We start from the raw sequence: 57,671 nt of genomic DNA on the forward strand, positions 1-57,671 counted from the left end.
CGTCCAAGATCATCGGCATGGGGTGCTTTTTTGCGATCTATATTGGAAATACAGAATAGAAAGAGCCGCCTAACCCAAGAAATCTTCACTGGGATTTGGCGGCTTGTTATTCGTTCCGATTCATTCATCCAATCTTGCTTTACATTAAGGGTCTTGAATCGGGATCAGTTAACTATGCTCAATTGAGGTTACTGGATGAATGAATCCATATTCGCTGTTAAGTGATGTTGTAAAAAGTGCAACAGCCTTTGGGCGTGTGAATTGTTGTACAAAATACAACTTGCTGCTTCGGGAAGTCACCACAGGGTAGAGTTTCTTAGAAGAGGCAAGAAGTGTAGAGTTCCTTAGAAGTTGCACAGGGTAGAATTCCCATAGAAGCACCAGTAAAGTTGGCGCGCTAAAAGTGATCATCCGTCCGAAGAAACCAATAGAGATGGGATTCTCAGTAAGACGTTTTTCATCTAGAAAATCATCGGATCATTGACATGGAATATATTTCAAATTATGATAAAAGGAGGACGATGGAAAGGATTGGTGACTTCATGTTGATACAGATTTCCAATTATTTGTTCATGGGTTCTTTATTATTGCTTATTGTAACTTGTATTGCAAAAGGTGCATTGAGCCAGGGGTTTACTAGTGTAACTGGTTTGGGTGGCAATAGCGGGTCAGTCACTGATTTGAATATGGAACATAATCAAAAGAAACATTTTCAATTTCAAGATTCATTGGTTGGTAGGATCGTTAATTCTTATTTCTTTTGGATTTCTGTTTTTGGTATTATCATTTCCATGGTTATTTCAAAACTCTAAGATTATTAAAAGCCGCTAAGCCAGTTATTGAACTACTACTGGCATTGGCGGCTTTTTGCTCAAAAAGATCGATGAAATTGTCTGTTGTTGAAGGAGGCTTTTCTTTGCTTAAACCAATCAACCGAAGCCGAGCAAGAATATTTCTTGGTAAAAAAGTGTATCGACTTAAAAGGTATCTTCAATGGTATTTGGATGGGAAGACCTATGCCAAAGCGAAGCAAGCGGAGCCTCTCCCTTATCTCCTATTTTCACATAAAACCCCACTCCTTAGACAGCTGAAGGATGTAGATATGTGGCTTCAGCACAATAAAGTGATTAATCTAAGGATAGCAGCCAAGCAGTTAAACGGTGTCATTGTGAAGCCAGGTGAAACATTCTCCTATTGGCGGTTAATTGGCAGCACGACCAGGCGTAAAGGTTATCTGGACGGTATGGTGCTTTTTCATGGGCAGGTACAGGCAGGTGTCGGAGGTGGGTTATGCCAGCTTTCGAATTTAATCTACTGGATGACACTGCATACGCCACTTACCGTAACGGAAAGGTATCGCCACAGCTATGACGTATTTCCGGATACGGGAAGAAGTCAGCCTTTTGGAAGTGGAGCAACTTGTTTCTACAATTATTTAGACTTGCAAATTCTTAATGAGACAACAGAGGAATTCCAACTCGTTATCCGGGTCACGGATACTCATTTGGTTGGGGAGTGGCGTGCTGTTAGGCCAGCCATGCATACCTATGAAATTTATGAGAACAAACATTGGATTACGCGCGAATACTGGGGCGGCTATGTTCGTCACAATGAGATACATCGCAGAGTGCTGAACTTGGAAGGTGAAATCGTTGGTGATGAATGGGTGACTGAGAATCATGCCATCATGATGTATGAGCCCTTGTTAGAAGCGGGGGTGAATTACTAATATGCAAGTGAGGGATTCTATTTTCTCGATTATAGGTGATACCTATAAATACGATAGCTTTTATATCTAAAGAAGAGGGGCTACTTATGATACAATGTTAGCAGTATATAACGATAGTAAATGCTTTCAATAGCAGGTTTACTAATCTAAGGAGTGAATGGCAGTCATGGCAGATGTGAAGAAAATCGCTGTAATCGCTGGAGACGGAATTGGTCCAGAAGTCGTTGCAGAAGCGGAAAAAGTATTAAAACGTACCGAAGAATTGTTCGGTTATCAATTTGAAACAGAGCATGCCTTGTTCGGCGGTATTGCGATTGATGAGAAAGGCACGCCACTTCCGGAAGAAACGTTGAAAGTTTGCCAATCGGCAGACGCAGTACTTCTAGGAGCTGTTGGCGGACCGAAATGGGATAACAACTCCAAAGAGCTTCGTCCTGAAACGGGCCTGCTCGGCATTCGTAAAGCGCTTGGACTGTTCTCGAACATTCGTCCAGCTTTCATCTTTGACTGCTTGAAAGAAGCTTCCACGTTGAAGCCTGAAGTGCTGGAAGGAACGGATTTGATCGTAGTTCGTGAATTGACTGGCGGGATCTACTTCGGTGAGAAATTCCGTCGTGAAACAGCTAATGGTCAAGAAGCTGTCGATACTTGTGCTTATAATGTTACTGAAATCGAGCGTATTGCTCGTCAAGCGTTTGAAATCGCACAAACGCGTCGCAAGAAGCTTGCTTCTGTAGACAAAGCGAACGTTCTGGAAACTTCCCGTCTATGGCGCGAAACCGTGAACCGCATTGCGGTTGATTATCCGGATGTTGAGCTAGAGCACGTGCTTGTTGATAACTGTGCGATGCAATTGCTGCGCCGCCCGTCCAGCTTCGATGTCATCGTGACTGAAAACATGTTCGGCGACATTCTGAGTGATGAAGCAGCCATGTTGACAGGTTCCATCGGTATGTTGGCATCCGCTTCTCTTGGCGAAGGCAGCTTCGGCTTGTACGAGCCGGTACATGGCTCCGCTCCGGATATTGCAGGTCAAGGTATCTCCAATCCAATCGCAACAATCCTTTCCGTTGCTTTGATGTTCCGTTTGACATTCGGTTACCACGAAGCAGCGGATTCCATCGAGCGTGCGGTGAAAGAAGTGCTGGATGCGGGTCACCGTACAGGCGACATCGCTGTTGACAAGAGCAAAGCTATCGGTACTCTTGCAATGGGCCAACTGATCGTAGACGCTATGCGTAAATAATAAAAAAAGCTTGCCAGACGAGGCCGTAGAGGCTTCGGAGGGCGAGCTTTTTTTGTAGAAATGAAGAAATAATAAGGCAAACATTTGGTGAGTCTAGTTTGCAGCTTTTTTTCTTGTTAGGCTTGCTTCAAACATATCAATGATAAATAGGAATCGTTCTGCCTCACGAAACACATGGTCAGCAAGTAAAGGATGAATGATACTTTTTATACGACAAGCTTCGATTAATTCCCTTGCTGTTTTTTTGAAATCTCGGAGAGAAACAACAGAAACCCGATTCTGATCAAGGAATTGGTCGAGAAGCGGCTCCGTTTGGGATTGAGGACGCATTCCGCTTAAATCAATGGCTTGAAAGAGCAGTTGGTCAAAATCTTGACTAAAGTTTCGAGCTTGTTCAACTAGTTGTCGTTCGGACGGATCAAGGAGATGTCCGATGAACTTCGCATGGTCAGCCATTATTCTCAAAAAGAAAACATTTTCATCAATGATCGCATCGGGCAGAGGTTCTAATCGACCAGCATTCAATTCCTCTAAGCGATTTCTAAAATAATTGGCCTCTCTGCTGATATGATCAACTAATAAAGGGAAATTGTTACCGCCTGGAAGTTTACATTGGATGATGAGACCCAAAACTCTTCTTTTAAAAGCCCATATATGGGTTGCGGCTAAGTGTACTTCCATGTTAAAGCGTTTGATTTGTTCAGGATCAGTTAACTCGTTAAATGAATGGGATTTGCCTTCTATTTGTTCAAAAGTATGATAAAAATGATCGGCTTCTTGGATTAATTGCGTATCCTCACACCGAAATCCCAGCTTCAGAAATAAAGAATGCTCTTTCATAATTCGTGACCAGAATCGTATCTCATCCAATGAACGACTAACGAACTCATTTGACAATTCCGACACTCTCCTCCAGAAGTAGTCTAATACCCTATGTATAATCTTCGTGGGAGGAGCTTATGCAGATGTTGTGAAAAAAGGACAACGAATGACTTTAATAGTTCCGCATAATTTTTGGTTAGGGAAGGAGCAGGGCATCCAAAAACGTACTTAGGGAAGCGAAATCGTTCATGTACATCAGGACTTCATATATTATAATAATTATTATGTAGTATCTGATCTAATTATTGACTTTCATCTAGTCGGATGTTACCATTTTATACGAATAAGATAGATTTGAGGAGGAATCATACCCATGGCAGAGCGTTTAGTTGGTAAACAAGCTCCAGATTTTACAATGGAGACCGCTACAGGTGACGGTAAAGAATTTGGTAAAGTTTCTTTGTCTGATTACAAAGGAAAATGGTTAGTATTATTCTTCTACCCATTGGACTTCACATTCGTTTGTCCAACAGAAATCACAGCACTTAGTCATGCAGCTGCTCAATTCAAAGAATTGGACACTGAGATCCTTGGTGTTTCCATCGACAGCATCCACACGCACAAAGCTTGGATCAATACGCCAATCAACGATAATGGTCTTGGCAAATTGGAATTCCCACTTGCTGCTGACATCACGAAATCCGTAGCTCGTGACTACGGCGTTCTGATCGAAGAAGAAGGTATCGCGCTTCGCGGTCTGTTCATCATCGATCCAGAAGGCGAATTGAAATACGAAGTTGTTAACCACAACGACGTAGGCCGCAGCGTAGAAGAAACGCTTCGTGTGCTTCAAGCGCTTCAATCCGGCGGATTGTGCCCAATGAACTGGAAACCAGGCGACAAAAATCTGGTTGTAAAATAAGCTTTTGAATACATAGAGAAGCTCCTCTGGTTGGCATGCGAATGCGAGCAGGGGAGCTTTTCTTCATGAAGGAGAGCAGATATGACTGTTTCCACGAATTTGAAATATACAAGAGATCACTACTGGATTCGGCTGGACGGGGAAAAAGCTATTGTCGGATTAACGGAGTACGGCATTAGCGAGCTGGGTATGATTGTTTTTATGGAGCTCCCAGATCAGGATACTCATGTGAGAAAAGGGGAATTCATTGGCTCTGTTGAGACTGCGGCGGATGACGAACACGATCTGCTAGCCCCTTTATCCGGTAAAATAACATCAGTCAATCGGCTGCTGGAAAGAGCGGTGATGCTGGTTCAGGAATCCCCTTATGATAAGGGCTGGCTATTTACGATTCAGTTGAGTCAAGATTCTGAGCTGGAGCAGCTATTGGAAGAGGATACTTATGTACAGGAGTTTTCGCTGGAAGACTGAAAAAGAAGGACGTAAGCCTCACTGAAGTGAGTTCTTACGTCCTTTTTTCAATCGCTGAAAAGGTAGACGCTTCCATAAAAATTTTTGGTATGATGATAGGTGATAGAACTATGAACTGTCCAACAGGGAGGAAATGTGAAAAAACCAACAAAGCTGCCCAAATTGTACGTTAAGCGGCAGTTCCGGACTTTACGCGTCCGGAACTGCCGCATTTGTATTCAATATCTAGTGTTGGCCGCTTGCAAGCTTATCAACGAAACCAGCAAGCAGCACATCCAACCCGAACGAAAACTCATCCTCCCAGTTCACAGAAGTCGTATAAGCGGCTAGGCGGATAAAGTGGGGATATCGCTCCTTGGGTAATGCCTCAATCTCTTTGTATCTTGTCTCCGATTCTTCCTGGTTTTCCTCCGAAAACTTCGCGCGATCCCTCAATCGGCATTCTTCTTCGACAAAGCCGTAGATGAAGTTCTTGAGCATGGCTGCAAGCCACGGCACTTGGACATCCTTAAATCCAGCTTCGACGAGCGCCCGAAACAGAAATTCGATATGTGCCAAACGGTTGGGGCTTGCCGCATGCGTCGCGTTCATGATGTGCACGGCGTCTGGGTATTGCAGCAGACTTAGGCGGAAGCTCATCGACCACAGGCGCAGCTGCATTTTCCAATCCAAAGCGGTATCGGGAAAATCAATCTTGGTGCTGATCTCTTCTGCCAAGAGATGAAGCAGCTGTTCTTTGTCCTTCACATGGTAGTACAAAGATGAGGCTTTCACGCCTAGTGAGTCGGCGATTTTGCGCATGCTGATGCCATCCAAGCCCTCGACTTTAAGCAGTTTCAGCATGATCCCGACAATGCGGGCACGATCGAGAGGCGTGTGAAGCGGCTCACTCCGATTCGTGTCCTCATCTGTCGTTAAGGGATGAATTCGTCTTCTTGCCATGTCAGATCACCTTCCATTTTATCTCTTGACAAGTATAGCACAACAGTTTAATCTAACGGTATTATATTGTTATTTATCACTGTTAGATTAAATGATAAGAGGAGCGTATAAACATGCAAACGACCACTATTGAATCCATTGCCCGTACCGCCGGGGATATTTTATCCCATGCGTGGAAAGCAGTCTACGACGAGGAGAAGGATGAACTGACCGAGATGTTCAAGAAGTTCGGCGATCGCGCCTATGGCGCGTGGATTCAACAATTTATGGCGCCGGTTGCAGAGCGGCTTACCGCTGATGGTTTCATCATCAGGGGCGGATTTAACTTAAAGGATTCCATTGAGAACTGGGGACCGCCTGAAGAACGGGAACGCTGCGTTTGGTATGTCGTAAAGACAGCGGAAGGTGAAGAGGTGGGTACGTTGGTGCTGCAGGTCTATCATTCGCACCGCTCGTTCTTCATGCCAAGAGCACCGCGACTGCTGGCACTTGAAGTTACGGATCGGGAAGCCATTATCGCCGCACTCTCGGATGCTTCAACCCGAATCCGCTGGGATTTAAGGGAGGAACGAATGCCTCAGCCGCAATTACAATCCTTCCCAAGTCAGCGGTTCGAGTACGCGACAGATACTTCAATCGGAGATGGACTAAAGCCTGCAGCAGACGGTCAGCTATACAGCTGGAATTTGGACGATGCGCTGGGCCATTGGGGGCGGTATGGATGGGAACTTGTATTCGTCGTTCCAGCTGGAGGCAAAGTGATTGCGTACTTCAAACGCCCGCTGAATGACTAAGGGCTCTGTACACAACTTCTATGATTTCCGCAAAATAATAGGCATCTGTTTGATTCCAAACATCACCCAACTGTCGATCCTCTCCAACACATGGGAGCGATCGAGGTGGAACTCTGGGAATCGATGAAGCAGCGTTTGAATAGCAATTTTACTTTCCAAACGAGCTAATTGCGCTCCTAAGCAGAAGTGAATTCCGTGACCAAAAGCAAGATGGGGATTGGGATTCCGGTGGATGTCGAAGATGTCCGGGCGCTCGAATATGTCTTCGTCATGATTGGCCGAGCCAATCCAGATGTTGACCATTTGTCCGGGAGTTAGAGTTTGCCCGCGTAGAACCGTTGTCTTTTTTACGGTTCAAATCATCGTTTGAACAGGTGAACAATAACGAAGAACTTCCTCAAGAGCCTGTGGAACCAAGGAGCGATCCGCTAAAAGCTGCTCTTTGACATCTGGATGGCTATCGATGAGGAGCAGTGCCGAGGCAATTAGGTTCGTTGTGGTTTCATTTCCTGCAACAAGCAGCAGGATGCAGAAGCCGATCACTTCCAGATCGCTTAATTGTTCACCATCTGCCTTCGCGCGGAGAAGACGACTAATCAGATCATCCTGCGGTTCAAGCCGTCTCTGATCCGCTATAGAGGTAAAATAGACACTCATCTCTCTGTTCTCAAAATGAAATGAAAAAAACCTCCCGGAATGAACAAGTGTTCAAATCCATGGGAGGTTAAAATACGTTAAAGCTTTTTTCACTTGGTAAGCTGTTTATATTTGTTCAAGTACTTCACGACGGTCAGCACATAAGTGGCGTGCGACCAAGTAAGTGGAGCAACGGATACCGGTTCACCTGTGAAAGGATCTAATTGTTCCGATAGAACGCCGCTTTCCATTGCGTGTTTGACGACCCATTCAAGCGTTTGGCGCGGTGCTTCGAGATCCGCCAGTGTCTTGGCATACTCGATTTCCCATTCGGCTATCCACAATGTACAGATGATCCAAGGATTACCTGGCACGTTCTCAATATCCGTGGAGCGTTGGAAGTAATAGTCGTGATGATAACGAGCGGAACCTCCAACTTCGGTTTTGATCATGAGTCCAGCTTTGTTGGCTTTCATCGTGCTCACCACACGATCATCGTCAGCAGGCAGAACGCCGAATTCAAAGATACCGTAAACGGAGCTTTCGAGCGTCATATCTTTCACCCATTCGCCATCTTCCATGTACAAGCCGCGAACGAATCTTTGTTCTCCCTCGTCCCACAGATGCTTGAGGATACCGGATTTGATTTTCTCCGCTGTATGCTTGTAACGATTGCTTCGCTCTTCATCCCCGAACAGGTTGCTGAAGTTGGAAGCGGCAATAAGTCCGCCATAAACCGCTGAAGCTGTAAACGTAAATATACCGTAACGTTCTTCCCACAGATCATAACTTGGCTTCGGCAGGTTCAATTCCTGATCAATGTAAGTGGACATGAATCTGGCCGCTCTGCGAATGAGATTGCGATAGAGGGATTGGGCGAATTCGAGGCTTCCATTTTTCTGGAAATCCTGCCAAAGGGCGTATAACACAAGGGCAGTCTCATCTTCTTGAATAGGAAGCTGTACCCGTCCGGAATGAATGTATGGATGCCAACTGGAGCCTACGGTGCCGTCCGGATTGTATTTATGATGCAAGTAACCTTCGGGTGACAGCACATTCGCACAGAAGTTAAAGAAAGGAATAATCATTCCTTGGTAGCCAGCCATGGACATGGAATAAGCAATTAAAGCACCGTCTCGAGGCCACATATAACTGTAATGATCGCGGTTGCTTTGCATAATATCGGAATCGTTCGCAGCAATGATCGCGCCGTTTACATCCGTTTGGGTCCTAACTAGCAGTAGACTTTGTTTGAAAAGTCGTTGGACTTCGAGCGGCAGATCGCCGTAATCGCGCTCAATTTTGTTTGCCCATCTTTGCCAGTACACGGTTACGCGGTCAAGGAGTTTACTGGGGTGGCTGTCTTTGACATAGGCATCGAGCTTCTTGACTTCCTCCAGCGTTTTGCCAGCACCCATCCAATAATAGAGCGTTTGGTTAGCATTCGGTGGTACGAAGAGTCGAAAAGAAATGGTACTATCGACAGAGCCTTGAGCAATGGCATTGCCCATCAAATGCCCATCTTCCGCGTCGCGCCAAGTTCCCTCGGCATTATAAAACCTTTTGACACCTGTAGAGTATTGATAAATGCCATCGGTTCCTGTACTGCCGTTAAACATAAAATATCTGTCTTTCTTATAATGGAATACCGTATTATTCGCTGGATAGTATGCGGCTGTATCCCCAACTTCTGTCTCATTAATGAGCAAGTCTTGATTGAAGAACATCCTTATTTCGCGAACGGTACTATTGTGATTCGTAATTTGGATGCGTTTGAGGTAAATATCCTCGCGCTGATGAACCCCGTCATTCATGAGCAGAGTGACACCAAGACCGGGATGCGTAGCTGTCACTTCGGTGACGAGCGAATCCTCCACATAGGCAAGTTTAAATTGCCATTCAGGGGCATTCAGCCAGGCGAAGGAACCATCCACCCATATACCAACACGGCATTGATAACCGCCAATATGGTTAAGCTGGCCTACGAAAGGATAATACAGATCTCGCATGTAGGAATGCTGATCGAGGTTAATAAGAAATTTTCCGTTTCCGATGACCAGATGTCTAGGCAATAAAATCACTTCCCCACTCTTTTGTTTGATCGCGCGATTCAGAACCCGTCCTTGAGGTATCCAGCTTGGGATATCGCGTCCTCGTTTCGCTAGTAACTAGGACATAGTAGCACAGGGCTTGCCAATAGGTTACCTAATTATTACCAAGGAATCAATGATTGTTTGAAAAAAATCTGAAAATTCCCACTGGTCACGCTTACATACTGGCATAGTTATCCATATTATTTCATTATTTCCTTCTGGTTGGGGAATATACCTGATCTCTGTTGGTGAAGGAGAATCAATTTTTCATAAGCTTCCGTTGTCAACGTGCTGATTTGGTCCCAATGAAAGGTCTCGCTGACTCTGCTCAAAGCGGCCGCAGCGAGTTCGGTTGCGTCGTCAGGCTTTTCTAAAAATTGGGCAATCTGAAAAGCTAGTGCATTTGCATCGCCCGGGGGCACTTTGCAACCGTTAATGCCATGATCGACAATCTCAGCAAGACCTCCCGTATCCGATACGATGAGTGGTGTACCGCTTGCCATTGCTTCCAAAGCTACAAGACCAAATGGCTCATAGAGGCTTGGAATTACACAAAGCTCCGCGGAAAGCAAAAGCTGACTTTTGTCGGCCTCATCTAGGAATCCTGTAAAGCTGACCCGGTCACTTAACGGAGCAGCCAGTCTCTCTAATGCTTCAAGCTCAGGTCCTGTACCCGCGATAATCAGCTTAGTTTCGGGGTAACGTTTAAGAACAAGCCTCATGGCGGCTATGAGGATATGCACGCCCTTTTCATAAACAAGCCTCCCGAGGAAGGCAATAATTCGATTCTGTTCATCACCACTATAAAGAGCATTAGAAAGAAGCGGATTAACAGTTTCAAGGGAATTAGCTGATGCACGAAAAGGAATAACACCATTAGGTATATGAGTCATTTTATGGATAGGTACATGAAATAGGCGAATGACTTCTTCCTGCATATAAAGGCTGCAGACAACGAGCTGATCGGCTTCGTCGGCTAACTTATTTTCTAATGCATGTATCCGTTGTTGTACCGGGGTATCCAGCTTCCCTTGATTTCGGCCATACTCGGTAGCATGGATCGTTGCAAGGAGCGGGAGTTGAAGCGCATTTTTGGATTCTTTGGCTGCATAAAAGACAAGCCAATCATGAGCATGAATGATATCGAATTGCATGCCTTGTAAAGTTAAGCGGTGGATGGCATCGGTGAAAGCCATATTCATTTGAAAGACCCAATCCAAGAAGTGAGTGGCTCCAGTGGACTGGAGAACCTCTACACGATGAATATGCACCCCATCAGACCGCTCATAGGGAAGGCAATCGGGAGCAAGACACGTAATGACATGAACGTCATGGCCGAAGGCAGCAAGATGCTTAGATAAGTCGTAAACAGCTCTGGCGAGACCACCGATTACACGCGGCGGGTATTCCCATGCGACCATAAGAATACGCAGAGGTGTGGACTTGCCATCGGATGAGAATTTGAATGAAGTACTATCCAAAGAGCTATTTAAACTTATTGAAGGGCTAGTTTGGAAAAGACGGTAATGGAGCTCCGGTAGAAAGGGGGATCTCCGTTCTAAGGAAAACACGAATCCGGACAGCTCTTTGTCTGAAGCTGCTGCTTCTAGCCCGTTAAGTAATTTATGAAAATGGGATAAATGCGTTTCTATGCGGTTAGCCGCATAGGTGGTTACCGTTTCCGCATCTAGGATGAACGTCCAGTCGCTGCTTTGCGCGAGCATAAGCTCTCTCGCGGCTTGGTCCAGTGCACGCTGCTGCATCTTCGTGAGCAGCTCGGGGTTCAGGTGCTTTTGCGCAGCAAGCACCATACGATCCTCCGCCGCGTGCAGCAGCGGATGTACCCACTGGCTGCGCGGCTGCAGCCAGACCTCGGCGTAGCCGCCGCGGCCCCAGCTCGACACGGGAAGCTTAGCTTCCGTGGTCGGCGCATGGGCGGCGGCATAGCCGCCTAACGTAGTCGTGTCCACGACTACGCCCTCAAGGCTGCGCGCGGCAGCGAGCCCGCGCAGCACAGCCTCAAGCCACTGGTGGCCTTCGTACCACCAGTGCCCGAACAGCTCGGCATCGTATGGACATACGATGACCGGTGGTTCCGCCGGCCGCGCTTCGCGGTCGCCGGCGGCCAAAGCTAACGCCTCGCGCTCCTCAGCGAGGCGGCGAAGCTGCGCCACCCGGCTAGCGACGAAATGCTCAGCATCCTGCTGAGCTTTCTGAGCGGCCCGCGCCGGGTGGTAGGGCGCTTTGGCGTCACCTGCGGCTGCGCCGGTGACGCTGTAGTACTTGAAGCCCGTATGTATGCGTGCGCCGTCCGGCAGCACATAGGGCTTCAAGTACTCCCATTCGGCCCCGCCGTCTTGGCCGAGGTCGTAGCCGATATCGCGATAATACTCGCGATAATTGGCATCGCTCGGGTACCCGACTTCGGCGCTCCATACCTGAGCGCCGGCTTCGAGGTCCCGAGCAAAGGCGCAGGCGCCGCTTTGCGTACGCAGCGGCGTCCCCGCTGTGCCCTGCATCTGCGGCGTTACCACAGCCTGCGCGTGCGCATGTGCGTCCACTACGAAGTAGCGAAGGCCAAGTGCCTGCAAGTGGGGCTCCACCGCAGGCGTATAGCCGCACTCCGGCAGCCAGATGCCAGTCGGAGCGGACCCGAAATGCCGCCGGAATTCCGTTACGGCGGCTTCAAGCTGCGCGCGTATCGCGGCGTCGTTCTTGACTAGTGGCAAGAACGCATGCGTCGCGCCGCACGTTATTAATTCTAAGCAGCCAGTGCTTCTTAGGCTGCGGAACTTACCAATCAGATCGCCCCGAAGGCGATCGTACAAAGCCATAAGCCGATGATACTGGTCGGCATAGAGCTTCGCCGTAGGACCGAAGTCGGCATGACCCCACAGACGAATAACTTCTCGCTGAGCCAGTTCACACAGCGAGGTCAGATGCCTGCGAAGCCTCATCTTTAAACGTGAATCCTCGAGCATGGCAAGCAGCGTCGGGGACAATGACAATGTGAGATGGAAGGGCACTTCATCTTCAAGAAGCCGTTCTATCATTTCGATCAAAGGAAGATAGCTATCGACAACGGCTTCGAAGAACCATCGCTCTTCTAGGGTGATGTTCTCCTCCTCATGTCGAACATAGGGGATATGGGCATGTAAAAGCAAGGCAACGAAACCTTGTACATTGGAGCTGGTGTTCGCGTTGGCGTTTGTGTTTGTGCTCAATCAGTATCGCCTCCAGATTCCGTATCTGCTGAGTATGCGGTCTTCGGTGAATACACCGAATAGGCAGAGAAATGCTCATTAGCTTCAGGCGTCATTCGCTGAAAGGAAACGGCAATAGGCCGGTATGTAACTAGTTGATCATTCATCTGGTAAGAAGGAAATTCTTGATTTGTATCTATGGGGGGAGTCTGAATCGTATTGGAACGCAGAAGCGGGAGAAACTGCCCCTGTTCATTCACAATGCCAAGATCCGCGAAGTAACTTTGGCCTGGGTGAAACCCGCTCAGAAAGCATGATTCTCCATGGGGAAGTAGAAGTTCTGAGACACTGTCAGCTTGGTGGCTATCTATTGGTAGATCGGTTACATGATAAAATCGCAATGTAGGCTGAAGCGCCTGCCAGTCTGTATCGAAATGTTCCTGTACCATGTTCTTTTTTCTTCCAGAGAGCTTCCAGTAGGCAAACAGAACAGTCGGGGACTGGATTAGCAAATGAAGTGTATCCCGATCCATAGGATCAACAGGGAGTGCTTGGATAGGTATCGGACTCACCTTTTCTCAGGGTAGTTATGGAAAATAAGCTGCAAGGATCTTGAGCAACATTGTAGCATATGCACCATACAAACGAAAAATCTCCACCTTATCTAAAAGGGGGAGATCACATGTATATCCTTTACTTGGTTGGATTTTGCCCTTCCATGTACCGGTTTTCCGTAAGTCTCATTAAGGAATCGTACCGATTCACCGAAGAAAATATCAAAAGGTATTCATCCTGTTTGACATTGGTATAAGATGCTTTGAAACCGGTATGATATTGCACGGTCATGCTCGAGGATTGATCGTCATACTGCACAAAAGCGATCTGTCTAGAAACGCTTGGAATCATATTCACGCCGCTCTCCCCTTCATCGTAGACTTCGGATACCACGTATCGGATACATCAATACTATAAATATGCTTACCCAAGTGCGTTTAGAATGTGTCCACGATAGGAATGGACAAGCCGCTCAGCAAGCTCAGGATCCGCCGATTGCGCTACGAGCTGAAAGACAGGATCATCGGCATCAGGCAGCAGCAGGACCGACCCATTCTCATGATAAAACTTAATTCCATCGATTAGATCAGCAGGTACATCTTTCGTCCGTTCCATCATGCTCCGCATAACCTCTCCTTTGGAATCCCAAGGACAATCAACACGATCACGAAGAAGATGAAAGCTTGGAAACAAGGAAAGCAGATCCGAGAGCGGAATGCCGGTTCTTTCCAAATGGAGAATCACCAGGCCAATGGCAAAGAGAGAATCGAACAAGGGATGAATCCTCGCTTCTTGTGTAGCTTCCATGATGGCTCGTGACCATTCCTTCGTACGAACGATCTTCCCGCCAAGCCCCTCGGCCATGCTTTCTAGAAGCTGGGGTGCACTGACGGGAGCACCAATGGTTGCTCCTGGACGGCTGTGCAGGTAACAAAGATAGAGGAAAACGGTTTGTAAGTCGCTGTCTATGAGCACGCCTTTTTCCGTTATTAACTGCATAGTTCGTCCATCATCGTGAACACGTAAACCGAGACTCGCACCAGATAGTGGGATAAAGACATGAAGCGGGTCCTGCATACTTGTAGATGTAACATGGATAGCTTCAAGCCCCAATTTTTCGAAAAATGGAACAATGAAAGGCTGCAGCCAAGAACTCGCTTCAATGACGATGCGAAGAGGGGATGCAAACTGATGATCACGTTCATATGCGATTTCTTGGGCCAAAGCATGTATATAAGTTTGCAACCAGTGTACTTCTTCTTTGTAACTGCCAATCTGCTTCATAGAGGCCCGTCCATAATCTTCTTGCCAAAAGCTGTTTTCCACTTTACGCTCTGCTGATTTCGGAATAGGCAGTCCTTCAGCGTCCAAACAGAGAAGACTGCAGACATCGTTCTCTTTGCCGGACCATTCGAGATGGATTCCACCGGCAGCACCCAAATGACGAATAGCAAAGGTAGACGCAGGTGCAAAACAATCCCCCAAATCGATGACATGGGTTCCGACGGACTGCAGACTAGCTGTCAGTGTACGCTTTAATAAACGAGTGAACGTATGGGGAGCACAGCTTACCATGAGCGTTTTGCCGGAGGCCAAAGTTGCTCCATATGCTGTGGCGAATTTAGTGACTAATTCCGGTGTTAAATCTAGATTAGGAATACCACTTACACCGCTTGTCTTGAATAACGTTTTGGTTGCGTTATCTCCCCAAATATAGGAGGTATGAAGCCGTGTCTTATCACGAATTTGTTTATGGGGCCAAATTTTAACGTTGGGTTCAATGCGGCTTTTCGCACCGATGACCACATGGTTGCCGACAACCGAGCCATCCCCCAAATAGGATGCCTCTTTACAAATAATCCGACTAGTCAGTGTGGAACCGGCCAATTCGTTGTGCTCAGCAATATGGTTATGGTCCCACAGCACACTTCGCGTTAATTTGCTCCCTTTGGAGAGTCGATTATTTTGCCCAATGATGCAGTATTCGCCGATTTCTACTTCGTCTTCCAGCCTGCTCCCTTTCCCAATAAAAGCAGGTCCGATCACACGGGCGGTAGCACTCGTTTCTACATCATCCGCGATGTAGACACCGGGGCGGATCTGTGTTCCGTGAATATCGAGCTTCACTTTCCCATCGAGCATGTCAAACTGGGTTTGACGATATTGCTGCAGGTTGCCAATATCCGTCCAATATCCAGAGCTGATATATCCATAGAGCCCTTTGTTTTCTTCGAGCAAGGCAGGGAAAAACTGCTGACTGAAATCAAATTCTTGCCCCAGTGGTATGCGTTCCAGCATCTCAGGCTCCAAAATATAAATACCTGTATTTACCGTGTCACTGAACACTTCACCCCAGCTTGGTTTTTCTAGAAAACGAGTAATTTGCCCCTCTTTATTGGTGATAACAACACCATATTCCAAAGGATGGCTGACACGAGTTAGGATTAACGTAGCTTTAGCTTGCTTTTCTTTGTGAAAAGCGAGTGCTTGCTTCAAATCAAAATCAGTTAATGCATCCCCGCTGATAACAATAAAAGTATCGTCGAGAAACTCGTGCGCATGTTTGACACTCCCAGCTGTACCTAGGGGACTTGTTTCTTCAAAATAATGGAGATTAACGCCAAAAGCTTGTCCGCTGCCAAAATAGTCGCGTATCACTTCAGGTTTATATTGCATAGTGATTGCTATGTCATGAATGCCGTGATTTTGGAGCAATTCAATGATATAGGCCATGCAGGGCCTACCGAGAAGAGGCACCATGGGCTTGGGGAGATGACAAGTAAGGGGACGAAGCCGCGTTCCTTTGCCTCCGGCCATAATGACAGCCTTCATTGTGGTACCTCCTTAGAGTTTTGCTTTAGCAAAACTAGCATCGTAAGCATTAGCTCTGAGTTTTCGTAGAAAACTTGGTTTTCCCGTAATTGTTGTAGGTAAAGTGAACGTCAATCAGCTATTTGTATGATTTCTCACCAAATACTTCACCTTGAGGGGTTGCTTTAACCTGTATGGCAGGTTGATAGTGGGTAAGCTTCTGGTACTCATTCTGGATATTTTGAGCGATATGGCTCCATTGGTAGTGCTGTTGAAGCAGTTGGTAGGCGCTATCAGCCATCTTGGCAGCCTGCTTTGGCTGCAGCAGCATATCCGTAATGTGCCAAGCTAATGAATCGACATGACCTGGGAGAGCCTTATAGCCGTCCACACCATGCCTAATGATTTCAGCTAAACCGCCTGTATCGGAGAGGACCAGAGGTTTCCGGTGGGCCATGGCTTCCAGCGCTACGATACCGAAGGGCTCGTACAAGCTCGGAATCACACAAACATCTGTAGATTGATAAAGCTGAGTGCGATAAGCATCATCAACAAAGCCGGTAAACAAGACGCGATCTCCTAAAAAGGCTGCCTGGGAGCGAAGCTCACTTTCCATAGGCCCAGAGCCAGCGATAATGAGCTTAGCCTGCGGGACTTGTGAAATGATTTTCGGCAGAGCTTCCAGCAGGATTTGAATGCCTTTTTCATAAACAAGCCTTCCAATGAAGAAAATGACCTTGTCTTGCTTTGCCACGAAATCAGGTCGATTCATCGTCTCTATGTTTGGTTTTTGAATCCGAATTCCATTCGGATGTACACTCACTTTATCGGATGGAAGATTAAATATACGTCCTACTTCCTCTTTCATATAAGAGCTGCAGACAAAAACACGATTAGCCTCATAAGTCAGCTGCCACTCCAAATGATGAATCTTACGCTGCAGGTCGGAGTATAGATTTCCTTGATTTCTGCCCCATTCTGTAGCGTGAATCGTGGCTATTAAAGGGATGCTGTAGCTTGCCTTTATTTCTCTTGCTGTATGAGCAACCATCCAATCATGCGCATGCAAAAGGTCGATTCGCCCGCCATTTTCTTTCCATCTAACAAGATGATCAGTCATGGCAAGATTCATTTCGAACGTCCAGTGGTAAAAGTGAGTATCACCGGAATGGTTAACAGGGAGTCTATGTACATAAACGCCATTCATCTTCTCAAAACTCGGCGCACCATCGTAGGAGGTTGTGATGATATGTACGATCTCTTCGCGAGCGACAAGAGCTTCTGATAGCTCATGGACTGCTCTAGATAAGCCGCCGACATGTTTGGGCGGGTATTCCCAAGCAAGCATGAATACGTTCGGACAGTGTTTAGTTTCCTCCAGTAATGTTTCCCATTCCTTCAAGCTTGGAATAATAGGGATAGGGGAGAGCTGCTGTATGCTTACGTAATCTTGAAATTGGATATCTGGAAAGCAGTTGTCTTTCTCCTCTAAATCGGTAAATAGTACCTCGTCAACCTGTTCCCGATCCACCTGATCGCAAAGATGGTGGAAGCAGCCTAGATGATCCTTCGTTCGGCGAATGGCATGGTCGACGTCGCTCAGTGCGTCCATCATGAACGCCCAATCACTGCTTTGAGCTAGCATGAATTCTCTTGCAGCTTGATTCAAAGCCCGTTTCAGAACACTGGCGCTTAATTTACCATGGCGAGAGAGATGCTGATGTTTTGTTGCGAGCTCGATCATACGTTCTTCGGCTTGATGCAGATGACGATAAATCCAGTCGTTATGTCCCTGCAGCCATATTTCGGCGGAGTGATTACGTCCCCAACTAGATTCGTTCAAATTTCCGACAGCGGCTAGTGGATATTCCTCTAGATATTCACTAGGTGTAATCATCTTAATCGTTTGCTGATCAAGAAACATTTTGCGGCAAAGCAGCTCAAGAAAGTTCGGACCTTCATACCACCAATGTCCAAATAGCTCCGCATCATATGGTGATACGATGACGGGTTTGCGATCCAGCCAGCGTTCCCAGTGAGCAGCCTGCTTCTGGCGATTTGCCAGGAAATGATCCGCATGTTCAGCTGCTTTTTCTAGGGCCCGCTCTGGTTGATAAGGCTCCTTGTGGCTGCCTTTGCCTGTGTTGCGGTAATATTTAAACCCTGTTGCCGGATCAATGTCGCTGTAGTATTCACGGTAGTTGAAGTCTTCTGGGTAGCCGTTTTCGGCACTCCTTACTTGACTGGTGGAATCCGGATCCAGAGGAAAGGCAGTTACCCCATAGGGGGTCATGAGCGGAGCAGCCAAGTCTCGAGCCGGCTGCGGTGAAGCGAAAGCGACTGCTGTGGAATCAGTGAAGAAATATTGGATCCCAGCCTGCTTCAAAATGCGATCAATACCAGGCGTATAGCCACATTCAGGTAACCAGATGCCGCGAGGCTTTTGATCGAAATAACGTTCATAATCCCGAACAGCCGTCATAATCTGTGCTTTTATTGCCTCTTCTGTTTTCATTAGAGGAAGAAATCCATGCGTAGCGGCCGATGTAACAATTTCAATACGGCCTAAATCTTGATAGTGTTTGAATGTCGCAATGACATTTCCTTTGCAGCTTTCATATAGCGTAAGAAGATCACGGAATCGTTCTGCATAATGTGCGGCCAGAGGGAGGAGAGAAGGCTTGTTTTGTAACCGAACCCGTTCCTTATCTGCTAGCCCAATAAGCTTACTAAGGTAAGCGTGATATTTGTCTTGCCAGTATGGTTTGCTAAACAGGGACAAGATAGTCGGAGTTATGGAGAAGGTCAAGCGGAAATCTATCTTATCACTTGTTAGACGATTCATGACTTCAATTAGGGGTAAATACGTTTCCGTCATGGCTTCGTAGAACCATTGTTCTTCCAAATTGTCATTCTGATCCTGATGACGAATATAGGGAAGATGAGCATGCAGCATGAGAACCAAATATCCCTTGAGCTCTGGCTTCGGTTTGATGCGATTGATCAAGAGATAACGTCACCTCACATAGGGAGAGTAGGCTTGTATATTTTCAAAAAAATATGGTTTGATTCGATTATAGACACGTTCGGCATGGGCTTCTAGTACAACCGTTTGCATCGGTTCTCCCCATTTGGTTTCGGTATCGTTAGGTGTGACGACGCTATTGGAACGAAGAAGAGGAATGAACTCGCGCTCCCAGGTGTAAGTGCCAATATCTACAAGGTAGGTACGGCCTGCACCTAGATGATGAAGATACCAATTGTTAGCTTCAGACGTCGTTGTTACATCCCAGTATCCATGTGCATTACTGCCATTGAAATATAAGCTGGTAACATCGTACAAACGTATCACTTTGGGCATTGATGCATAGTCGCATTCAAAATGCTGAGAAACAAGCCATCTCCGCCTATCGCTAATTTCCCAATAAACATAGAGCGAATGTGCATCCACGATCATAAGATGGAGTATGTCCTTGTTATACCGATCGGGAACCTCGAACCCTGCGGTAGGTAATGCCTTCAAGGTGAATTCCTCTTTTCTAATGCTATTTACTACCTTATCACTCTAAAAGCATTCGCTTTTCCAAAGAAAAATATGCGTAGATTGTTAAAATCTAGCTGTCCTAAAAAAAAGGAATTTCAAACTTTTCTGGCGAATATATTGGACTAATCCGGGTTAAGAAGTTTATGCTTACGATGCAAGCTTTCCTAACGGAAAGCTCTAAGGGAGGGTTTTTCATGAGTTTTTGTTGTGGAGCCAGTATGATTGGAACGAAAGGTACCTTGAAGCACATTCGTACACAAATTCACAATGTGCCCATTCTTTTTTGCCCGGTCTGTCATCGCATTGAAGTTCACTATCTGGTGGAGAACGAATACGAAATACTAGCGGAATATGCTCACGGAGACGGTGCTCCTGAGGTTGATTTTACGGAATATGTAGATGGTAAGGATCATCTATTGCATGATAATTGTGTCAACCATGAGGGCGAAGAGCCTTTAGATATAGTACGCAGTCAAATTGATATGGCCCTTGATCTGCTTGGGGTCGCGAAATCTATTGGCGATAATGAATGGGAAGATCAGCTTAAGAAACGATTGAAAATGCTGAGTGTACGCCGGGATAAACTGAAAAACAAAAAAACCTCCAAGCATTCGTAGAGGTTTCCTTGATAAAGCCACCCGTTGTTCCTAGCTGAAAAGGGGTGGCTATTTTTTTATTATTTATTGAAGTTCAAGCAGAAGCTTCGCAAAATCCTTCTGTAAATTCCTGCTTAGTGGAACCTTAACAGGCGTATGATTCAAATGAATTAGAAATCTTCTCGAAGTGGGAAATCCACTTTCTTTCACATACGATACCACATGGCGCAAATTGACTAGAAAACCTTTGAATGGACTGAACATATGAGGGGAGCTCTGGGCCAGTATATCCGTTAAATTCGTACTGGATTCCATATGTGCTCCATTCATGAGATGGATTCTGGTCAAACGCTTATCTTCTTTCTCAATGAAGAGAATGGAGTCTTCGGATATCGGCAGCTCTGATTTTTGATTTTTGACAGTAATCCACGTTGTAGTTCTAGGCTTCGGTGCTTGTACTAATTGACTGCGTTCTAGTTGAATCTCCGCAATGGCCTTCCGAATAGCCGCTTGAAACTTTGGCAGCATCACTGGCTTGGATAGAAAGTAGAGGGATCCTAGATCATGAAAGCTCGTTAAAACATGGTCAATATTCGTCGTTCCGCTAACCATAATGACTTTTTGCTGATATCCAGCGCTTCGCAAGGATTGTACCATCGTGATGCCATCTAAATTCCCTTCCAATCCAATGTCCACTAGCAAAATGTCAGGCTGAAGCTGATCGTATAATTGTATAAATTGTTCGCCTTCAGAAACGATTGAGATGACTCTTAACCCGCATTGTTGGCTATAGCTTTCGAGTAATTTACCTGCCCAATAGTTATCTTCCACGATGGCCACTGTGAAACGGTGTCCCATACGTTCATCGCACTCCAATCCTCTCACCCATGGGCCCTATGCATCCTGTCAACTTATGCTCAGAAACAGCCAACTTAGTCCACTTTGAAGGCAAAAGAACGGTTATCTTGTATAGTTCTAGGTGTGGATTCAAATAGGTAGGCCGCTTAAGAGCAGGCATAGAAATGAGGGAACGTGTAGTTGTTTACATCGGTGAAATTTATCCTAACCTGTATTGATTTTGTACCTATGATTTTATTCGCATTATTACTATTCAGACAAAGAGTGAAACCGTATTGGATACAAATAACGCTCGCTGCACTCGCAGGAACGATGGTTGCTTATTTCGACAATTGGCCTTTATTATACGTTTGTATTATTTGTACACTGCTTATGATGGTTTGGAAATTTAGCCTTGTACCGACTTTAATCATAGCATTATCCGGGTATATTCTGTCGGTCATCGTATCTACGATTGTCCTCTTTTGTTGTGATTTAACCGATCTCGCTGCTTATACAGATATCAAGGATGACTCGTTAACGACTAATTTGATATTACTTTTGACCGTTATGGCGAAATGCGGCATACTTCTTGCCATTCATAAACAACGGCTCGGATTTACTTTTCTATCAAATTATACAAGAATACCGCTGACTAGAGAAAATGCTGGTTTCTATCTCTTTATTGTTGTTGTTATTATTGGAATCACATACCGTCATTCCTATCCGGATAGCGTGCTAAGCGCGCTGATGCCGATCCAAATGCTAGGTATGGCAACTGTTCTCTTCATCTATGTCATGCTAGGTAAGGAACTTGGCTTTCAAAGATGAATGCCGGGGGCTAGATTCAGCTTCCACAACAAACCCTGTATTGCGAGCCTCACATTCAAGAAGAGTCTGGTGATATTTCTTTTGCGGCATAGCGGCAATGGTGACACTAGGACCTTCTTCATAATCATTAAAATAAAGTTTGCCTTCTGAGGGGGCATACTTTTTTATTTTGTTCAGATTGACGAAAAGATGCATGTCCAATTTCACAAAATGGTGATCCGTTAATGCTTCTATGAAACTCGTGAACGCCACAAGAGATTCAACGTTCTCTTCCATGATGCCATCAGGCGAAACATATTGTATCGATTTAATACCAAACTCAACATACCATACATTATCTAAATGGATTTGAAAAGAAGTTTGCGAAGACGAGGCTTCTTCTAAATATCCTGCTTTTATGAGTAAATCTGTGTAAGGGTATTGGTATGCTTGTGATAGCTTTCTCAAGGTGTCAGGGGATGGCTTGATGACATCATTCGTGGTACGATTACGTCCGAGCTCTAGATCCCTAATATAGGCATGAGACAAGCCGCTTTTACTTGCAACTTTACGCAAGGACAATTTACCTCGTAACGTCTCGAGAAACTTACCAAAGTGATTGCCGGGTTCCAAATGAAACACCTCCCATCCCTTAATTGTAAAGGATTCAATGTTAAATTGAAACCGTACTTTAGGTTTTATTTGCCATTAGGTGCCCAATTGGACATCTATGGTATAATAAATTTACTTTTTATTTCAGATTACATGCAATTGTACCCCCCGAATTGTTATACATAGGGACGAAACTACTATACTGTGAGGTGGAACGGTGCTACTGGTACTATTCAAAAAGTTTCTTGGAAAGAAGGAATCCCAGGGACAAAGTGAACCGCATGCCTCTTCCCTTGAGGTTACCATACATCAAATTCAAGCAGGAGACCTACGACTTAGGAATCAATTTATTGCTGACTACCAGCCCTATGTGGCTAAAGTTACAAGTAGGTTCTGCAAGCGATATATCGACCCCGCACGAGATGACGAATTCAGTATCGCTTTAGCAGCGTTTAATGAAGCAATTAATCAGTATTCTTCCGTTATGGGAAGGTCTTTCCTAGGCTTCGCAGAAACGGTCATGCGGAGGAGATTAATTGATTTCTTACGTAAAGAACAACGTTTCAAAGGACAGATTCCTTACAGCTCGTTCGATCAAGAAGATGATGAAGATAACCTACTCAATCCAATTGAGGTTCATCAAGCTATCGAAGCTTATGAAAAGCAAAAGGGACTTGAAGAACGGCGAAGTGAAATTATTGATTTTAGCCGATGTTTAAGTGATTTTGATATCGATTTCTCTGAATTGACAGAAGCATCCCCTAAACACGACGATTCCAGGCAAATGCTGTTCGGTATCGGCCGCACGCTAGCACAGGATGCAGAGCTTATGCGTACTCTTCTGACGAAACGGCAGCTGCCGATTAAAGAGCTGCTGGAGCAAGTTCAGGTTTCCAGAAAAACATTGGAGCGAAACCGTAAGTATTTGATTGCGATAGCTCTCATCTTTAACGGACCCTACCCTTACTTGCGAGATTATTTACATATTCGAGAATGAGGAAAGCATAAAGAAAGGAAGAACAGCGCATGAACAAGGGAATCGTAATGGAATTAAGCGACAGCTCCATTATTGTCATGAATCCAGAGGGTCGGTTCGATAAGCTTCCGAGGGGAACGCGGAATTGTGAAGTTGGGGAAGAGATACTATACGCACCTGTGAAGCGGCGTATGCGTGTACCGCAAATGGCTATTGCATCGGGACTGGCGGCGGCAATCGTACTATGCTTTGTCTTAGTATCAACGTTGACAGGAACCGTTCCAGGCGGCCAAGTGGTTGCCTACGTAACCATAGATATCAATCCTAGTGTAGAAATAGGAATTGATAATGATGAAGTAGTTCAGGATTTAATTGGGTTAAATTCAGATGGCAATGACTTAATTCAAACGTTAGTCTATAAGGGCAAGTCGTTAGAAGCTGTCACATCCGATATTTTAGACAAAGCCGAGCAGGGAGCACTTGCTAGAGGTGAAGCAGATATCATCATCAGCTCAACGATTGTAGAACAAAAAACGGATGTGAATGATCAGGCGATTGCTACAAAGCTGAAAGCTCAGGTCAGTAAGCATATAGAGCAGACCCATCCGGATCAAATTAAAAATTATGAAGTGACTGCGTTCGCCGCCCCGCAAGAAGTAAGACAAGAGGCGAAGGCCAGCGGTGTATCGGCAGGGAAGTACGCGATATATTTGAATGCGGTAGACAATGGTGCGAAAGTATCTCTCGATGACATCAAAACGGTGTCAATTCATCAACTCGCGAAGGATAACGGCGGGATTGATAAACTGGTAAAGCCGGATAAGCCGATCGATAAATCGTCTCTGCAAAGGTTAATCGCAGATGAAAAATCCGGAAAGCTCAGCGAGAAAATTCAACAAATTCAGGACGAGAAATCGGCCAATGACAAGAATAACGATAAAAATGATAAGAACGATAAAAATAACAATGGTAAGAACGGTAATAATGGCAAGGCTACGGTGAAACCAACACCAACACCGTCTTCGAAGAATGACAAGAACGACAAGAACGACAAGAATGACAATAATAATAAGAATGATAAGAACGACAAGAACGATAGAAATGGCAACGATCGTAATAATGACAACAAATCAACGCCAAAGCCGAACCGTTCGAATGATGACAATGAGGATGATTCTAAGAAAGAATCATCCTCAAAGCCTAGAGCGACATCAACGCCAAAACCTACTGTAAAGCCCTCCAGTAAGCCAACAAGCTCAAGCAAACCGACGGATAAGCCATCTGCTAAGCCATCGCAGAAACCGAAATCAGAAAATGATAGAAGCACCGTTTTCCCTTGGAGTTGGAGTGATCGGAACAACGATTCAAAGAACAACGATATTAAAAGGGATTAGTAAGAGTTAAAAGAATAGAAATGTACATAAGCACCCAAGATAAACACCCCAGGCATACTTCACTTTTACGTGAAGCTATGCCTGGGGTGTTCATGTATGTTTTATTCGGCAGAGCTGATCAAAGGAATCATTGTTGTTGGAGGAGATTCTTTGATGCGGGAAGAGCTTTTACTTCTGCGGCGCGCTCTAGCTTTGAATTGCCAAATGACCAACCCTGTAATCATGAGGAACAAGGGCATCATGCCCATAAGGAAGCTCGCGATTATTACAGATTCACCACCCCAAGTTGCGAAATGCAAACCTCTTTTCCAAGCGCTGTAAAACGCCATTGGAGCATTTGGATTAGTTTTACCTAAAATTTCACCCGTGTAGGGGTCTTCATAGACGGTAACATTGCTGGAGCCACTCGGACTGTAACCTTCTTTCATCGCTAACTGATATGTTTGATCAGACTTTGTGGGTAGTTGGACTCGGACCAGCTTAAGGTTAGGAAACCGTTCTTGCGTATTTTGAACGATGGTGTCAAGAGAAAGCGGTGAACCGTTCATGTTTGTGGTTTTGCTCCAAGAGGCAGCTGCTTCGGTTTTGGTCGACATCCCCAACCATCCAAACACATATTTATCAAGTTGATAAGCCGTGCCTGTGAGGGCGAATACGAGAAGGAACGGAATGGTTACTATACCGACTGTTTTATGTAGACCAAGATTGAGGGCAAGCTTACCTTTGTTTCGAATAATTCGGAAACCAAGAGCGAATTTGCGAAGGCCGGGCCACCATAGATAAGCACCTGTGACTAGAATGATGATGAGACCGATACCCATGAAGCCGGCGACAATGGAAGCATTAGCTTTACCAAGTACATCCTGAGCAAGTAAATAACGGTGTATTTGTAGAACCTTCGTAAAGAAAATATTTCTACTAGGTCCTACAGGCCCAAGTACATGGGCGGAACCTGGATCAACGTAAACATTTTGAGTCGAAGCTTTGCCATTCGCGTCTTTGGTTAGTCTTACATGATAAAGACCATCTTCTGTCGGAAGCTCGATTCGATCCATTTTGAACCCTGGAAAAGCTTGCTCCACACCCTGCTGAACGTCGAGTAATGAGGCATGACCTGGCGTAGGCTGATAAAGCTGTGGATGTATCCATTTCTCTACATCATTTTCAATGACAAGCAGACTGCCTGTCGTACAGATGACAACAATGAATAAGCCTAGAAGTAAACTTACCCAAAGATGAATTTGTAAGAATAATTTACGCATAATAGCCCTTCCATAACTGAGAATGATTATCAAAATCATGAGTCTGCTTAGAATGATAATGATTATCACTTTCATTGTCAATACATTTATGGCTAGTCAAGTGCGATTGCTGTCATTGAATATCATGATAGCGTTTATAAACGCCTATTGCATGGAAAGTAGGACCGAGTTGTATTACAATAGTTGCAAGCGCAATTATGAATGATTTTCTTAGTTGGAAGGGAGATTTTGGCTTGAGATATTCGACTTTCGGTAAATCCGGCTACAACGTTTCATCACTTGGATTTGGTGCTATGAATCTTCCAAGTGTACCTCTAGAACAAGCAAGAGAAGCATTGAACTACGCCTTGGATCATGGCATTAATTATATTGATACTGCAGCAGCATACCGGAACAGCGAGGAAATTATCGGCGAGTGTATCTCCCATCGCAGACAGGAGTATTTCTTAGCGACGAAGACAGGGGCACGTGATTACGAAACGGCGAAAGCGGAAATTGAGCGAAGCTTGGTTCGTATGAAAACAGACCATGTAGATTTACTGCAAATTCACTACGTGAATTATGTGAGCGAGTTTAAGAAAGCGATGGATATTGGCGGAGCCTATGAAGCTGCTCTTGAGGCTCAGCGGGAAGGAAAAGTGCGATTTATCGGCATTTCCGGACACCGTCCAGATTTACTTGCGAAATGGATCGCCAAAGGGCAATTTTCGCAGATTTTGTTTCATCTCAATTTGGCGCAGCCGTTTGCACTTGATGAGCTGATCCCAAAAGCGACAGAGATGGATTTAATGAAAGTGGCGATGAAGCCTTTGTCCGGCGGATTCATTCAACCGGTTGACCGTGCGATCCGCTATCCTTATAGTCAAGACGTGCATGTTACGATCTCAGGGATGGTGAGTATCAAGGAAGTACAAGAAAACTTGGCTGCGCAGGAGCAGGAAGTAGGAGCCGAGGAGCGCCAGGAGCTTGAGAAATTGGCTATAGAGCTGGGTCAACATGATTGCAGACGCTGCAATTATTGTTCATGCCCGCTCGAAATCTCAATTCCGGACGTGATGATTGCGAGTAGATTTAGAGAGAAATTCGGATTGCTGCCGAAGGGCGACGGATTTTTCCAAAGACAAAAGGATAGAATAGTAGGCTGTGCAGACCATGATCCTTGCAAAGAGAAACCGCTTTGCGAAGAGAAGTGTCCTTACCAGCTGCCCATGCAGTCAGTGGTGCAGAAGGCCGCATCTTTTTATTAATTGGAGTGACAATAGAAACTACTTGAAATTAAGGAGAATTACCCATGTTTGCTAAAATTACGGATGTAACGACGGGCGTTTTTACGTCATTGATGGATAATGAAACGGGGGCAGACGCAATCCTCGTCTGCCTAAGTGAAGCTGAGCTGCGCCAGGACAATGTCCTGGGACTACCGCAGCTTGATCAGGCCCTTGAGCGCATGTGCGCAAAGGGTCTATTCACTGGCGCCTCAGGCGAGCTCGAGGCGCTGCCGACCCACGGGCTGCTGCCGTACGCGTACGTGTTCGTTGCGGGGCTCGGCCCCGCAGCGTCACGCGATACGCTGCGCGCAGCCGCGGTGTTTGCAGCGCGTAAGGCACTCGCGTTGCAGTTCGAACGCTTGGCGCTGAAGCTGCCAAGCGGGTTCGACAGCCGGTCAGCCGCCTCGGCGCTGACCGAAGGGCTGCTCCTCGGTACGTACCGCATCGCGGCGTACCGCAAGACCGAGCATGCGCGCGCGGAGCTGCGCCAGGCGGTACTGCTCACAGAAGCTGCTGCGGATGCAGCGCTTCTGGAAGGGGCGATCGCAGCCGCTGAGGCGGTTGCGGAGGGCACGAACTATGCCCGGGATCTCACGAACCTCCCGGGCAATAAGCTCATTCCGGCTTCCATCGCAGAGGAAGCCGTTCGGCTCGCCCAGCACTACGGCTTCGCCTGCGAAGTGCTGGACGAGCACGAGATTGCCGCCCGCGGGATGGGCGGGCTTACCGCGGTTGGCGCAGGCAGCGTCAACCCGCCGCGCATGATCACCCTACAGTATAAGGGTGATCCAGATTCCGCCGACGTGCTGGGCCTCGTCGGCAAGGGCGTGACCTTCGATACCGGCGGGATCTCGATGAAGAAGCCCGACGGCATGGAAGAAATGATCAGCGATATGGGCGGAGCCGCTACACTGCTCGGTGCCCTGCACGTCGTCGGTCAACTGAAGCCGAAGGTGAATCTGGTCGTGGTTATCCCTGCGGCGGAGAACATGACGTCTGGCTCTGCGTATCGCCCTGGAGATATCGTGACGATGCTAAGCGGACATTCCGTGGAAGTATTAAATACAGATGCGGAAGGCCGCATTATATTGGCCGATGGCTTGACCTACGCCAAGCAGCTGGGAGCGAATCGCCTGATTGATGTTGCAACATTAACAGGGGCCATCTTAATCTGCTTCGCCGATGTCGCGACTGGCGCTGTGACGAACGATGACGAGTTTCTGAAACCGCTGCTCCAAGCAGCTTCGGCGGCTGGAGAAAAAGTATGGCAGCTGCCAAACTATCCGGAATATCGTGCCATGCTGAAGAGTGATGTCGCCGATGTTAAGAATGCGACTTCATCCGATCGCTGGGCAGGAGCCATTACAGCAGGTCTGTTCATCGGCTACTTCGCCGAAGAAACGCCTTGGATCCATCTGGATACAGGCGGCACAGCTTGGCTATGGTCGGCCAAAGGCATCGAACCTAAGGGTGCAACAGGTGTCATGGTTCGTACTTTAGCGGCTTATTTGTGTGAGGACGAACTTAACTAGTTTTTATGGCCGTGATGAGCAGGATCAGATTAGGATGCTTCTGAGGCGGTTTTTGAAAAACGCTACTAATTGCTCCCACGCCATATGAAATAAATAGCAGCCTTTAGGAGCTCTTATTTGACCCAAAAAAGCTTGTATGCAGCAAATAGAAGACCCTAAAGGCTCCTATATACTGGAGAATTGTAGAATTCGGCATCATACGGGGGAAATAGAAGTCTCAAAAGCCTCTTATTTGGCGATTTTTACGCGATTTTCTCTCAATAACAGCCTCTGGAGACTCCTAATGGGAAGCATCACTTGCACAAGCTCCCCAACCATGAGCTTAACCTTTGGGTTTATCCAACATCACCACAAAAAAATCACCCGTCATCAAGCTATTGTCATTCTACCATGAAGTATAATGGTTGAATGGCGTAATAGCTCAAGGCAGGGTGATTTTTTTAATCTTCCTAGGCGCCAATACTTTGTCCAGCTGCAGCTGGCTGATTAACAGGCCTTTGAAGCAATTCATTCACGTCGGACATCCGAATGACCAGACGATTGATTTCATTGGTCGTATAAGAGAGATGCTCGGTGCGCTGTTCAAGCTGTGTTAAGGAAATGCCGATCCAATTTTTCTTGCGTCGATGTAGGAATAGATCATATTTTAACACCGTCATGGTGGCGGCGAGAGGATCTGGCTTGATATAGACATCTTTCATGATATCTTCCATGTTGAAAAAGAGCTTCCCGCGCTTCCATCTTACATACCCTGGTTCAAACAAGATAACAAGAAAATCAGAATCAGCCTTGTCCTTGTTCTCCATTGTAATCAATCTTACAGCACCTTTAGCTTGATTCGGCTTAATGAACTGATTTGATCGAATATCGGGAAGAAAAGGAACGATGAGAAGCGGACATACGCTGGCGATATACAAATAAATGGTTGACTGAAACATGAGAGAGAGTACAATGAAAGTCAAAAAGAGTAATAAGCTTGTGATAAGACCAAAATGGTTTGGTTTCATAATATTTGGGTGATCCCGCCTGACATGATAGATTAGGTAGTCAGTCCTATTTTACCATAAGCGCCCTATAGTTTGTAAACTTTAAGATCAGTCATCCATCATAAGAATTACATCAGGAGGCGAGTATGGCAATGAAGATTGCGGATTATTTACGAAAACCTAGAAAAAAAGCATCCTCCTACCGAAAAAGTCTGCTCATCGCAACGTTGGAGGGGTTTCCGGCCGTTATAATATTTCAGCTCCTTGGCGGTCCGTTTCTAACGGGTTATTTGCTTTATTTAGGAGCAACTTCAACCGAAATTGGTTTGGTGTTGGCCATTACAACTGTCGTCAATATCATTCAAATTGGGATGGCTGTGGTCATGCAAAAATTCAGAAACCGCAAACGGATGCTGCTTATATTTGCTTCCTCACACCGATTGCTTTGGACCTCAGTGGGCTTGATTCCTTTTTTATTTCCCAAAGATCTGTGGGTTGTCATGTATATTGTGCTTTATACGGCTGCTCATTTGGGAAATGCCGCGGGTGGAATCGTTTGGACCTCACTGATTAGTGATGCGGTGCCGGGTCCGGTTCGAGGACGATATTTTGGACTTCGCAACACGATATTAGGCGGGGTAAGTTCTCTAGCTCTTTTCATTGGCGGACAAATTTTGGATCGTTATCCAGGCGGGCAAGGATTTAACTATTTATTTATCATATGCAGCGTTTGTGTGGTCTTAAATATACTGGCCTTCGGTTTATATCCGAATCCACCCTTCGAGCCATCTACGGAAACGAATCCGGTAGGGATGATTGGGAAGCCGTTGAAGGATCGTGCTTTTCTTAAAGCGATTCTCTTTTTGGCTGTGTTTTTATTCGTGCAAGGGGTAACCGTGCCGCTTTTCTCTTATGTCATGCTCAAGCTGATGAAAATTAATTATGAAACAGTCTCGTTAATTACGGTCGTTCATACCATGGTCATGATGGCCAGTTACTATGTATGGGGCAATCTGAATGTGCGTTATACGGCTCAAACCTTGCTGCTATGGTCCTTACCGATCATTGCGCTTGCTTGTTTATTATGGGGAGCAATTGCTTTCATTCCAGCCATTGTTGTTCTGTATGCCGTTCATATCGTTCTTGGCATTGGGCTTGGTGGGTTTAATCAAATGGTGTTCACGTTTACGATTGGCGACACACCGAAGAGCGAACGTCCGATGTATATTGCCACATATTCGGCTTTCACCGGCTTTGCCGCTTTCTTGGGACCTATTTTTGGCGGAAAAGTATATGCCCTGATTACGGATGCCCCGATGTGGGTGCAAATATATGGTGTTTCTACGGTGGTTGGTGCTGTTTTACTTGTACTTGGACTGTTGGTTGGACGTATGGTGCTGGGAAAACAAATGAGGAGTGAAGCCTAGTGACGAAGAAAAGAATTGGATTAATTGGTCTAGGTGATATCGCACAAAAAGTGTATCTGCCTCTTTTATCGGTAAACGAACAAGTGGATATCGTAGGCATCATGAGCTCCACTCCGGCGACGGTAGAACGGATGAAGGCAAAGTATCGCATTCCTTATGGGACAACGAACTTAGATGAGCTTCTTGCACAAGGGCTGGATGCTGTTTTCGTACATAGTCCGACATCAACCCATTACGATTTGGCTATGAAAAGTATAGAGCAAGGTGTGGCTGTTTATGTAGATAAACCGTTGTCCTACGATTGGGCACAGTCCGCCGAGATGGCTTCTTATGCGGAGCGAAAAGGCGTTTTGCTGGCAGCGGGGTTTAACCGCAGGTTTGCTCCTCTTTATATGGAGGCTAAGCAATGGCTGCAGGAGGCAGGCGGCTTCGATTGGTGTTCAGCCGTTAAGCACCGCATCAAACAGCAAGGACATAGCGCCAAAGAGACGTTGTATGATGACCTGATTCACATGCTGGACCTTTTGCTGTGGCTTGGAGAGAGCCCGTATGAAGTGAGTACATACAACCAACAAGTCGATGAAGAAGGCAAACTGCTCCATGCTTCAGGGACGTTGACATTCGGTTCTTCTCTAGGCAATTACAGTATGGTTAGACTTGCAGGTGTTGATTTAGAAAAAGTTGAGCTGCACGGCAGCGGCCGATCGGTAGAAGTAACGAACCTAGAGTCAGCCGTTTTTTATGAAAAAGGCGCCGCCCCACGCGTTCGCTCTTTTGGGAGCTGGGACACGGTGCTTGAAAGAAGGGGCTTTGCTGGTGTTGTTCAGCATTTCCTGGACAGTTTGGACAATCCGAATGCATGCAGCATCCGTGGAGATCTTGTTCTAGAGTCACATCAATTAGTGGAACGCTTGTCCGAGTAAACAGGGTGCCAAACGAAGATTCAAGACATAAATTCGTTTAAAAAGATGTGGCGGAACGTCGATTCGTTATTTTATAATAAAGTATAAAATTCAGAGGGCAGGGTCCCGTTCTAAGTTCTAAGTGTGGCGGTTAGCTTGGAGGCTAAGCGCCCACCACTGATTTTGCGCACAAAAATTGTGCGCAAAGGCGGCAGATTCGTCGCCACCGGACGCTAGCGCATAAAAATTGTGCGCAAAGGCGGCAGATTCGTCGCCACCGGACGCTAGCGCACAAAAATTGTGCGCAAAGGCGGCAGATTCGTCGCCACCGGACGCTAGCGCACAAAAATTGTGCGCAAGGGCGGCATATCTGTCGCCACCGGACGCTAGCGCACAAAAATTGTGCGCAAGGGCGGCAGATTCGTCGCCACCGGACGCTAGCGCACAAAAATTGTGCGCAAAGGCGGCAGATTCGTCGCCACCGGACGCTAGCGCACAAAAATTGTGCGCAAAGGCGGCAGATTCGTCGCCACCGGACGCTAGCGCACAAAGATTGTGCGCAAGGAGCGCTCAAGGTAGTCCTTCTTTCAAAAAGTTTTGCTTAACTTGAAGTAAATTATCCATTATCAGGTTGTGAAGCACACGCCGCTTGTCCGAAAGTTCATTTCTGGAGCAAGCGGCTATTTTAGGAAATCTACGCCAGAAATCAAATTTGGGGAACATGAGTGCGTTATTTCGGCAAAATGAACGATCCAGAGGCAAAAACAGTGAAATAACGCGTCTTGTTCCTCTTCCGCATGATTTCGGGGTTTTTCGTCCAAATAGGACATCGACGTTCCCCTAGGAAAATTTTGGTGCGCTAGCATGGTACAGAAAAGGGTAAAGGGGCATCTCATCCAAAAGTGACTTTGGATGAGATACCCCTTTTTTACTATTTACTTCCCTAATTTTTGCTGCAGATATAAAATGGCATCCCGAAGCAGCTTGGCGGTATTACTATCCGTATACTTGCCATCTTTGATGACAGCATCAAAGATAGTCGGATCTTTAAGCTGACTTTGGTTTAGCAGTTTCTGAAGCTGAGTAACTTTGTTCTGAAAGCTGTTATAAGTGCTTTGATTTGGGAAATATCCTAAATTCCATAATAAACGGAGCAGATCGTCCAAATGATCGAGATCCATGATCACCTTCAATACAAAGGTACGTACGATCGTATTGCCCGCAGTATCGGTTGCCGTTACTTCAATCGTATGCTGACCTAACCACAAGCTAAGCGGTTGGAGGTTAATGTTAGGGCTAACAACGACACCGTCCAGTTTGACAAGAGATGAGGCCACTCCACTTAAAGCATCTGTGATACCAACATTCAGTACAATCGGATCCGTCCAAAATACAGTTAAAGGACCGGCAATGTTGATTTCAGGAGCTTGCGGATCGTAGCATACCTCCGCAGAATGACTAACTTCCTGATTGCCTGCCGCATCAACACTGTAATAGTGTATCGTGTTCACACCGTAGGTGCTTACCGTAACCGAGGTTCCGGCAGTGGCTGTTCCCCCATTTAGCATGTAAAAGGTCTGTTGTACACCGCTCAAAGTATCGTATGCCGCTAATGTGACAGTTTGCGGTGTTCGCTGCCACCCCTCTAATGATGTGTGCGTGGTGGAAGGAGCCGTTTTATCGATGCCAATAATCAAATCTTTGGGCACTTCTTCGTTATTCGCCACATCAATCGAGCGGTATTGGATTTGATGCACCCCTTCATCGGTGAAGGTGACCGGCTGAGCTGTGACAAGATGCCATGTTCCACCTTGAATTCGGTACTCCGTTTGTTTGATTCCAACGCCAACAGTCGGATGCACGGCTGTAAACGTAACATGCACATCTTGTTTGTTGAATGTGTCTGCCCCAGTTGCCCCATCCGCTGTCGCTGTTGTCACAGGAGGGGTGACATCTCGCTTCTTCACCTGGAAAGTCATCTCCTTGGTGTTGTTCGTGCGATCCATCTCAGTGAATCGTCCGATATCATTGATATTGACGCTTAACTGGTAGGTGGCTTCTCCATTAGGCACTTCCCAATATCCATTTTCACCGCCTGCGTTCGTATAAAGTGTTGCACTGCCGCCTACCGGGATGGATTGATTATACGTATCCGTATAGCCAAACGAGCCGCCGTTCAATCCAAACACGGCACCAGTTATTTTGCCTGCTGGGGTTGGGAGAATACCGACATTTTTCACCGTGACATAGAAACGAATTCCCGTTTGCCCGGCATACGGATCTGCTGGATCCGTTCCAAGATCTGTTACGATAAGATCGGGGCCTGGCGTTAAGGGTTGGCGTTCCAAACTCAAAAACTCAAATGATTGATGGATGATCCGGCCGTTTTTAGCGACAACTTTGATGATATGGTTTTCCATAGGGAGACCGGTCTTTTCGAAAACAACCTTCTTCGCGCCTTGTGTGTTAGCTGTTTTCAAATCCACAGTTGCTTGCAGGACATCATCGATATAAACATCTGCCTCGCCTAAAGTAGACTCAATATCGGAATACCAACGGATACCCGTACCCTTAAAGCCCATAGCTGTGTAATCGCCAGGCGATGTCGTTTCATGGAAATTTGCTCCATTGGCGCCGAGAGCGAAGGTAGGGGCGGAATAATACATATTCGTACTGGAATGAATGACATTCGTCCAAAGTGCTTGCGGTGTTTCATCCAAGATGCCTTCTTTCAGCTCGAACCAATCGAAGAAGGCGAACACATTATCGCTGCTCTTGACGATGGACAGGACAAGGTTGCTTATGTCCGCAGGCATCATGACGTTATATTCGACTGTTGTATAGACGTTTGGCTCCGTTCCAGGCAGATCAAGGGCCCGTATCAGCTGATTATCGATAACGAGGTTCACCTTTTTGTTCGCGGCTGAACTATATTTAAGCTTAAGAATATAATTGGTATTTGCTTTTACAGGTGCCTTGAGCATATTCATCCGCCCTTGTGTAAAGTACATGCCGACGAATGTGCCATGATGGGTCACTCCTTCCAGTTCCGTTTGCTCTGCTTCAACATGCAAAGCTCCCGTAGACGTAGTGGTAAAAGGAGATACCGGTAATGATAAGGAAGAAATGGCTAAAGGGTCGCTCGGTACGGATTCGTTGCCCGAATCATCATAAGCGATCAGTGTATACAAGTGTGCGCTTTCCGGTCTAACATCTTGGTGTGAATAACGAGTTACGGCTTTCGGCAGCTTAGCGAGCAGTACGCCGTTATCATAGAGCTTATATCCGGCTACTTCGGCATTATCCGTAGAAGGCTGCCAAGTCAGCTTGATTTGTTTGTATGAAACGGCCCGTGCTTGCAGCGTAGGCTTGCTTGGTGCTGAATGTTCTAACGTGGTCAAAATGTATTGGACGGCTTCGCCCGGTTGAAGTGTCTCTGATAACTGCGCGCCCGAAGCAGCGTCAATGGTCGTAAAACTGCGTGCAGCCGCATACGTGCTGCCTGCGCCAAAGCGTTCTGCCGCATACTGGGCGTTATTAGGCAGCGTGACGTGGACGTTCATCGTGACCGGTGTCGTTTCAAAATTAACAAAATTGAGCAGAATTTTATTGGATTTTGCTCCGCTACTGCTCACACCAAGGCTTGACGTATCCACCGCGCGGAAATAAGCTTTTTTCCCGGCAAGCTCATTCTGATTTGTAAACACATAAGGGAGCGGTTTGCCATGCGTACTGTAGGCTAACGCTAAACGGCGGAAAACCTTCAAACGCGTTTCATCGGGATCGCTCGTGTTGATCCACGCTTCGGCATCGTCAGCGGATTTCATCTCGATGTCTTCTTTGAGCAAACTGTACTCTCGGAAGTAAGCCGCATGCTGCATGATGTAATCGAGATAGCCGATGGTACTGCGCGTTTCCCTATCAAAGATAGAGGCAAAACGATGCGTGAACGTATCGTAACGGTTATTGTCGGTATGAAAATCATTAGCTCCCGTTTCACTCATCATCATCGGCTTTGCCATTCCGTCACCCTGATACTCAGGGAAAGTCTTTAACGTCTCAACGACTGCGCCTCCCTCACCACTCGAAATCCCGCTTAAGGTATAGCTGTGACCGTTCGTCATATCGGTATAGTCTTCAATCTGTCTGCGGTAGGCAGGATCACGCTCCCAGCCATCGGGAATTCCTTTGGAGGGCCAGTAAGCCCAGCCTGGAGAAACCGCTTTCAACCAAGGGTTTAGCAAAGGCTTCTGCTCACTAACATACTTAGCAAGAGCCAAATCGGCGGCAAATGCATTGTTGAACACGCCGGGTTCATTATCAAGCTCCAAGTATTCGAACAAATCCCCATTTTCCGCAATGAGATTGTTGTAGTACTCTTTAAGCTTCTCTGGGACGACTCCCGACGAAAGCTCAGGGTCCTTGATATAGGTTCCGAATGGCAGCAGCACCGGTGCCAAATTCAAATCGCGTAAAGCAGTCAGCCATTCCCGTGAGAATTGACTGGAACGAATGACGTTCCCGCTGTAGGCGAGTCCCAGCCACTTCGTTACTTCCATCGTTTGCAGATCGCGGTCTTTCAACACATGAGAGACAAGCGCTGTTCCAAGATGGGTATATCTCCCGTGAATCGGCTCCACAGCTGGAGCCCCTAATGCCTCAAGTTTGGCATAATCCCATTCAAACCAATGATATTCATCACCTTCAGTTCCAGCATACAAGCCTCGATCCAATGACAGCTTCAGTTCATTAGTTCCAACCTTCAGCATTTCCTTAGGAATATAAAGCTCATAGGTTTCTTTGAATTTCCGAGTCGTATTCCCGCCGTTCAAGCCGACGATTTGGATTAAACCGGCCATCGTATCATTTGAAAATACAGCTAGTTGCGGAACGGATACATACGCATCCAAGCTCCTGAAGCTGAATTGTACGCCATGCTCCGGGATCGCAGGCAAGTTGTAAGTAATAACCATAGAACCGTTGCGGCTAAGCTTCAGTCCTTTAGATACCGAACTCCAATCTGTGCGAGTGGCCCAGTCGGAAGGAAGGCTGAAGGACTCAATGGGTGTTGATTTATAATCGCTAAATTCAGTCGAAAGCTGATTATCAAGCCCGATTTTCCAAAGCATTGTATAAACCGGCGCAGGCTGTTCCACGGTAGTTAGCGTGTAAAAAGCGGTTGAATACAGAATCTTTCCGGCAGGCTGAGCTGACGTTTCTTTCAACCGAACCTGTATTTGTCCCGTCGTGTAATTGATATTGTCCAGTTGAAGCGGGTTCGTTGTTACGGTTTGCCACGTGTAACCGCGATCTGTGCTGTATTCATAGGCAGCCACATCCAAGAAACCGGGAATGGGTGTCCATCCGAATGTATTTGCTGTATCGTCCTGCACGGGGTTAGTTGGCGCATCAGGCAGCACATAAGGTGTCAGGTAAGTGCCAGGTATCACCTGTTGGGCTATTCCCGGCCCTTGCCAGGCGACAGCCAAATTGTCATTAGAGGTGTTTTCTTTGTGCAGCGCCTCGATGTAATATCTTTTCCCGCTGGATAGCGGAATGACCACAGATTTCTGAGTTGGGGATTTACCCCACTCTCTGGGCTTGGCGAAGACGGTATTAGATGCTATCTTCTCTTTGTGCGCAGGATCGCCATCCGGACTCAGCCATAACTCGGAGCTGTCATCCGCTGCAATCCAGAAGGTGTAGCCTCCGCTGACTGGCGGCGTTAGAAAACCATAAACGCGAGAACCATAGAGATCCCCCGTATTGTTCGGTGTCTCGAAGTTAGCGAGTAACCTCGAACCCGACGGAGGAGTCTTTAATGGAATCTGTTCTACTTTCCCACCAGGAACATTGTTCCAGTAGTCTTGGGTAATACCTGTTCCCGCAGCAAAAGCACGATACGCTGGAAAGAGCGGGAGCAGTGAGACAATGATTGCCGACAGAAGGATTGAAACAAGGAGTTTTGACTTGTGTAGGGATCTCATAATTACCTCCAGATGACTGAGATTATCAATAGGATTCCCTAATCCTATCCGGGGTCCACGTCATGTGTAGACGGCGCTCCGATCCATCTAATATTGGAGCGCCGCTCCTCCTTTGTTCTATTTCAACTCTTTCTGAGACTGTTCAGCGAATTTGTACAGATCATCGATACTAAAAGCCTTGGTCTTATTATTCTCATACCATTTGGTGTAATAATCGTCGACTTGTTTGCCGCCTGCTTTTTCCCATACATCCTTGGCATCCTTCACAGCTTGCTGTGCGGTATAGCCAGTGCCGCCTACCAAGGCTTTCAACCAAATGTCGCCTTTATCGATGTTGTTGGATTTACTTGTGCTTTTGACAATCGCTTGCAGATCATCAGGCAAGACCGGTAAGAAGTCATAGCCGAGCGAAGGAATAGGACGATCTTTATTAATATAGATTTCTTTGGATTTGAGATTGATATCGAGCAGTTCTTTCTGGGTTGGCACTTCTGGGCGCAAGTTCACCAGATACACTTCCGCACATTTGCCCAGCAGCAAATCAGATCTCATCATATTCAGATCGTCGGTGTACAGTTCCTTCTTATTTTTCTCAGTATCGATAGGCTGCAAACAGCCATTCGAGCCTTTTTGCGAATGTGTACCCTCAATACCGTTTTTTAGCAGGCTTGCATGTTGGGGATCCACCATCCAGTCAATATATTGCATAATTGCTTTCGGATCCTTCGCTTTGGCATTGACGACACCGACCATTTGCACGGGTGTGCTGATAATCGGGCTGAACTGCCCGAATTGGCTCTTCGGTAAAGCCATAGGAATGACCTTAGCCGTAGGGTTGTTCTTCTTCAAAGTTTCATAGTTCGAAATGGTAAACCATGCACTGTCGATCGCGAAAATCCCTAATTTTCCGTTCATGAAATCTTGGATGCCTTTTTGTCCGTTTTTATCCGTGAGAAAATCCTTATCGACTAATCCGTCGTCAAACAAACGCTTCTGGAATTCTACAGATGCCTGGAGGCGTTCCCAATCATGTACAAATGTACCGTTTTGCTCAGCCCAATCGATCGAACGTCCGAAGATGTGGCTGATCACGGAGAAGCCGACGCCGCTCAGGTTGATACCGAACGTATCTTTTTTACCGTTGCCGTCCGGATCCTGGTTCACGAATGCTTTGGCTACGTTATACAATTCTTCGGTCGTCGTCGGAACAGGGAGGTTCAGCTTCTGGAGCCAGTCCTCACGGATTAAGAGACGATGATGCGGGGCCACGACATTCAAACGCCCGATTTCATACAACTTGCCGTCTTCCTTCGTACCAATCTTGCGCAGCAGCGGATATTTCTCCAGGATTTGCTTGTAGTTTGTGCTGTATTTGTCAATCATCTCATCGACCGGCATCAGCAGCTTCTGCGAATACCAGCTGTTCCTGTAGTTGGCATCATACTCCAGAATCAAATCCGGTGCGCTTCCAGAGGCAAGCAAGGCATTAAATTTCGGGAACGATTCCCAGCGGGGAACGGGTGTGTATTTAACATCGACAGGACCGTTCTTGTTGATCCACTCCACCCAACGGTTTTTATCCCAGTTGCCTTCTTCTGGAGGAATATTGCCCCGATCATAGACGGAAACGTTAATCGCTCCTCTTTTAGCAGGTTCGGCTGCTGGGGTCGCATTCGGACTTGACGAAGCCCCTGGATCGTTGACTTTAGCTGTGGAGCAGCCTGCCAATACTGCGATTAAAGCTAGTGTGGACAGTAGAGCTTTTCGATGACCCCTGCGTAACATAGACATGGATGTACCCCCCTTAGATAATTCGTTTCCTAAAACAGCTCAAGTTAATTTGTGTTGCCCTTCGTGTTATCCTTTAATCGCGCCGATCATGACCCCTTTAACAAAATACTTCTGCAAAAATGGATAAACAATCAGCATAGGCACAATGAGTACGATCACGCCGGCCGCTTTGATGGATTCTGGTGTCATTTGCTGCAAATCATCCGGTCTTACGGAATTAAGCTCTTGAAGAATCGATTGGCTGGCGACCATCTGTTGAATCATAACCGCCAAATTCATTCGTGTGCTGTCATTGATAAACATAAGTACGTGTAAGAATGAATTCCAATATCCGACGCCATAGAATAAAGTCAACGTAGCCAAGACTGGCATGGATAAAGGGAGAATAATCTGGGTGAGAAGTCTCCATTCTCCACAGCCATCCATGCGTGCTGCCTCTTCAAGCTCTTCCGGCACATTCATAAAGAAGGTCCGAAGCACAAGCATATTGAACGCGCTGATCAGTCCCGGCATCCATATGGCACCGTAAGTATCTAGTAAGCCGAGACTTTTCACGATCAGGAACAGAGGAATTAACGGTGTTCCGAACAGCATGGTAAATACGATAGCCAGTGTAAAAAAGCGACGGGCATAGAAATATTTCTTGGCTAACGGATAAGCCGCCATGATTGTAAACCACATGCTTAGTACAACGCCTACAACGGTAATTACGACACTATTACCAAAGGCTTTGACCAAATTCGTGCCAACATATAAGGCTTTGTACGCTTCTACAGTCCAGCCTTGCGGCCACAGGGTTACATGCCCTGATACAATCGCCTGATAGCTGCTCAGAGATAAAGATACGATATGCATCAAAGGAAGAACGCAGCTTAGAGCTGCAAGGCCAAGGAACATATAATTGATCGTGTAAAAGATTTTCTCATCCCATGTTGGTTTCATGATGGGGAGGCTCCTTTCTTACCACAGTCCTTGATCGAATTTACGGGCAAGTTGATTCGCAAGGACGACGAAGAAGAAGCCGACCAGAGATTCAAACAACCCGACCGCCGTCGTTAAACTGAACTGTCCTCCCTGGACACCCACGATAAAGATATAGGTGCTGATGACATTCGAGACATCCGAAACGGCTGCATTTTGGAGCGTGTACACATGGTCAAACCCGACTTCCATGACATTACCCATACTCAGAATCAGCATGAGAATAATCGTGCTGCGAATGCCGGGCAGCGTGACATGCCAGATCTGCTTCCATTTAGATGCACCATCGATGCTGGCCGCTTCATACAGATGCGTATCGATCGAGGTAAGAGCAGCCAGATAAATAATCGCTCCCCATCCGGCTTCCTTCCAAATCCCAGATCCGAGGAAGATAGCAATCCAGCTATGCTCCTGATACAAGAAGGCAGTGGTGTGACCCGTCCATAGCTCCAACAGCTTGTTAACAATACCGGATTGCTGAGAGAATATCGTAACGATAATGCCTCCGACAATGACCCATGAGAAGAAGTGAGGAATATAGATTAGCGTCTGCACAATCCTTTTGAAACGCATGGCGCGAACTTCATTCAGTAGGATGGCAATGATAATCGGAAATGGAAATCCAGCGACAATGCTTAATAAGCTCAATGTGACGGTGTTGCGGATGATGGTCAGCGTCTGGGGTTGGGTGAAAAGGGCCTTGAAATACTTTAGGCCAACCCATGGGCTTCCCCATATGCCATCCATCAAGTTATAGTTTTTGAAGGCAATTATATTTCCTAATATTGGAAAATATCTAAAGATAATAAAGTAAGCGATAACCGGTACAAACATAATCAACAGCGGCATATTTTGCTTGAAACGACGACGGGGCTGCAGCGACTTGGCGGCATGGCGGGTAAATCTTCGTGTAGTAATCATAGGGGCTGATTGAATGTTGTCTAGCGGTGTATGTGGCATCGTGTGTCACCTCCTTTAGCGTAAAAATCGAACCATCTTTTGCACCCTTGCCGTCGATGGAATCAATGTACCTCAGAGGTGCAAACATTCTCAATATACATGAATTAGCGAATAAACTCTTTTGAAACCCCTTGCTGTACAAGGCTTTAGTGGATTTGATGCAGAGGTGAATAAACAACAATTAACGATATACTTTTCTTGAAAAATGGCATGATTACTCTTGCTTCCGATAATCGCCGGGCGTGACGCCCGTATACTTCTTGAAGGCGCGTATAAACGAAATAGCATGCGTGTATCCAACCTTGCCACCGATGTCCTGGACGGAGTCACGGCTGCTCTGGAGCAGCTTTTTCGCTTGTTCCATCCGGATCTTAACGAGATAATCAACGAATTTTTCGCCAAACTCCTCTTTGAATGCGCGGCTGACATGCGAGGCATGAAGCTGAAACTGCTCGCTTAGCGAGGTAAGCGACAACTCCGGATCTGCATAATGGGTCTCCACGTAGGTGCGAATCTGGTTCATGACGGCATGTGTGCTTCTGTCTTCACGAATACCAGCCATCCGCTGCGATACTTCTTCTAACTTGTGAAACCACTCTGCATATAATTCTTCGATCGTATCGAACTGTTCAATGACGTCGTTCAGCTGGGGCAGCGTGATTTGCCATAACTCCTGCAGCTCGGCTGAGAGCTCCATCATCTCCCGGTGTAAATGATAAACTAAATAATTCATGAGATTGCGGATCTCATCGTATGAAAATAACCCGACTTTTAATTCAGTGAAAATTTGCTCCAAGGCCGGCTTCCATCCCTTGTCCCCCAAGCGAAACGACTGAGCCAGTGATTTGACCAGAGGCAAGTGCTTATACATTTCCTTCTCTGCGGACGCTTCAGATTCCCAATGATACAAGACTCGATTCGTTCCTAAAGTCGATTTAAAGCGAAGAACATGGATGGCCGCTTCGTAGGAATGTACTAGCTCTTGAACTTGTCCAACCACATGTCCGACACCAAGCGTAATGCGGAAATGCAGATGCTGCTCGACCCATGAGCGAACATTTTCGCACAGATTGGCTGCGAGCTTCTCGCTGTTTTTGACATTCTCATCGGCAAATATCACAACACTAAGCCTGTGTGTAGCCGTCCATTCCGCCCATACAGTGAGGCCAAGCGGTTCAGCAGTTTCATAAACAACACGGCTTAGTACAAATTTCAGCAGTTCTTGATCCTTTTGAGAGAACATTCGGCATACTTCCATATACTTATCCATCTCGATGACCGCCGCAGCAAGCTGACCGAAGCTAGAAGGCAATTGCAGCCGATTCATCTCGGATTTCCAGTCTTCATAATCGACCGCCCGGCTGCCTTCCAGCCATTCTTTGAAAAAGTGCCGCCGTCGGAATACAATATCTTCCTCATGCTGCTTCTCATAGCGGCTGGATAACTCCATGAGATTGCCTATGGCTCGATCAATATACTGGAATTCGTCTTGTTTCTTGCCCTCGACTCCCATTGATTTTAGTTCGGAATAAGCATGGATACGGGACATAATCAACTTAATCGGCCGATAATTTCGATGTGTCACATAGGTTATCCAGACCCCGCCAAGGACAACCATAACTAGTCCCAATCCGATCCATACATAAGAGAATACAGAGGTGAAGGTAAATAAATAGTCATCGTTGAGACCGCTGCGGTATTCCCAGTTTGTATAATTGGAATGGATTCGAGTAAGCTCGGACCCTCTTTTCCTAGATCCTACTGCTCCATCTGCATTTCCGGATGCCATCAGCTGTTTGCCTTCGGGATCGTATACTTCGATAAAGCTGATCTTTGAATTGGACATGTCACCGACCATTCTTCCAATAGAATCCATGCTGATATTGACAACGACGATGCCTTTTTGCCCGGATAACAGAGGAATCTTTCGAACTAAAGAAATGACAACTTTACGTTGATCCATTTCAGCAAATTCTTTAAAGATCCGCTGATTCGTCAGCTGATATTGAGAAGGGCTCTTCATCATCTCTTCTATGAACACTTCATCGCCGAAACGGTCTGCCGTTATCATCGTGTTTGGACTAATGACCATTTGATCAGAAACCCGGTAAAAATAAACCGAATCAATAAACTTGTTGTAATTCATCATCCCCCGAATCAACTCGGTGACTTCATAAGCGGAGTAATAGGGATTTCCCTCAAACTTGTTGTCAAAAAACTGGTCAATCCGATTGTTTGTTTGCAGTTCCTTGATCACATATTCGTCAATCGTTTTCAAGGCATAGTCAACCGACTGCATGATATGTAAGGCATACGTTTTATTTGCATTTTCAGCTTCTTTTTTGGACAGTTGGCTGATCGAAAGAATAATAAGCACAATAAGCACGGAAGTGATCATGAAAAATACAGGCAAATAGGAAAACAAAAGCCGATAAAACCATGGTTTGGTCATAAAAACGCTCCTCTAACTAATCCATATGCAATGAAATAACAGTTCTGCCGCGTTCGTGTTGCGACCGTTCACTGTCGTACGTTATATGCAAAATATTCAGGGATCATGCTTGTATAAGTGAATATGCTCGATACTGGCATTTCTATATATTTCACCTTACAGGCACTATCCCTTTGGTTCAGGATAAGCTTGGTGAGGGGAGTTAGTCGTAATTGAGAGTTTCTATGAGCACTATCCCCTTGGTTCATGTTCGAGGAAGTTTTGGAGGTAATTTTGTAGACTGCTCAGAAACATGTTTCAGAAAGGACTGAATGGGAACGAAAGGAGAAGAAAAAGCTAATTGAAATCAATTGAATCATAAACTGGATAAAAATGGAACCCCCCACCAAAACCATTCCAGAAAGATATGATCCTGCCCCACCCCCGGCAATGAACTATATACATTAATAATAAAGCACTGCGAAACCTTTTTCTCTTTCTTTCTGGGTAAAGGGATAGTGCAAATAGGAGAATAAATAAAAACCCGCCAGTTCAGCTGAAACAGCTTGAATGGCGGGTATGTGTATCTTGGTTATTTATCCGCAAGTACAGTTCAGGACAGGCTTGCGGGCAGCAAGCGCTTCGTCCATACGGCTGACGACGGTGGTATAAGGAGCGTTTTTGACGAGATCCGGGTTTTCTTCGACTTCTTTGGAGATGGCGATCATGGAGTCAATGAATTCGTCCAAGGTTTGTTTGCTTTCGGTTTCTGTTGGCTCGATCATGATGCATTCTTCAACGCTGAGCGGGAAGTAGATCGTTGGCGGGTGGTAGCCGAAATCGAGTAATCTTTTGGCAATGTCGAGTGTACGTACACCGAGCTTCTTCTGGCGGTTGCCAGAAAGCACGAATTCGTGCTTACAGAAGCGGGGGTGAGGCACATCAAAGTATGGTGTCAGTCTAGCAAGCATATAGTTTGCATTTAAGACGGCATACTCGGATACTTTACGTAAGCCTTCTGGACCGAGTGTACGAATATAGGTGTACGCGCGGACGAGGATGCCGAAGTTGCCGTAGAAGCCTTTGACGCGGCCGATCGTTTGCGGGTAGTTATAGTCGAAATAAAAGCTGCCGTCTTCGCGCTTCGCGACGAGTGGAGTCGGTAAGAAAGGGATCAGCTTTTCTTTGACGCCAACGGGGCCTGCTCCAGGTCCGCCTCCGCCGTGCGGGGTGCTCATGGTTTTGTGCAGATTGAGATGAACGACGTCGAAGCCCATGTCGCCGGGGCGAGTGATGCCCATAATGGCGTTAGCGTTAGCGCCGTCATAATAGAGCAGTCCGCCTGCGGCATGTACGATCTCAGCGATTTCGACGATTTGTTCTTCGAACAAGCCGAGTGTATTCGGATTCGTTAGCATTAACGCTGCGGTATCGGGACCAACGGCTTTGCGAAGCTCATCGAGATTCACGAGGCCGCGCTCGTTGGATTTGATGGTTATGGTTTCGAAACCGGCAACCGTCGCGCTGGCAGGGTTAGTGCCGTGAGCGGAGTCGGGACAGATGACTTTGGTCCGCTTCTCGCCGCGGCTCTCGTGGTAGGAACGGATCATCATCAGTCCGGTCCATTCGCCATGAGCGCCAGCCGCAGGCTGTAGGGTTACGCGGTCCATGCCGGTGATGGCTTCAAGGTCATTTTGGAGATTGTAGAGCAGCTCCATCGCGCCTTGCAGCGATTCTTCCGGTTGGTACGGATGTATTTTGGCGAAGCCAGGGAAGCGGGCTACGTCTTCGTTGATTTTTGGGTTGTATTTCATCGTACACGAACCGAGCGGATAGAAGCCGTTGTCGATACCAAAGTTGCGGCGCGAAAGCGCCGTATAGTGACGGATGACGTCTACTTCATACACTTCTGGCAGGTCGGGTTCGTCCTGACGCCCAAACTTGGCTGGCAGGAGATCGATCAAATTGACTTCTGGCACATCTGATTCAGGCAGTGAATAGGCGACACGACCAGGGTGGCTCATTTCAAAGATGAGCGCTTTGCCGTCTGATTTCACGTTCACGTTGTTTTCGCTCATACGAGTTCCTCCAGTGCAGCTGCGAAGGCATCGATATCTTCGCGCGTTCTTTGCTCAGTGACGGCAATAAGCATATGGCCGGCGAGCTCGGGGTAGTCGCGGCCGAGGTCGTAGCCGCCGATGATGTTCTTCTGCAGGAGCTTACTGTTCAGCTCCTGCACGTTCGTGCCGTCAGGTAGCTTGACGGCAAATTCATTGAAGAAGCTGCCTGCGAATGGCAGCGAGAATTGAGTAGACGCGGCTAGACGGTTCGCCGCGTAGTGGGCTTTTTGGACGTTGAGCTTGCCAACGTCCTGGATGCCCTGCTTGCCCATCGTGGACAAGTACACGGATGCGCAAAGCGCGAGAAGCGCTTGGTTGGAGCAAATGTTCGACGTGGCTTTCTCACGTCGAATGTGCTGCTCCCGCGCTTGGAGCGTAAGGACGAAACCGCGTTTGCCATCGCGGTCAACGGTTTGGCCCACGATGCGCCCAGGCATGCGGCGCATCCAGCTTTCAGCGACGGCGAAGTAGCCGCACGTCGGCCCGCCCAGCGCAGCTGGGATGCCGAGCGGCTGGCAGTCGCCGACGACGATGTCAGCGCCGAGCTTGCCCGGCGCCTCGAGCAGCCCGAGCGTGAGCGGATTCGCGCTCACGACGAGCAGTGCGCCCGCGCCGTGCGCGAGGGGCTCTGCGGCCCCGATATCCTCCAAGCAGCCGAAGAAATTCGGCGATTGGAGGATGACGGCAGCCGCGTCATCGCTGAGCTTGGAAGTGAGGTCCTCGAAGTCGGTCACGCCCTCTGGCGTGAGATCGATCTCGACCACTTCCAAGTTCAGCCCGCGGGCGGTCGTGCGCAAGATAGCGCGCGCTTCCGGGTGCACCGCGCGCGAGACGAGCAGACGGTTGCGCTTCGTCGCTCCGCTAGCCAGGGCGCCGGCTTCAGCCAGCGCCGTTGCGCCATCGTACATCGAGGCGTTCGCTACGGCCATGCCGGTGAGCTCACAGATGTACGACTGAAACTCGAAAATCGCCTGCAGTTCGCCTTGGCTGATTTCCGGTTGATAGGGCGTATACGCTGTATAGAACTCTGAGCGCGAGATGACATGATTGATCACCACCGGAAGGTGATGATCGTAGATGCCAGCGCCGAGGAAGCTGGCATACTGGTCAAAGTCGGCGTTGCGACCCGCCAGACCGCGCATATAGCGCAGCAGTCCTTGCTCATCCAGCGCCTTCGATACGTTCAGTTCGCCTTGAAAGCGAACCTTCTGCGGTATATCTTGAAACATCTCCTCCATGGATGAGATGCCGATGGTCTCCAGCATTTCTTTCTGATCCTGCTCCGTAATGGGCAAATAGCGGTGCTTCATGATGGCGGCTTGCTCCTCTCTTGTGACGAATGGCTTACGGTTTTCTTTTGTAAAAAGGGGTGGCAACGACTTTAGCTTTGACCTGCGCCCCTCTAATTTCCACATTCAATTCCGTACCCACCGTACTGTAAGCGGAATCGATTAAAGCCAAGCCCACATTCGTTTTGAAAGTAGGAGATTGTGTCCCCGTGGTGACTTCCCCGATCTGTTGACCATCCTTATTGAAAACGGCATAATGCGGGCGCGGAATGCCGCGTTCGACCATTTCGATGCCAACGAGCTTGCGAGGTGTACCGTTTGCCTTTTGCTCAGCGATCACGTCACGACCTATGAAATCTCCCTTATCCAGCTTCACAAAAAACGAAAGTCCAGCCTCAAGCGGTGTAATATCTTTGGAGAGCTCTTGGCCGTAAAGGGGGAGACGAGCTTCGAAACGGAGCGTATCGCGAGCGCCTAAGCCAACTGGTACAAGACTGAGATTTTGATCGGCACTCAGCAACAGGTTCCAGAGCTTTATCGCATCGTCCTTGTCAACATACAGCTCAAATCCATCTTCCCCTGTGTAGCCTGTGCGCGAAACGAGTGCCTGAATTCCCGAAACTTCCACATCTTGAAGGAAGCGGAATGATTTTAAGGATTGAATCGGTGCGTCTGTAACTTTAGCAAGGATCTGTTCCGCATGAGGACCTTGGAGGGCTAGCATGGCCGTTTCGTCAGAAACATTGGTCAATTCAACGCTTCCTGTGAGGTTCTGCTGCATCCATTCCACATCTTTATCGATATTCGATGCATTGATAACCAGCATGTAGTTATTATCCCCAAGCTTGTAAACGAGTAGATCGTCTACAACGCCACCAGTGGGATAACACATAAGGCTATATTGGCATTGACCTGCTTCCAGCTTGGACACATCATTCGTTGTTATTTTTTGCAGAAAAGGGAGGGCGTCCTCTCCGCTTACTCGGACTTCCCCCATATGGGACACATCAAAAAGCCCGGCCTGCTGCCTGACAGCGTCGTGCTCTTTTTGAATACCGGCGAACTGCACCGGCAGCTCCCAGCCTCCAAAGTCAATGACTCGCGCTCCATGCTCCGCATAAATCGGGAAGAGCGGTGTTCGTTTTAGCATGCTCGTAACCTCACCTTCGATTGTTGACATTGCTATTTTGCCCGAAATATAAGCCAGAAAATGCAAAAAAGAGCAAAAAGTATGCAACACAAACATACCTTTTGCCCTGTCCTTTTTACCTGAGAGTTACCTCGATGGACTTTGGGGTCCGCCAAGTTTCCCCTTGGGTGTTCGTTTACCCGTTGATTGCGGTAACGAAGCTCTCCAGAGTTGCGTCCGATACAGGTCCTTTTGCCTGAGAGATTCACCACTTTGGGCTTACTCCTTCGGCGCCGCGAGCTTTCCCTGCGGTCTCTCCCTATACCATCATTCGCCAATATTCAATTTGTTTTATAGTATTATTATGTGCCTTAATTGGTGTGAATTGTCAACTGCAACTTTTGAATAGTGAGACTTGCCGTCTTAGTTCAGCTGTGTTGGTAAAATTTACTGCGACCACCTTGACTTTGATGTTCCCATTAGATTAAGCTAAAAGCAAAATTTGCTGGTAAGCGAGGCGTTAAACGATGAGTGAAGTACAAGCCAATTTGTTATACACCAAAGAGCATGAGTGGGTAGAGAAGCTGTCGGATACTGTGGTTCGCATAGGCATTACTGATTTTGCCCAAGATCAATTGGGGGATATTGTGTTTGTGGAGCTTCCTAAAGTCGGAACATCCGTTACCGCGAATGAAAGCATTGGCAGTGTGGAATCAGTTAAAACGGTTTCGGATATTTTTTCGCCTGTTTCGGGCAAAGTAACTGCAATCAATAGTTCATTGGAAGGTTCACCTGAGTTGGTGAACAGTGCACCATTCAGTGAGGGTTGGATGGTTGAAGTCGAAGTTACAGGTGCTGAAGCGTTGGAAGGCTTACTTACGCCAGCAGAATATGCATCTTACATCGGTAACGACTAATAAAGAAAGACTTTGGTCCAGCCAAAAATCCCGAATAAGGAGAGACTTTGGTTCCAACCAAAGGTCCCTAATAAGGAGAGACTTTGGTCCCAACCAAAGGTCCCTATATATGGATGGAGGTTTTCTCATGTTATTTGGGCAAAAGCCGCAGGAGCAGAATGACCGTGTTCCCCCTGGCCAAACGCTGACACAAGGCTGGCCTGTGCTTCATTACGGGTCAGTGCCTTATTATAATGATATGAGCAAATGGAATCTGCGTGTCTTTGGCTTGGTTGAGGAAGAGTTCCAGATTTCGTACAAAGACTTCATGGCTCTTCCGCGCAAAGAGTTCGCAAACGACATTCACTGCGTAACCACGTGGTCCAAGCTGGACAATGTGTGGGAAGGCATCGCTGTTTCTGAACTAATGAGCAAAGTGAAGCTGAAGCCGGAAGCCACGCATGTCATGCTGCACGCTGAGCATGGCTGGACGACGAATCTTCCGCTCGAGGACTTCCTCCGTGAGACGTCTTTTCTGGGCATCAGGCACAATGGCGAACTGCTGACGCCTGACCACGGGGCTCCGGTTCGCATGGTTGTGCCGCATCTTTACTTCTGGAAAAGCGCAAAGTGGTTGCGCGGCATCGAGTTTATGCCGAAGGATAAGCCGGGCTTTTGGGAGCGAAATGGTTACCATATGTATGGTGACCCCTTCAAGGAGCAGAGATACGATTTCGATTAAAAACTTAATAGCTATAGGCATGTTGATGTTGCAACATGCCTATTTGTTTTTTCTCAACCAACGGGCAATTCAGTTCAATGATATCAGTGTAAACTCATAAAAATTTAATATTAGAACCGTTGAAAGTTACCTAGCACTTTTCTCTGTTTCCCTTAATAGGATGTTGTGAAATCACATCATCATAAGGAGGCATGCAGCGGATGCAGAAGAAAAAGGCTACAATAATGAAAAAAACAACACAATTAGCACAGAGGCACGTTCATGAATTTGAAGGTAGTACGAAACTGGCTGAAGAAGGCGATGATCGACATAATCATCGCTTTGCTGGTGTTACAGGGCAAGCGATTCGGGTAGGAACAAGTCATGTCCACGAAATTGATCTTACGAAAACGGATTTCATAAATCATTTTCATAATCTGAAAAGGATTAGAACGGGACCGGCAATTTCAGTCGGAAATGGCAAACACGTACATTTTGTTACAGGCCAAACCACCTTAAATGATGGTCATGTTCACCGTTTTAATTTTGCGACATTGATTCAAGCACCTCTTGTTTAAGGAACAAATGCTTAAGAGCAAAGATAAGATTTTGATTAATATCTAAAAGGTTCGAGGCAGGTTGCTATTGCAACTTGCCTATTTGTGGCGCAGCACTATGTTGAAGCATATAAAATGGGGAACCAACTCAAGTTGGCTCTCCATTTTTGCGTCAATAGCTGATTTTTTAATTGCGATTATCAACTTCCCACCGATCGTATTACTTTATCTTTCACGCTATCCATACAATACGCGATTGCTTAAGCAATTCGTTTATATGACCGTAAAGCGGTAGTGGCCTCACTCCCGAAATGAAAGATTGCAAAATAAATTCCAGTAAGTTAATATAAGATTAGTAATTGATCAATCACTAATGAATGTAACTTAAAGGTGGAATGAATGATGACCAAGAATTCTCCAACCTCAGTCAATCGACGAGTAGATATTGTATCCGCGGCAATCGAAGTATTTGCTGAAATTGGTTATTACCGTGCAACGACAGCAAAAGTTGCGGAACGCGCACAAATTTCTCAGCCTTATGTTTTCCGGTTTTTTTCAACTAAAGAAGCACTGCTGCAAGAAGCACTCGAAGTGTCTTGGACACGAATTCTTGAGGCATTTCGCACGGTTATCGAGACCGTTAGTCCTGATAAGCTAGAGAAAGAACTGGTAGAAGCTTATATTCATATTATGAAATCTTACCAAAATGAAACACTGCTGCAAATGCAAGCTCAAACGATTAAAGAGGATTTGATCGCAGCGGTCATGCAGAAGGGATATCGGGATGTTCAGCAGGTGGTGCTAGAAGCTTTTAAGCGGGCAGGTTTCGAGAAACCTCATGAGAGAACCATGATTTTTCTTGCTAGAGGGATGTTATGCAATATTTCAATGGCACTGTCTTTACCAGAATTAATGCTTATGGATGAATAAGCTGATTCTGGCTTATTTTGAAGTAAGTGATCAATCGAGCTCTTGTTGACGAAAAATGAAGTGCAAACTGGCAACAGTAGGCACTTCATTTTATGTTTCTATTACGGTAGGCCAGGGACTGTAAGGGTAGCCGAACGATAGCCTACATCAGATTCTCCGTGCATGACCTTGAAAATTACGTTTACACTCTGTGATGTTGCACCCAAAGTAATGATCCCGGAGTTTGAAATTTTCAAAATATCATTGCTGCTCTCAATAGAAACTGTATAACCTGCTGGTACGACTGGCAGAGTCAACAGCGTCTGTCCTATAGACGGATTAGTAATGACCATTGTAGCTGCAATGTACTGCGCAGAACGCTCAAGCGTGAAGTCGCGGAAAGCAGGTGAGCTGTTATCAACCAAAGTCGGATAAATTTGAGTGCTGTAGTCACTGGATCTATAAGCGGACAGTGTATGCGAACCCGCGTTTAAATTTTTGAAATGGTAGAATCCATTTATATCGGCTGTTATGGTTCCGGAAGTAGCTCCGCTTAATGTTACTGTTGCTCCGAATACCGGTGCATGATTCTCACCTTTTACAAATCCGAAAATGTCTCCGTAATTAACCTGCTTCACATTCGTCCATGTCAGTGTATGATTGGTCGGAACATCCGCTTGTATAAACACGTCAGCGTCGCTGATGATCGTGACCGGACGTGATGGAATTACAAGCGATTGAGACGATAAACCAAGGATGGATTTATAGATATAGATTGTACTGACTGTAGAATCTAGTAGTGCTGCATTAAGCCTTTCCACGTTTCCTGTCTCTGCCTGTCCAGAACCGCCAATAAAGGCAACTTGGTTATTCGGCTCATCCATTTTATCTGAAATAAGGAATGAGTATGAAGAATACGAGCGTTTAATAGGTCCGGAGTAGCCGCCGAGATTAACGTTAAATTGATTGACATTTGCGCCAACCGCATACGCCAATTCTGAATCGGAGGACACGGGGGCAGTGCTTAAAGTCAGGAAAGAACGATTCGTTACATGCGCTGAGGCTGTATCCATTAAATAGTTGAGTGTGGCATCCAAATAACCCGGTTTACTCATCTTCCAAGAGAAATACATATCCTGTATGGCATTGGTAAATATGAACTTTCCATCCGTTCCAGAGATGACAGTAGTTCTCAGCCCGTTGCTCATCTCCATCGTAATCTCAGCCCCAGACAGAGGATTATAGCGGGAATCCGTTACAATCCCTGAAACCGTTACAAACTGCACACCCATTACATCTGTTACTTGATTTATTCCTTCTTTAACGTTGACGACAAAACCGCTCATTCCATAGGAGGAAGTCGTAAAAAAGCTGCGGGTTCCAACCGGAACCTTCGGAAATACAAATCGTCCTTGACTGTCCGTCACTGTTGGAGGCAGCACCTCAGAGGCAGCGCCGCCCGTGTTGATTTTAACGGAAACACCTGCTAACGGAACCATGTTAGCGGCGTATACGGTTCCTGTCACAGTGCCCGTAGGCAAGGTGACTTGAATCGGCTGTGATAAGTTTGTCACCTCTCCCGTTAAAATAGTAAATGGTGTTGAGTCTGACTCGTATACGGCCGCGGTAACCGTGTTACCGGTGGATGCTTCCATATCGGAAATGGTGAAGCGGCCATGTTCATTAGTTAATGCTGCTTTAGTAGACTCTTTTAAATTCACAGCAACGAGGTTCATCGGTTCGCCGATTTGGTCAACAACAAGCCCCGTAACCGTACCTGTGGATACATAATTCGGAATACTTACAGGAGATATTTGTCTAACCATCGTCTTGACATCCAAGCTATTGCTCACTCCGTCATCATTTATGTCAGTAACTCCATAAGTGTTGATGTACGTAACGATGTCATCTAGATGAATTCCGTTGCCGTCAGAGTCAAAGGGTACTGCAGCTTGGACGGCCGAGCTCCATAATACGCCAAACAAAGTTAAGCTAATGAGACTTAATTTTAACTTTTTCAATTCTTCACATCCTTACCAAAAATAAATAGGTACGATCCCCCAAATTTTATTTCGCTATAAATCGACAGTTCCTGTATTTTTTTGAATTTGAATTTTTTGATATACTCGGGGGAGATTAATCAATTTTAACGGCCAGAAAAATGGGGAAATAAAGTGGAGGAAAGTAATTTGAAACAAATTGAAGGCTATATAGACGTCCCCGGAGGCAGGGTTTGGTATACGCGAATTGGTGAAGGCAATAAAACGCCTCTTGTTGTCCTGCACGGTGGACCTGGTAATACACATGATCCGCTAAAATCTATTCTTAACGTCTTGGCTGACGAGAGGCCAGTCATTTTCTATGATCAGCTTGGTTCTGGGAATTCAGATAGACCAACGGATCCATTATTGTGGAGAACGGAACGGTTCATCGATGAGTTAATAGGCATTAGGGAAGCGCTCGATTTGAAAGAGGTTCATCTTTTGGGCCATTCGTGGGGAACCATGCTGGCAGCGTCCTACTTAATAGACCGCAAGCCTTTGGGTGTTCGCAGCGTTATTTTATCAAGTCCATGTCTCAGTGCGGAGCGTTGGAAAAAAGATGCGGACCATTTCTTGGCTAATTTACCTGAGGATGTTCAACTCACTATTAAGCGTAATGAGGAACAAGCTACAACGGATTCAGAAGAGTATCAAACAGCCATGGAAGAATACTACAAGAGGCATGTGTGCAGACTGGACCCTCTGCCTTCAATCATTGCTGAGAGCCGTGCAAAAGCCAATAAAGACGTTTATATGACGATGTGGGGACCTTCTGAATTCAGTCCGCAAGGCAACCTGAAAACATACGATTGCACACCACAGCTCCATGAAATCCAAATACCCACGCTCTTCGTTTGTGGGCGTTATGACGAAGCTTCTCCAGAGTCGACCCATTATTATCAATCTCTTGTCCCGGCGTCTGAGCTTCATGTCTTCGAACATAGCTCTCATGTGAGTTACTTAGAAGAAACCCATGAATATGTTAGGATTGTCCGTGGTTTTTTGAGTAAAGAGGAGTGAATTAGCAGCTTGAGGTGACAATTAGGCAGAAGTGCACATACAATGTCCTAGGGTTGGGAGGGGTGTTTGAAGAATGCCTTCAATTGTTAATGGTGCCATCAAGATCAACAGTGTCGCCTCGGGTTCAAATGTCCAGATTGGAGATACTTTCGTTATTTATCTCTCAAGTAATTCGAAAATCTTCTCAGGGGCAAACTCATTTTCCCCTGGGGATAGTTTTGGAAGTGTCCAGAGTGTTCTAAATGGCAGCTCCAATACCATAGATCCGGATATTGTCGATACGCCCAATACGAATATTTAAATAGTTCTTGGTTAAAGCAAAAAGCCCATGAATCTTCCTGGGCTTTTTGGCTTTGACAGATGGTAATTTTGCTTATTTACATCCACATGATTTTCCTGTTCCTTTTCTTTTGGAAGTTGTTGGAGGCGGACTCTTTTTTGCAACAGGCTTGCGATTCATTTTGTTTCCTGAAGCACATAACCTTGTTAACTCACTCAGGCGTGCACCCCGACACTGGGCCGGATGAAAGGTCACATTTGTTCTGGGGACTGTTGCATTCATAAAGTTAGATGTAATTAAATCATGTGCCGGATCATTAGGATCTCGATTGGGACTAGGATCAATAGAACGTCCAGTTGTACGGTTGAAAAATAAGGCATGTCCTATTTCGTGGGCTAAAATAAAGCTGTTTGGCCGACTTATTCCGTTAGTAAGAAGAATAGAGGGAGAGGGTCCTGTTATTCCTGTGCGGCTTGTATGACAACCTACTGTTCTTCCAACACCATCACTAAACGTATCTCCACCCAGATAATACACAACAATATCAAGCCTAGTGCTCCCTGCTGGGCGAATTCGAATCAGGTTTTGTGCTTTTTGTGATTGCTGTAGATTTCTGCAAGAAAGCTCTTTATCACGAAATCTAAACGATTCGCTGGTGATACGGAAAACGCCTCGTAAACGAATGGTTACGCCGCAATTCGTAAATATCCTATTCGCTGTTGCAACATCATTATTGATCACAGCTGTATTCACAGTGGATCCAGGAGTAATAATAGCATACACATTTACGCAAAAGGGCATCGAAGGGCGAACCCTTTTTGCTTTTGTTTCCTGATTAATTGCCCTGGGTAGCGAGCGTCCTTTTTGTGGCTTAGAAACTCTTTTAATAGTCAATATAATTCCTCCCTCTCTCAATCTCATATAATTTATTCTGACGAGATTAAAAGAGTAAGGGACAATTGAGCATAATATAATAACCATTCATAGAATAGACGCGTGTTTGATATAAACAACTCAAATTAACATTAATACCCTGACATAATGCTGTCAGGGTATTTGCAGTATGATAAAGGTAACACTTGAAGTTACGCAAGAACAGTAGATAAGGAGACGATATCTATGACTCATCCCGCACTAGAAATGTACGATTACCACGTATGGGCGAACCAAACCATGCTGAATCGATTAAAAGAACTTCCACAGGACGTATACAATAAGGAGATTCAAAGCGTTTTTCCTTCGATATCGAAGGCGATTGCTCATATTTACCTGGTGGATGCGTGCTGGTTAGACATTATTTCCGGTAAAAGCATGAAGGAAGCAATGGCCGATTCAGCCCAATTGACTGCTGGCGTGGAGTCAAAAGGCATTGAGGAAATGGAGAAGATGTACGTCCAGATATCAGAGCGGTTTAAGACGTTTTTGAACCAACAGGAAAATATGGAAAAGAGGATTATGGTCGATAACCCATATGCGGGACAGCGTGATACCAGCTTATCTGAAATGGTTCTGCAGGTCGTCAATCACGCAACTTATCACCGCGGTAATATTACGGCTATGCTGCGTCAAATGGGGCATGCATCTGTGATGACCGAGTATGCGCTTTATTGGTACTCCTAAACATAAAACGGCTCTGTCGCAGTGGATGCGAACAGGGCCGTTTTGAGCTAATAGCCTTAATTCATGGATTTTCCTTCAGTGAAAATTTGGAATGTTATACCGAATTTGTCGGTTACCTCTCCAAAAGCAGGGCTAAAAAAAGTCTCTTGGAGCGGCATCTTTACTTGACCGCCTTGCTGCAAGGCTTCATAAAACTGTTTTGATTTTTCCGCGTCTTTGGTTGTAATACAGATTGTAACGTTATCGCCCTTTTGAAGGGGTTTACCCGGAAATGTATCGGAAAACATAAGGTTGGATTCACCAACTTGCAGCATCGCGTGTCCCACGAGTTCCTTGGCTTCTGCCGGTAATGGAAAATCAGGGTTCGCTGGCATCTCACCGAAAGATTGAGTAAAAAGAACTTTGGCTTCTAATGCTTTTTCGTAAAATTGAATAGCTTCCTTTGCAGTACCGTCCATTACTAGATAAGGGGTTAATCTCACTGACATTATTATTGCCTCCTTGGTTTTCACACTAAAATAGGTTACCTCTTATTATTACCATATTTCCGCCAAAAAATAAAGAACAT

Annotated in this window: 45 protein-coding genes, 1 pseudogene and 2 riboswitches; of the genes and pseudogenes, 21 read left to right on the forward strand and 25 right to left on the reverse strand. The window is 46.3% G+C overall.

The window, feature by feature from the left end; genetic code table 11:
• The first annotated feature begins 521 nt into the window (after nucleotides 1-521).
• The 3 genes from QFZ77_RS10065 (at nucleotide 522) to leuB (ending at nucleotide 2,975) form a co-directional block, all read left to right on the forward strand.
• A complete protein-coding gene (locus tag QFZ77_RS10065; protein WP_307439015.1) occupies nucleotides 522-812 on the forward strand; it encodes a hypothetical protein in 291 nt (96 codons plus the stop codon).
• 71 nt (nucleotides 813-883) lie between these two features.
• Nucleotides 884-1,729, forward strand: coding sequence for a VanW family protein (locus QFZ77_RS10070; RefSeq protein WP_307439018.1), 846 nt, complete (start codon nucleotides 884-886; stop codon nucleotides 1,727-1,729).
• Between the two features lie 166 nt (nucleotides 1,730-1,895).
• Nucleotides 1,896-2,975 carry a 3-isopropylmalate dehydrogenase gene (gene leuB / locus QFZ77_RS10075; protein WP_307439020.1) on the forward strand — a complete coding sequence of 360 codons (1,080 nt, stop codon included), beginning with the start codon at nucleotides 1,896-1,898 and terminating at the stop codon, nucleotides 2,973-2,975.
• Between the two features lie 93 nt (nucleotides 2,976-3,068).
• Here the strand turns inward: leuB and QFZ77_RS10080 are convergent, their stop codons facing one another.
• The gene (locus QFZ77_RS10080) at nucleotides 3,069-3,872 is read right to left on the reverse strand and encodes a DUF2935 domain-containing protein (RefSeq protein ID WP_307439023.1); all 804 of its coding nucleotides are present in this window, start codon (nucleotides 3,870-3,872) and stop codon (nucleotides 3,069-3,071) included.
• Nucleotides 3,873-4,170: 298 nt separating this feature from the next.
• On the opposite strand from QFZ77_RS10080, the gene QFZ77_RS10085 reads away from it, so the two are divergent.
• A complete protein-coding gene (locus QFZ77_RS10085; RefSeq protein WP_047681044.1) occupies nucleotides 4,171-4,719 on the forward strand; it encodes a peroxiredoxin in 549 nt (182 codons plus the stop codon).
• A gap of 81 nt (nucleotides 4,720-4,800) precedes the next feature.
• Nucleotides 4,801-5,190, forward strand: coding sequence for a biotin/lipoyl attachment domain-containing protein (locus QFZ77_RS10090; RefSeq protein WP_307439028.1), 390 nt, complete (start codon nucleotides 4,801-4,803; stop codon nucleotides 5,188-5,190).
• A 225-nt stretch (nucleotides 5,191-5,415) separates the two neighbouring features.
• On the opposite strand, the gene QFZ77_RS10095 is transcribed toward QFZ77_RS10090, so the two are convergent.
• Nucleotides 5,416-6,132, reverse strand: a complete 717-nt coding sequence (locus QFZ77_RS10095; protein ID WP_307439029.1) for a TetR/AcrR family transcriptional regulator C-terminal domain-containing protein — start codon at nucleotides 6,130-6,132, stop codon at nucleotides 5,416-5,418.
• Nucleotides 6,133-6,245: 113 nt separating this feature from the next.
• Here QFZ77_RS10095 and QFZ77_RS10100 point away from each other — a divergent pair, with 113 nt between their 5' ends.
• Nucleotides 6,246-6,926, forward strand: a complete 681-nt coding sequence (locus tag QFZ77_RS10100; RefSeq protein WP_307439031.1) for a DUF6022 family protein — start codon at nucleotides 6,246-6,248, stop codon at nucleotides 6,924-6,926.
• A gap of 18 nt (nucleotides 6,927-6,944) precedes the next feature.
• On the opposite strand, the pseudogene QFZ77_RS10105 reads toward QFZ77_RS10100, so the two are convergent.
• The 8 genes and pseudogenes from QFZ77_RS10105 to QFZ77_RS10140 all read right to left on the reverse strand — a co-directional run bounded on the left by QFZ77_RS10105 (nucleotide 6,945) and on the right by QFZ77_RS10140 (nucleotide 19,747).
• Nucleotides 6,945-7,583: pseudogene (locus tag QFZ77_RS10105) on the reverse strand (cytochrome P450).
• Between the two features lie 89 nt (nucleotides 7,584-7,672).
• Nucleotides 7,673-9,634: a glycoside hydrolase family 15 protein gene (locus QFZ77_RS10110; protein WP_307439033.1), complete on the reverse strand. Its 1,962-nt coding sequence runs from the start codon at nucleotides 9,632-9,634 to the stop codon at nucleotides 7,673-7,675.
• Between the two features lie 221 nt (nucleotides 9,635-9,855).
• Entirely contained in the window at nucleotides 9,856-12,879 is a 3,024-nt protein-coding gene (locus tag QFZ77_RS10115) for a 1,4-alpha-glucan branching protein domain-containing protein (protein WP_307439035.1), read from the reverse strand.
• Nucleotides 12,876-13,430, reverse strand: a complete 555-nt coding sequence (locus QFZ77_RS10120) for a DUF4912 domain-containing protein (protein WP_307439037.1) — start codon at nucleotides 13,428-13,430, stop codon at nucleotides 12,876-12,878. Before QFZ77_RS10120 ends, QFZ77_RS10115 begins: the two co-directional genes overlap by 4 nt.
• 121 nt (nucleotides 13,431-13,551) lie before the next feature.
• Nucleotides 13,552-13,764 (reverse strand): hypothetical protein, encoded by a 213-nt coding sequence (locus QFZ77_RS10125; RefSeq protein ID WP_052228876.1) that lies wholly within the window; start codon nucleotides 13,762-13,764, stop codon nucleotides 13,552-13,554.
• A 72-nt stretch (nucleotides 13,765-13,836) separates the two neighbouring features.
• Complete coding sequence (locus QFZ77_RS10130; RefSeq protein ID WP_307439039.1) at nucleotides 13,837-16,245, reverse strand: sugar phosphate nucleotidyltransferase; 2,409 nt, start codon at nucleotides 16,243-16,245, stop codon at nucleotides 13,837-13,839.
• Nucleotides 16,246-16,363: 118 nt separating this feature from the next.
• Nucleotides 16,364-19,231 carry a 1,4-alpha-glucan branching protein domain-containing protein gene (locus QFZ77_RS10135; RefSeq protein ID WP_307439040.1) on the reverse strand — a complete coding sequence of 956 codons (2,868 nt, stop codon included), beginning with the start codon at nucleotides 19,229-19,231 and terminating at the stop codon, nucleotides 16,364-16,366.
• 9 nt (nucleotides 19,232-19,240) lie between these two features.
• Nucleotides 19,241-19,747 (reverse strand): DUF4912 domain-containing protein, encoded by a 507-nt coding sequence (locus tag QFZ77_RS10140; protein ID WP_307439043.1) that lies wholly within the window; start codon nucleotides 19,745-19,747, stop codon nucleotides 19,241-19,243.
• A gap of 215 nt (nucleotides 19,748-19,962) precedes the next feature.
• On the opposite strand from QFZ77_RS10140, the gene QFZ77_RS10145 reads away from it, so the two are divergent.
• Nucleotides 19,963-20,385 carry a hypothetical protein gene (locus QFZ77_RS10145; protein WP_307439045.1) on the forward strand — a complete coding sequence of 141 codons (423 nt, stop codon included), beginning with the start codon at nucleotides 19,963-19,965 and terminating at the stop codon, nucleotides 20,383-20,385.
• A gap of 63 nt (nucleotides 20,386-20,448) precedes the next feature.
• Here the strand turns inward: QFZ77_RS10145 and QFZ77_RS10150 are convergent, their stop codons facing one another.
• Nucleotides 20,449-21,222, reverse strand: a complete 774-nt coding sequence (locus QFZ77_RS10150) for a LytR/AlgR family response regulator transcription factor (RefSeq protein WP_307439047.1) — start codon at nucleotides 21,220-21,222, stop codon at nucleotides 20,449-20,451.
• 180 nt (nucleotides 21,223-21,402) lie between these two features.
• On the opposite strand from QFZ77_RS10150, the gene QFZ77_RS10155 reads away from it, so the two are divergent.
• The gene (locus QFZ77_RS10155) at nucleotides 21,403-22,032 is read left to right on the forward strand and encodes a hypothetical protein (RefSeq protein ID WP_307439049.1); all 630 of its coding nucleotides are present in this window, start codon (nucleotides 21,403-21,405) and stop codon (nucleotides 22,030-22,032) included.
• Here the strand turns inward: QFZ77_RS10155 and QFZ77_RS10160 are convergent.
• Entirely contained in the window at nucleotides 22,003-22,644 is a 642-nt protein-coding gene (locus tag QFZ77_RS10160) for a helix-turn-helix domain-containing protein (protein WP_307439051.1), read from the reverse strand. The genes QFZ77_RS10155 and QFZ77_RS10160 overlap by 30 nt on opposite strands.
• A 196-nt stretch (nucleotides 22,645-22,840) precedes the next feature.
• Between QFZ77_RS10160 and sigI the strand changes: the two genes are divergently transcribed.
• Nucleotides 22,841-23,620, forward strand: a complete 780-nt coding sequence (gene sigI / locus QFZ77_RS10165) for an RNA polymerase sigma factor SigI (RefSeq protein WP_171693012.1) — start codon at nucleotides 22,841-22,843, stop codon at nucleotides 23,618-23,620.
• Nucleotides 23,621-23,649: 29 nt separating this feature from the next.
• Nucleotides 23,650-24,993, forward strand: a complete 1,344-nt coding sequence (locus QFZ77_RS10170; protein ID WP_307439057.1) for an anti-sigma factor domain-containing protein — start codon at nucleotides 23,650-23,652, stop codon at nucleotides 24,991-24,993.
• Nucleotides 24,994-25,094: 101 nt separating this feature from the next.
• Here QFZ77_RS10170 and QFZ77_RS10175 read toward each other — a convergent pair whose 3' ends face one another.
• Nucleotides 25,095-26,255, reverse strand: coding sequence for a PepSY-associated TM helix domain-containing protein (locus QFZ77_RS10175; protein WP_307439059.1), 1,161 nt, complete (start codon nucleotides 26,253-26,255; stop codon nucleotides 25,095-25,097).
• A gap of 233 nt (nucleotides 26,256-26,488) precedes the next feature.
• Here QFZ77_RS10175 and QFZ77_RS10180 point away from each other — a divergent pair, with 233 nt between their 5' ends.
• Both QFZ77_RS10180 and QFZ77_RS10185 read left to right on the forward strand, forming a co-directional pair.
• Nucleotides 26,489-27,502 carry an aldo/keto reductase gene (locus QFZ77_RS10180; RefSeq protein ID WP_307439060.1) on the forward strand — a complete coding sequence of 338 codons (1,014 nt, stop codon included), beginning with the start codon at nucleotides 26,489-26,491 and terminating at the stop codon, nucleotides 27,500-27,502.
• Nucleotides 27,503-27,546: 44 nt separating this feature from the next.
• Nucleotides 27,547-29,055: a leucyl aminopeptidase gene (locus QFZ77_RS10185; protein WP_307439062.1), complete on the forward strand. Its 1,509-nt coding sequence runs from the start codon at nucleotides 27,547-27,549 to the stop codon at nucleotides 29,053-29,055.
• Between the two features lie 449 nt (nucleotides 29,056-29,504).
• Here the strand turns inward: QFZ77_RS10185 and QFZ77_RS10190 are convergent, their stop codons facing one another.
• On the reverse strand, nucleotides 29,505-30,062 hold the full coding sequence (locus tag QFZ77_RS10190; protein WP_307439064.1) for a hypothetical protein: 558 nt from the start codon (nucleotides 30,060-30,062) through the stop codon (nucleotides 29,505-29,507).
• A 125-nt stretch (nucleotides 30,063-30,187) separates the two neighbouring features.
• Between QFZ77_RS10190 and QFZ77_RS10195 the strand changes: the two genes are divergently transcribed.
• Both QFZ77_RS10195 and QFZ77_RS10200 read left to right on the forward strand, forming a co-directional pair.
• Nucleotides 30,188-31,468, forward strand: a complete 1,281-nt coding sequence (locus QFZ77_RS10195) for an MFS transporter (RefSeq protein WP_307439066.1) — start codon at nucleotides 30,188-30,190, stop codon at nucleotides 31,466-31,468.
• Nucleotides 31,468-32,391, forward strand: coding sequence for a Gfo/Idh/MocA family protein (locus QFZ77_RS10200; protein WP_307439067.1), 924 nt, complete (start codon nucleotides 31,468-31,470; stop codon nucleotides 32,389-32,391). The genes QFZ77_RS10195 and QFZ77_RS10200 overlap by 1 nt, the downstream gene beginning before the upstream one ends.
• Nucleotides 32,392-33,305: 914 nt before the next feature.
• Here QFZ77_RS10200 and QFZ77_RS10205 read toward each other — a convergent pair.
• The 8 genes from QFZ77_RS10205 to gcvT all read right to left on the reverse strand — a co-directional run bounded on the left by QFZ77_RS10205 (nucleotide 33,306) and on the right by gcvT (nucleotide 49,079).
• Entirely contained in the window at nucleotides 33,306-38,357 is a 5,052-nt protein-coding gene (locus QFZ77_RS10205; RefSeq protein WP_307439069.1) for an OmpL47-type beta-barrel domain-containing protein, read from the reverse strand.
• A gap of 117 nt (nucleotides 38,358-38,474) precedes the next feature.
• Nucleotides 38,475-40,148, reverse strand: coding sequence for an extracellular solute-binding protein (locus QFZ77_RS10210; RefSeq protein WP_307439071.1), 1,674 nt, complete (start codon nucleotides 40,146-40,148; stop codon nucleotides 38,475-38,477).
• A gap of 66 nt (nucleotides 40,149-40,214) precedes the next feature.
• Entirely contained in the window at nucleotides 40,215-41,090 is an 876-nt protein-coding gene (locus QFZ77_RS10215) for a carbohydrate ABC transporter permease (protein WP_307439073.1), read from the reverse strand.
• 18 nt (nucleotides 41,091-41,108) lie between these two features.
• The gene (locus tag QFZ77_RS10220; RefSeq protein WP_307449387.1) at nucleotides 41,109-42,050 is read right to left on the reverse strand and encodes an ABC transporter permease; all 942 of its coding nucleotides are present in this window, start codon (nucleotides 42,048-42,050) and stop codon (nucleotides 41,109-41,111) included.
• A 253-nt stretch (nucleotides 42,051-42,303) separates the two neighbouring features.
• Nucleotides 42,304-44,541, reverse strand: a complete 2,238-nt coding sequence (locus QFZ77_RS10225; protein WP_307439074.1) for a helix-turn-helix domain-containing protein — start codon at nucleotides 44,539-44,541, stop codon at nucleotides 42,304-42,306.
• Nucleotides 44,542-45,116: 575 nt separating this feature from the next.
• On the reverse strand, nucleotides 45,117-46,598 hold the full coding sequence (gene gcvPB / locus QFZ77_RS10230) for an aminomethyl-transferring glycine dehydrogenase subunit GcvPB (protein ID WP_307439075.1): 1,482 nt from the start codon (nucleotides 46,596-46,598) through the stop codon (nucleotides 45,117-45,119).
• Entirely contained in the window at nucleotides 46,595-47,950 is a 1,356-nt protein-coding gene (gene gcvPA / locus QFZ77_RS10235; RefSeq protein ID WP_307439077.1) for an aminomethyl-transferring glycine dehydrogenase subunit GcvPA, read from the reverse strand. The genes gcvPB and gcvPA overlap by 4 nt, the downstream gene beginning before the upstream one ends.
• Before the next feature lie 34 nt (nucleotides 47,951-47,984).
• On the reverse strand, nucleotides 47,985-49,079 hold the full coding sequence (gcvT, locus tag QFZ77_RS10240) for a glycine cleavage system aminomethyltransferase GcvT (protein WP_307439079.1): 1,095 nt from the start codon (nucleotides 49,077-49,079) through the stop codon (nucleotides 47,985-47,987).
• Nucleotides 49,080-49,183: 104 nt separating this feature from the next.
• Nucleotides 49,184-49,289, reverse strand: a riboswitch (glycine riboswitch).
• A gap of 3 nt (nucleotides 49,290-49,292) precedes the next feature.
• Nucleotides 49,293-49,389, reverse strand: a riboswitch (glycine riboswitch).
• A gap of 196 nt (nucleotides 49,390-49,585) precedes the next feature.
• On the opposite strand from gcvT, the gene gcvH reads away from it, so the two are divergent.
• From gcvH to QFZ77_RS10260, 4 genes are all read left to right on the forward strand, one after another.
• Nucleotides 49,586-49,975 (forward strand): glycine cleavage system protein GcvH, encoded by a 390-nt coding sequence (gene gcvH, locus QFZ77_RS10245; protein ID WP_307439081.1) that lies wholly within the window; start codon nucleotides 49,586-49,588, stop codon nucleotides 49,973-49,975.
• Nucleotides 49,976-50,102: 127 nt separating this feature from the next.
• On the forward strand, nucleotides 50,103-50,696 hold the full coding sequence (locus QFZ77_RS10250; protein ID WP_307439083.1) for a sulfite oxidase-like oxidoreductase: 594 nt from the start codon (nucleotides 50,103-50,105) through the stop codon (nucleotides 50,694-50,696).
• A 200-nt stretch (nucleotides 50,697-50,896) separates the two neighbouring features.
• On the forward strand, nucleotides 50,897-51,253 hold the full coding sequence (locus tag QFZ77_RS10255; RefSeq protein ID WP_307439085.1) for a YmaF family protein: 357 nt from the start codon (nucleotides 50,897-50,899) through the stop codon (nucleotides 51,251-51,253).
• Nucleotides 51,254-51,634: 381 nt separating this feature from the next.
• A complete protein-coding gene (locus QFZ77_RS10260; RefSeq protein WP_307449390.1) occupies nucleotides 51,635-52,162 on the forward strand; it encodes a TetR/AcrR family transcriptional regulator in 528 nt (175 codons plus the stop codon).
• A gap of 101 nt (nucleotides 52,163-52,263) precedes the next feature.
• Here the strand turns inward: QFZ77_RS10260 and QFZ77_RS10265 are convergent, their stop codons facing one another.
• Nucleotides 52,264-54,162 carry a carboxypeptidase-like regulatory domain-containing protein gene (locus QFZ77_RS10265; protein WP_307439087.1) on the reverse strand — a complete coding sequence of 633 codons (1,899 nt, stop codon included), beginning with the start codon at nucleotides 54,160-54,162 and terminating at the stop codon, nucleotides 52,264-52,266.
• Nucleotides 54,163-54,330: 168 nt separating this feature from the next.
• Here QFZ77_RS10265 and QFZ77_RS10270 point away from each other — a divergent pair, with 168 nt between their 5' ends.
• Together QFZ77_RS10270 and QFZ77_RS10275 are read left to right on the forward strand one after the other, a co-directional pair.
• Nucleotides 54,331-55,203: a proline iminopeptidase-family hydrolase gene (locus tag QFZ77_RS10270; protein WP_307439089.1), complete on the forward strand. Its 873-nt coding sequence runs from the start codon at nucleotides 54,331-54,333 to the stop codon at nucleotides 55,201-55,203.
• A 73-nt stretch (nucleotides 55,204-55,276) separates the two neighbouring features.
• Nucleotides 55,277-55,504, forward strand: coding sequence for a spore germination protein (locus tag QFZ77_RS10275; protein WP_307439091.1), 228 nt, complete (start codon nucleotides 55,277-55,279; stop codon nucleotides 55,502-55,504).
• Between the two features lie 72 nt (nucleotides 55,505-55,576).
• On the opposite strand, the gene QFZ77_RS10280 is transcribed toward QFZ77_RS10275, so the two are convergent.
• The gene (locus tag QFZ77_RS10280) at nucleotides 55,577-56,377 is read right to left on the reverse strand and encodes a hypothetical protein (protein WP_307439093.1); all 801 of its coding nucleotides are present in this window, start codon (nucleotides 56,375-56,377) and stop codon (nucleotides 55,577-55,579) included.
• Between the two features lie 225 nt (nucleotides 56,378-56,602).
• Between QFZ77_RS10280 and QFZ77_RS10285 the strand changes: the two genes are divergently transcribed.
• Nucleotides 56,603-57,103 (forward strand): DinB family protein, encoded by a 501-nt coding sequence (locus QFZ77_RS10285; RefSeq protein WP_307439095.1) that lies wholly within the window; start codon nucleotides 56,603-56,605, stop codon nucleotides 57,101-57,103.
• A 56-nt stretch (nucleotides 57,104-57,159) separates the two neighbouring features.
• Here the strand turns inward: QFZ77_RS10285 and QFZ77_RS10290 are convergent, their stop codons facing one another.
• A complete protein-coding gene (locus QFZ77_RS10290; protein WP_307439098.1) occupies nucleotides 57,160-57,591 on the reverse strand; it encodes a VOC family protein in 432 nt (143 codons plus the stop codon).
• Nucleotides 57,592-57,671: the final 80 nt, after the last annotated feature.

The organism is Paenibacillus sp. V4I3 (genome assembly GCF_030817215.1).
Classification (GTDB): Bacteria; Bacillota; Bacilli; order Paenibacillales; family NBRC-103111; genus Paenibacillus_E.

What these genes read in the sequence shown, in the direction of transcription:
- QFZ77_RS10250 (WP_307439083.1), top strand. Translation starts at nt 50,103, where the DNA reads ATGTTATTTGGGCAAAAGCCGCAGGAGCAGAATGACCGTGTTCCCCCT.
- gcvPA (WP_307439077.1), bottom strand. Translation starts at nt 47,950, where the DNA reads ATGAAGCACCGCTATTTGCCCATTACGGAGCAGGATCAGAAAGAAATG.
- QFZ77_RS10215 (WP_307439073.1), bottom strand. Translation starts at nt 41,090, where the DNA reads ATGAAACCAACATGGGATGAGAAAATCTTTTACACGATCAATTATATG.
- QFZ77_RS10190 (WP_307439064.1), bottom strand. Translation starts at nt 30,062, where the DNA reads ATGAAACCAAACCATTTTGGTCTTATCACAAGCTTATTACTCTTTTTG.
- QFZ77_RS10275 (WP_307439091.1), top strand. Translation starts at nt 55,277, where the DNA reads ATGCCTTCAATTGTTAATGGTGCCATCAAGATCAACAGTGTCGCCTCG.
- gcvT (WP_307439079.1), bottom strand. Translation starts at nt 49,079, where the DNA reads ATGCTAAAACGAACACCGCTCTTCCCGATTTATGCGGAGCATGGAGCG.
- QFZ77_RS10185 (WP_307439062.1), top strand. Translation starts at nt 27,547, where the DNA reads ATGTTTGCTAAAATTACGGATGTAACGACGGGCGTTTTTACGTCATTG.
- QFZ77_RS10255 (WP_307439085.1), top strand. Translation starts at nt 50,897, where the DNA reads ATGCAGAAGAAAAAGGCTACAATAATGAAAAAAACAACACAATTAGCA.
- QFZ77_RS10220 (WP_307449387.1), bottom strand. Translation starts at nt 42,050, where the DNA reads ATGATTACTACACGAAGATTTACCCGCCATGCCGCCAAGTCGCTGCAG.
- QFZ77_RS10225 (WP_307439074.1), bottom strand. Translation starts at nt 44,541, where the DNA reads ATGACCAAACCATGGTTTTATCGGCTTTTGTTTTCCTATTTGCCTGTA.
- QFZ77_RS10145 (WP_307439045.1), top strand. Translation starts at nt 19,963, where the DNA reads ATGAGTTTTTGTTGTGGAGCCAGTATGATTGGAACGAAAGGTACCTTG.
- QFZ77_RS10090 (WP_307439028.1), top strand. Translation starts at nt 4,801, where the DNA reads ATGACTGTTTCCACGAATTTGAAATATACAAGAGATCACTACTGGATT.
- QFZ77_RS10290 (WP_307439098.1), bottom strand. Translation starts at nt 57,591, where the DNA reads ATGTCAGTGAGATTAACCCCTTATCTAGTAATGGACGGTACTGCAAAG.
- QFZ77_RS10095 (WP_307439029.1), bottom strand. Translation starts at nt 6,132, where the DNA reads ATGGCAAGAAGACGAATTCATCCCTTAACGACAGATGAGGACACGAAT.
- QFZ77_RS10100 (WP_307439031.1), top strand. Translation starts at nt 6,246, where the DNA reads ATGCAAACGACCACTATTGAATCCATTGCCCGTACCGCCGGGGATATT.
- QFZ77_RS10065 (WP_307439015.1), top strand. Translation starts at nt 522, where the DNA reads ATGGAAAGGATTGGTGACTTCATGTTGATACAGATTTCCAATTATTTG.
- QFZ77_RS10195 (WP_307439066.1), top strand. Translation starts at nt 30,188, where the DNA reads ATGGCAATGAAGATTGCGGATTATTTACGAAAACCTAGAAAAAAAGCA.
- QFZ77_RS10210 (WP_307439071.1), bottom strand. Translation starts at nt 40,148, where the DNA reads ATGTCTATGTTACGCAGGGGTCATCGAAAAGCTCTACTGTCCACACTA.
- QFZ77_RS10130 (WP_307439039.1), bottom strand. Translation starts at nt 16,245, where the DNA reads ATGAAGGCTGTCATTATGGCCGGAGGCAAAGGAACGCGGCTTCGTCCC.
- leuB (WP_307439020.1), top strand. Translation starts at nt 1,896, where the DNA reads ATGGCAGATGTGAAGAAAATCGCTGTAATCGCTGGAGACGGAATTGGT.
- QFZ77_RS10260 (WP_307449390.1), top strand. Translation starts at nt 51,635, where the DNA reads ATGACCAAGAATTCTCCAACCTCAGTCAATCGACGAGTAGATATTGTA.
- QFZ77_RS10125 (WP_052228876.1), bottom strand. Translation starts at nt 13,764, where the DNA reads ATGATTCCAAGCGTTTCTAGACAGATCGCTTTTGTGCAGTATGACGAT.
- QFZ77_RS10205 (WP_307439069.1), bottom strand. Translation starts at nt 38,357, where the DNA reads ATGAGATCCCTACACAAGTCAAAACTCCTTGTTTCAATCCTTCTGTCG.
- QFZ77_RS10285 (WP_307439095.1), top strand. Translation starts at nt 56,603, where the DNA reads ATGACTCATCCCGCACTAGAAATGTACGATTACCACGTATGGGCGAAC.
- QFZ77_RS10150 (WP_307439047.1), bottom strand. Translation starts at nt 21,222, where the DNA reads ATGGGACACCGTTTCACAGTGGCCATCGTGGAAGATAACTATTGGGCA.
- gcvPB (WP_307439075.1), bottom strand. Translation starts at nt 46,598, where the DNA reads ATGAGCGAAAACAACGTGAACGTGAAATCAGACGGCAAAGCGCTCATC.
- gcvH (WP_307439081.1), top strand. Translation starts at nt 49,586, where the DNA reads ATGAGTGAAGTACAAGCCAATTTGTTATACACCAAAGAGCATGAGTGG.
- QFZ77_RS10175 (WP_307439059.1), bottom strand. Translation starts at nt 26,255, where the DNA reads ATGCGTAAATTATTCTTACAAATTCATCTTTGGGTAAGTTTACTTCTA.
- QFZ77_RS10085 (WP_047681044.1), top strand. Translation starts at nt 4,171, where the DNA reads ATGGCAGAGCGTTTAGTTGGTAAACAAGCTCCAGATTTTACAATGGAG.
- QFZ77_RS10170 (WP_307439057.1), top strand. Translation starts at nt 23,650, where the DNA reads ATGAACAAGGGAATCGTAATGGAATTAAGCGACAGCTCCATTATTGTC.
- QFZ77_RS10070 (WP_307439018.1), top strand. Translation starts at nt 884, where the DNA reads ATGAAATTGTCTGTTGTTGAAGGAGGCTTTTCTTTGCTTAAACCAATC.